Source organism: Salibacterium halotolerans (assembly GCF_900115625.1).
Taxonomy (GTDB): Bacteria; Bacillota; Bacilli; order Bacillales; family Marinococcaceae; genus Salibacterium; species Salibacterium halotolerans.
Genome location: NZ_FOXD01000017.1, coordinates 1 through 57,671, shown reverse-complemented (window position 1 = coordinate 57,671; position 57,671 = coordinate 1). Strand labels below are relative to the sequence as shown.

Below are 57,671 nucleotides of genomic sequence, written 5' to 3'. Positions count from 1 at the left end.
CATAAAAACCGGTCTCGCTGCGGAGCTTCCTAAAAATTGGCTTCGGCTTCTTCCTTTATTCATTTCGCCGTGGCTAAGATCCAAGCCGACCACTGGTCTCCTGACGCCGTCTGCGGATATGCCCGGATTCATCAGTTATTTGAAGGGGAGCGTGTCTCCACCAGGACGTTGTATAACTATATCGATCAAGGGCTGCTTCCCATCCAAAATATTGATCTTGCCCAGAAAGTGCGCCGCAAACCCAAAACCAAGAGGAACCGAACCAACAAAAGAGTGTATGGGACAAGCATCGAAGAACGCCCCGACCACGTGGGAAACCGCGAAACATTTGGGCACTGGGAAATCGATACGGTCCTGGGCCAACGCCGGAAAGGGGCTGCCCTCTTAACTCTGACCGAACGGCAGACACGCCGGGAACTTATCATGAAAATCGCGGCCAAAACAGCGGAAGCTGTGAATCAAGCTGTCCAGCGGCTCAAAACCAGATTTGATGATGCTTTTTCATCCATTTTTCAATCTATCACATCCGACAACGGTTCCGAATTCAGTGAGCTGACTGAGGCCGTTGACTGTGATCAGGTTAGCGTCTATTATACGCACCCCTATACCTCCAGCGAGAGAGGCACGAACGAACGCCATAACGGACTGATCCGACGGTTTATACCCAAAGGACAATCCATCGATGACCTGGACGATACCGTCATTGCCTATGTGGAGAATTGGTGCAACACCCTTCCCCGTAAAATACTGGGATACCAGTCTCCTAACGACCGATTCGAACAGGCGTTGGCATCCATTCTTTAATTACAAATAATGGAATTTATATGGCTGTTGCATTTATTGTTGCAATCTAAGCATTTATTTTGAACACTTTTTTCATCGAACAACGTTTCACGATATTCGATACGATGACTCCCACCATCCATGACGATAACACCCATATTTTTGACAACCTGCTCCCCATGCTTGCCCGGCAGCAGTGGGAGGAGCAGTGAAGGATGATTGGCCTTGTGACGACAGGGGTTTTGCCATATAATATTTAATAACTCATCATATACTGACAGCATCTATACAAAGATAGTGATTGTGTGTGATAACAAGAGGGAGCGTGACAGGATGCCCGTAGACATGAGAAAACCTCCAGTTGTGAGAGGAAAGGATGCCCGGAAATTCATAGAAAGAGTAAGGGAAAACAACAAAAAAATGCATCAGCGTCGACAAAAAAATAATGAGAACCGAGGCAGCTGTCATGACTCCTTCCACTTTTCCAACAGAGATCAACATTAGATGTCTCCCTTTCTATAAATGCTTCCGTCTGTTGGTTCGTCTTCACGAAAATTTCTCCTAAAGCATTCCGGTTTCCCGCCGATATAAGCTTTAGAACATTTTTTTATTAAGAAAATGGGGGAACGGCATCATGTCCTTTCAAAACGCACAGACGGCCTACCAACAGACGATGAAACAGGCGGAAGACTATAAAAAAACGACTGGGAAAGATACAAATAAGACGTTCACGCCGGGATCGGCGTCGTCCGGGGGCGCAGCGATCGGCAGTGTGAAACCGGGCGCGCAGCAGAAGCAGGCGGCCAATCCGTACCAGCAGAACGCGCTCGAAACCGCGTCGAGCGGCGATCTGACGCTGCTGTTGTACAATGGCTGCGTGAAATTTATCGATAAAGCGGATCAGGCGATGCAGGATAAGAACACCGAAGATAAAAATAATTTCATCAAACGGGCACAGGATATTATCCGCGAGCTGATGGTCACGCTGCGGACCGATTCGGAAGTCGGGCAGAATATGTACAGCCTCTATGATTTCATTCACCGCCGCCTGATTGACGCTAACGTCCAGAATGACCGTGACGTGCTGCAGGAAGCGCGGGATCTTGTCGTTGACTTCCGTGATACATGGAAAGAAGTCATTAAAAAAGACCGGCAGGAGCGCTTCGGCGGCGGAGGTCAGGCTTGATATGGCTGTCGTGAAAGAGCTGTATGACGTCACGAAAGCCCTGTACGATCATATGGCGGAACCGATGCCAAAACAAGTTGAAGAACGCGATACGTATGTGGAGAAACTGGAACAGTATCTGGCGCAGCGGGCGGAACTGCTGGAGAAGATGAGGGAACAGACGTCGTTTTCCGAGAAAGAACGGCAGCTCGGCGCGGAGATGTTCAAAATGAATGAAGAAATTCAGCGCTGGATGGAGGCGTCCCGCGGGGAACTGCGGCTTGGCATGCAGCAGTTGAACAAGAAAAAGCAGTCCAGCCGCCGTTATGAAAGGCCCTACACCGGAACGACGGTGGACGGCGTGTTTTTTGACAAGAAAAATTAGGAAAGGCAGCCGCGTTGGTGCGGCTGTTTTTTTATATTGCACTTGTGTTATTCTCACAACAAGAGAAGGGGTGATGACGCCTATGGCACTGGAACAGGCGGAACAAGAGTTTCTGAAGCAGTACCTTGGTTATCTGGAGACGGTGGAGGAAGGGGTGGCGTCGGTGGCGTATTTTTACCGGGAAGGGCTGGACGAAAACGGCGACCGGCTGCTCAGGCAGATGCTGGACGGCTTTTCGCCGCTCGCCGGTGGTAACGCAACGATGTCGCATCTGTTCGTGCACAAAGCGGACCGCAGCGGTGAAATGGATGCATTCCATCAAGCCCTCGAAAACGCCATGACTATCCCTGATATGGATTCTTCCAGATGGAAACTATCGGCGCTCACGACGAATTTTCTCCCGGGATTTCAGCGCTGGCGGTTGATTGTGGATCATTTTTATCGGAATCAATAGAGAAAAGCGGGGAATCGATTGATAAATTGGGAGAATTGATAGGGAAAAATAGAGAATCGATAAAGAAAACAGCGCCGAGTGCCTCGAATCGATAGAGAAATCATTGAATCAATCGATAAACCGGGAGAATGGATAGAAAAAAAACAGAGCGCTCCCATAAAAAAAGAAGCTGTCCCTTTAAAAGGACAGCTTCTTACCCGGAAGCGTCACCGGACGCGGGCTGTTCGTTCGTTTCTCCGTTTTCACCGCCGCTGTCAAGATAGTCGCTCAGGTCGAAGTCGAGCGTCGGCTCATCCGGGGATTCTGTTGTGTTATCGTCGTAAATCTGCTCCATCTCTATGCCGTCAATGGAGTCAAATTCCTCCATCTGATCAAACCCGGTAAATTCATCGAGCTCCATATCTTCGGCCTGGTTCAGAACGTCAGCCGGAATCTCGACGCGTTCTGTCTCGTTGAAATCAGAATAACGAGCGACGACAAGATGGTGCGAGGCATTCGCTTCGCCTTCCGTATTATTCATATTCATATCGAGGTTCATCTCTAGTTTTTTCGGGTAGAATGTTTCTTTGTCAATCTGCAGCTGGAATGTAAGGGACTGCAGCTCCGCCATGTACATCATGTCTTCAATGGAAGAAGAAAAGGCGGTATTGACCATGCCGATCATTTCAAGGGCGATTTCCTGGGTCTGGTCCTTACCGCCGCTGAATGTGAGCTGATAATGCCGGTTTCCTTCAATGATATGAATGTCGCTGCTGTAGGCTTCAATCATTTCAAGAATGCGGCCCGGGTTCTCATACGATTTGTCAAAAGACTTGAAGTCCTCGTTGAACTGTTCCGGAAACTGGACCCAGCGGCTTTCCGAGGAGTCATACATATAAAAGCCCCGGTCCGTAAAATAACGGTCCAGCTCCACAAAGCTGCTCTGTGTTTCCCCTGCGGCCGTCTGAATTTTTTCAATGCTGGATGATTCGTAATACCGCACCGGATCCAGATTCACGAGCGTGCTGGAGCGGTATCTGTTTTCCAGTTCCTGCTCTTCATCCAGCTCCAGATGCTGGTTCATGTTCGTTGAAATGGTGTAGCTGTCTATATTGTTCATTTTGTCAATGGATTGCTGCAGTACATCCCCTGCCGGCATGACTTTTTCAGGTTCCGGTGCTGGTTTTGTTTCATCGGAGTCATCCGGTTCTTCCTCAGGGGGGATGCCGCTGTCCCCGCTTTCATCGGTATCCGCTTCCGACATGCAGGATGCCAGAAGCAGGATGATAAGGAGACCATACATGCCTGCAAGGATTCGATGCATGATTTTTCCTCCTCCTGCGTAAGCCTGTCATTAAAATATATCATATCAAGGAGCGGTTGGATAGACTTTACAGCAGAAAAAAAGAGAGCCCGGGAAGAGAGAGGTCCAGGATTCTTATGTAGAAAAATTTGGGGGAAACCTGCATAGGAACGAGCGCACCCGGGTATGTAGTACGTATAGACATATGAAAAGGAGAGATTCTCATGGAGACGCGTCTTTTTATAAACGGCACTTGGAAAAAAGCGGCCAACGGAACATTTGCGGTGAAAAATCCAGCAAATAATGAAGAAATCGGTCAGGCCGCAGATGGCGGCGCCGATGAAACGAAAGAAGCCATCGAGGCAGCAGAAGCGGCTTTTCCTTCCTGGTCCCACCGCACGGCCGGCGACCGGGCATCATATTTAAAAGAAATACACCGCTTGATGATGGAAAAGCAGGATGAATTGGGAGAATTAATTACCCGGGAAATGGGAAAACCACTTCATGAGGCAAAAGGAGAGGTGGCCTATGCGGCTTCTTTTCTCGAATGGTTCGCCGAAGAAGGAAGACGGATCTACGGCGATACGATTCCGGCCGGTTCGCCGGACAAGCGGATGATGGTGCTGCACCAGCCGGTTGGTGTGACCGCGGCGATTACACCGTGGAATTTCCCGCAGGCAATGGTAACAAGAAAAGTAGCGCCGGCGCTTGCGGCAGGCTGCCCGGTCGTTCTGAAACCGGCGGAAGACACACCGCTTTCGGCGGTGCGGTTCGCTGAAATCTGCGAAGAAGCCGGACTGCCTGATGGTGTTTTCAACCTCATTACAGGAGAAGACGCCGCGGCCATCGGCGGAGAGCTGATGGGAAGCCAGGCGGTGCGGAAAATGACATTCACCGGATCCACCGGCGTCGGGCAGACATTGATGGAGCAGGGTGCTTCCGATATCAAGAAACTGTCGCTTGAACTCGGCGGACACGCTCCTGTTATCGTACTGGACGACGCGGACATGGAAAAAGCCGTGGACGGAACGGTGGCCTCGAAATTCCGGAACGCCGGACAGACATGCGTTTGCGGAAACCGTATCTATGTGGAAGAAGCCATTCACGACACGTTCGTTGACCGTCTCAAAGAAGAAGTCGAAAAACTCCAGGTCGGTGATGGTTTTGCCGAAGGTACGTCCGTTGGCCCGATGATCAACAAAGAAGGCTGGGACAAAGTCGACCGCCACGTGAAAGACGCACTCGATAAAGGAGCGGAACTTGTGACCGGCGGCAGAGGCTGGGAAGAAAACGGCGGCTGGTTCTATGAGCCGACCATCCTGAAAAATGTGACAAGCGACATGATTATTATGGAAGAAGAAACGTTCGGCCCTGTCGCTCCGATCCAGAAAGTATCAAGCGACGAGGAAGCCGTCCGCCATGCGAACAATTCACCTTTCGGGCTCGCCTCCTACTTTTTCACCGAAAGCATGAGCCGCGGCGTGAAAACAGCCGAAGGCCTTGAATTCGGCATCGTCGGATGGAACGATGGACGCCCATCCGCCGCCCAAGCCCCATTCGGCGGCTGGAAACAAAGCGGCATCGGACGCGAAGGCGGCCACGAAGGCATCAAACCATTCCTCGAAACAAAATATATCTCGATCGGTCTGTAAGAGTGAAGAACGAGGCTGGGACAAAAGAAAAATAGACGAAAGAGAACACGAATGGCTTGAGCCGTGCCCGCGGAAAGCGAAGTGTTTTGGCGCAGCGGTTTGTCTTAGGAGAAAAAATACCGAACGAATTGTTGATCGTTCGGTATTTTTTTATCTTATAAAGGTTTTGTTCCAGCCACTTATTTTTTATCTTTTAGGTGAGAAATTGTCAACAGCACGTATTGTAAAGATATTGTAAATAATTTTGACGAATTTTGAGTTTTAGAAAGGGATTATGAAGTGAATATAGAATTATAGAAGTAACGAAAGGAGGAGTTTACTTGATGAATTACAACATTCGAGGTGAAAACCTAGAGGTAACTCCGGCACTGAAGAGTTATGTGGAAAAGAAAGTAAGCAAACTGGATCGTTATTTTGATACAACGCCGGTAGCGGATGTCCACGTAAAGCTGCACGTGCACAACAGCAGCGGTAATAACATAGAGGTGACCATTCCGATGCCAAACCTGCTGCTGCGGGCCGAAGAGAGCCACAACGATATGTATGCGGCTATCGACCTCGTCGTGGAAAAACTGGAACGCCAAATCCGCAAGCATAAAACGAAAGTTAACCGAAAATTCCGTCAAAACGGCGGAGTAAAGCATATGTTTAAAGAAGAGGACATCGAAGCGCTCAATGAAGAGATCGCTAACGGAGGTCTTGACGGAGGGAACGGTCTCACCGAAGAAGAAGAGGAAGACGTGGATGACTACGAAATTGTCCGCACGAAACGGTTTAACCTGAAACCGATGGATACCGAAGAAGCTATTCTGCAGATGGACATGCTCGGTCACGGATTCTTTGTTTTTTCAAACTCGGTCAACGGCGACACCAACGTCGTCTACCGCCGCAAAGACGGACGCTACGGGCTGATTGAACCGGAATAAAAAAAGACAGGTAATAAACGCTCCCGATTATCTTAAACGATAGTCGGGAGTTTTTGGTATGCTGCCATCCGGCTGAAGGCAGTGGACACTAATCGTCTGAAAAAAAGGATTAGTATCCCCGGATCCGTGTTCCATGGACGCTAACGAAAGATAGCCGGCCGATAGTGGACATAGGCACTCGCCGGGAACCACTAATCGGCTGCGCCGGTGCTGTAGTGTCCACGGAACCACTCTCCGTGGACACTACCCCCATTTTCCGCCGGCATAGTGTCCATCCCCCCATTCACCTTTCCCAACCATACCAACCCGCCCCGCCCTGCACCGATTTTTCACCCGGGCGACATCTCCCCCACGTTGTAACGAGCAGAGGAAACTGATAAAATAACAATAACTGTGAAAAACGAAACCTGCGTCATACTTTATAGATTTCCTGACAAAAAGAGAGGACGATGATCGCGGCATGATCGGCTTATTAAAGAAAGTAATAGGCGATACAAACGAACGAAGTGTGAAAAAACTGGAGAAAACAGCGGAACAGATTGAACAGCAAGACGATGAGATGCAGAAGCTTTCGGATGAGGAACTGAGCGGAAAAACCGAAGTCTTCAAAGAACGCTACGAGAACGGAGAAACGCTCGAGGACCTGCTTCCGGAAGCGTACGCGGTAGTGAGGGAAGCAGCGTACCGGGTGCTTGGAATGAAACCGTTCCGCGTTCAGTTAATGGGCGGTATCGTTCTGCACCGGGGCGATATCTCGGAAATGAAGACCGGGGAAGGGAAAACCCTTGTCGCCACCATGCCTGTTTATTTGAATGCACTAACCGGCAAAGGCGTGCATGTCATCACGGTCAACGACTACCTCGCCGGGCGTGACAGTGAAGATATGGGTGAACTGTACCGCTTTCTCGGCATGACCGTCGGCCTCAACCAGAAAGGCATGTCCAAAGATGAAAAACGCGAAGCGTACGCGGCCGATATTACGTACGGAACGAACAATGAATTCGGTTTTGACTACCTTCGGGACAACATGGTGCTTTACAAAGAACGCATGGTGCAGCGTTCGCTTCATTTTGCCGTCGTCGACGAAGTGGATTCCATCCTGGTCGACGAAGCACGGACGCCGCTGATCATTTCCGGATCGGTGCAGCAGTCGACGCAGATGTATATGGCAGGAGACGCTTTTGTACGCCGCTTGAAACAGGAAGAAGACTACACGTTTGATGAGCAGACAAAGAACGTACAGCTGACCGAAGAAGGGGTCAATAAAGCGGAACAGGCTTTTGGTATCGACAACCTGTTTGACCAAAATCACGTCCAGCTTCTTCATCATATTAATCAGGCGCTGAAAGCCCACGTGACGATGAACCGGGATTCGGATTATGTGGTGGATGATGGACAGGTTGTCATCGTCGACCAGTTCACCGGACGTCTCATGAAAGGACGCCGCTACAGTGACGGTCTCCACCAGGCGATTGAAGCGAAAGAAGGACTTGAAGTTCAGAAAGAAAGCATGACGCTTGCGTCCATCACCTTCCAGAACTTTTTCCGGATGTACAACAAACTGGCCGGTATGACCGGGACAGCGAAGACCGAAGAAGAAGAATTCCGCAACATTTACGGCATGGGCGTAACTTCCATTCCGACCAATGAGCCAGTCATCCGGGATGATAAGCCGGATATGATTTACAAGACAAAAGAAGGAAAACACCGGGCGATCGCCGATACGGTGGAAGAACTTTATCAAAAAGGGCAGCCGGTTCTTGTCGGCACCGTCAGTGTGGAAATGTCCGAGCTGATTTCCCAGCTTCTCAAAAAACGGAAAGTGCCGCACAACGTTCTGAACGCCAAGCACCACGAAAATGAAGCGAAAATCATCGAAGACGCCGGCGAGCCCGGAACGGTGACGATTGCGACCAACATGGCCGGGCGCGGAACCGACATTAAACTCGGAAAAGGCGTCACCGATCTCGGCGGACTGTTTGTGATTGGGACAGAGCGTCACGAAAGCCGCCGGATCGATAATCAGCTCCGCGGACGTTCCGGTCGTCAGGGAGATCCGGGTGCGTCGCAGTTCTACCTTTCCATGGAAGATGACCTGATGCGCCGCTTTGGCACCGATAATATGCGCGGCATGATGGAAAAACTCGGCATGGAAGATGATCAGCCGATTGAAAGCAAGCTTGTCAGCCGTGCGGTGGAACAGGCGCAGAAACGGGTGGAAGGCCACAACTTTGACGCCCGGAAACAGATTCTCCAGTACGATGACGTCATGCGCGAGCAGCGTGATGTGATTTACGCGCAGCGGATGGAAGTGCTCGAATCCGAAAACCTGGAGGAGATCGTCAAACAGATGATCAAATCCGTCGTGGAACGCGCAGTCGGGCAGTATACACCGGAAGGCACCGTGCCGGAGGAATGGAACCTCGAAGGGCTCGTCAACTACTTGAAAGGAACAGTTCTCTGGGCGGACGACCTTGAGGTAAAAGATATCGATGGCATGGAGCCTGAAGAGATCAGCGAAATCGTTCTTGAAAAAGCCTATGACCATTACAGACAAAAACAGGAAGAACTGCCGGAAGAAACGATGCAGGAATTCGAACGGGTGGTGCTGCTCCGCGCTGTCGACCGTAAATGGATGAACCATATCGACCAGATGGACCAGCTCCGCGAAGGAATCCACCTGCGGGCTTACGGTCAGAACGATCCGCTTCGGGAGTATAAGTTTGAAGGCTTTAACATGTTTGAAGAAATGGTTGCATCCATCGAAGAAGAAGTGGCCATGTATATCGTGAAAGCGCAGGTCCGCAGCAACCTGGAGCGGGAAGAAGTCGCGGAAGGCAAAGCGGTTCATGGTGAGAACACCGAACGGGAGGAAAACAACAGCAAGCGCCGTCCGGTCCGCAAAACAGAAACGGTGGGACGCAACGAACCGTGTCCGTGCGGCAGCGGGAAGAAATACAAACACTGCCACGGCCGCGCAGAACAGGCGCAGTAATTTTTAGAACAGAGGTGACGCACGATGGATATGGCTGATATACAGCACGCATTGTCAAATATCCGCCAGCGTTTGGCGGACTTCAGGGGGTCTCTTTGACCTCGCTGAAAAAGAGGAACGTATAGCTGAACTCGAACAGAAAATGACCGAACCCGGTTTCTGGGACAAACCGGGTGAATCCAAGCAGGTCATTGATGAATCCAATACGCTGAAGAACACAGTGGAAGGGTACCGGGAACTCTCGGAAGCCTATGATGATCTCGTTCTCACGTATGACCTCGTGAAAGAAGAAGACGACGAAGATCTGAAAGAAGAGCTGGAAGAAGGCGTACAGACGCTGACGAAGAACGTAAATGACTTTGAACTGAACATGATGCTCAGTGAACCGTATGATAAAAACAACGCCATTCTCGAACTGCACCCCGGCGCGGGCGGAACCGAATCCCAGGACTGGGCCCAGATGCTGTTCCGCATGTATAAACGCTGGGCGGAAGGCAGAGGGTATACAGTGGATGTGCTGGATTACCTGGACGGGGACGAAGCCGGTTTGAAAAGTGCCGTCCTGCACATTAAAGGCCATAATGCCTACGGCTTTCTCAAAGCGGAAAAAGGAGTCCACCGGCTGGTCCGGATTTCACCCTTTGATTCTTCCGGCCGCCGCCACACGTCGTTTGCGTCTTGTGAAGTGATGCCGGAGATGGATGATAGCGTAGAAGTGGAAATCAACAATGAGGATCTGCGGATTGACACGTACCGCTCCAGCGGCGCAGGCGGACAGCACGTCAACACAACCGATTCGGCGGTTCGGATCACGCACCTTCCGACGAATATTATCGTGACATGCCAGAATGAGCGTTCGCAGCTGAAAAACAGGGAATCCGCCATGAAAATGCTACGCTCCAAGCTGTACCAGCGGGAACTGGAAGAGCAGCAGAAAGAAATGGACGAAATCCGCGGCGAACAGAAAGAAATCGGCTGGGGAAGCCAGATCCGTTCTTACGTGTTCCATCCGTACAATATGGTGAAAGATCACCGCACCAATAGAGAAATCGGCAACACGTCCGCCGTGATGGACGGGGACATTGATCCTTTCATTGATGATTATCTGCGGGCAAGCATGGATATATAAAAAAGCAGGGGTGCCTCTGTAGCGGGGCATCCCGGGTTTTTGTGAGCGGAAAGGGAAGGAAATGGGAATGATGAACTGGAGAAAACGACGGGAGCCGATGCCGCAAAAGCTCTGGATGGTGCTGCAGACGATTTATATTTTAGCCGGATCGACTATTCTGGCCCTGTCCTATAATCTTTTTCTGCTCCCGAACCGCATTGCCTCCGGCGGCCTCAGCGGTTTTGCCACCATCGTCTACGAGGTGTCCGGCATCGAACCGGCCGTGACGATGTGGGTGTTGAACATTCCGTTGTTCATAGCAGGCGTTCTGCTGCTTGGAGGGTGGACATACGGTGGAAAAACACTGGCCGGCACCTTGTTTCTGCCGCTTGTGATTTATGTAACGCGCCATCTGGATGCAGGTGTGGATGATCCGCTTCTGGCGGCGATATTCGGAGGCATCGGCGTGGGGGCGGGTCTTGGACTTGTGTTCCGGGCTGCGGCATCAACCGGCGGAACAGGATTGATGGCTCAAATCATACATAAGTTCAGCGGCGTATCGCTCGGAGCCTGCGTGTTTATTATGGATGGATTGATTGTTGTAATGTCGGCGTTTGTATTCAGCATCGAATACGCCCTGTATGCGCTGATTGCGCTGTTTGTGACCGGAAAAACGATTGATCTGGTGCAGACCGGCATCGGATACGCCAAAGTAGCCCTCATCATTACGCAGAAAGAAGAAGACGTCCGCAGCGTTATTTTGAACCGGGTCGACCGAGGGGTCACGTACCTGCCGGGGGAAGGCGGCTATACAAACGATGCCAGACCGGTCCTTCTCTGCGTCGTGAACCGTAACGAAGTATCCACACTCAAGCACTGGGTGCAGTCCGCGGATCGGGACGCGTTTGTCGTCGTAACAGATGCCGCCGAAGTGCTTGGGAAGGGTTTCAAAAATGAAAGTGCTGGGTATACTAACGGAACGTAATCTAATGATAAAATGAGATATTTGGGAGGTCATGAATAATGAAGAAGATGTTTATGACATTGGCAGCCTGTACCGTTTTCGCCCTCAGTGCCTGCGGTGGAGGAGGCGGCGAATCAGGAGACTCCGCCGACAACGGAAATACTGAAAATGCCGGAGGTTCTGTCGATGCGGAAGCAGCCCGCAGTGCCTACGATCAGAACTGTCTGCAGTGCCACGGCCAAAACTTGGAGGGCAAAAACGGACCAGCACTAGCGGGACGTGATTTATCGCAGGATCACGTACTTTCCATGATCCAAAATGGGGGCGCCGGCATGCCGGATGGTCTTGTGAGTGGAGAAAAAGCCGAAAACCTCGCCGCCTGGGTCGCGAATCAATAATGTAGATAGAGACAGGGACAAAATAATACCGAATCGCTGAGTATCCGAATGATGGGACGTATTGCTGCACGTGAGCATGCTGTTCCATTGTTCGGATTTTTTGTTTTTTCCGAGAGGGAGCAGCCGATTTGTTTGTTTTTCGTCCATTAGCAGGTCAGTATCTGAACATAGCGTCCGATAGAAGCTTCTATGAACCACTAGCTACTCCCCGCCGGCGTTTCAGTGTCTCTTAGGATCGTTCTACCGGACACTGCGCGTCCTATATTAGCAGCTAGCGTCCGGTAGCCTTCCTCTCCCAACTGAACATGTTGGATCCCGGGTGTAAAAGATAATCAGCTCTTCACATAAGACTTTTTCCTCATAAATAAACATGTTCGTTCCTCTATTACAATCATTTCATTTATCTATCCCCGTCATTTCAGCGTTATCCCTGGTAAGAAAAATCAAAAGCTGTTTCATTGAAATCAAAATGTAATACTTTTTTAGCATTTTTCAGCGTTTAAAGATGATATAATGTGAGGTGGAAAATGACAAAACGTACTGTCATTCAACATGATTTCCGGCATCGTCCGGGAACAATGTCTACATACGGCGGTTCTGCCGTGGCATTTGTCTCCTGGTAAGAAAGTGGACAACCATCAGGAAAAAAACAACTCAGAACATGTTTGCTTCAGGAAGTGATTGATTTGATAGAATTGAACAATGTGTCGAAAACGTATGCCAATGGCGTCAACGCACTGAACAACATCGATATCTTCATTGAAAAGGGAGAATTCGTATATGTTGTCGGACCGAGCGGCGCCGGAAAATCTTCTTTTATCAAAATGATATACCGGGAAGAAAGACCTACGGAAGGTTCCATCCAGATTCACGGGACAGATTTAATGACCCTCAAGGAAAAGCACGTTCCGTTTCTGCGGCGGAAAATTGGAGTCGTCTTTCAGGATTTCAAGCTTCTTCCGAAACTATCGGTCTTTGAAAATGTCGCGTTCGCGCTTGAAGTTATCGAAGAACCGAAGGATGTCATCCGCAGACGGGTCATGGAAGTGCTTGATATCGTCAAACTGAAAAACAAAGCCCGCTTTCTTCCGGACGAACTGTCGGGCGGCGAACAGCAGCGTGTTTCCATAGCAAGAGCAGTAGTCAACAACCCGCGGGTCGTTATTGCGGACGAGCCTACCGGAAACCTTGATCCGGACACGTCTTGGGAAATCATGGAGATTCTTGAAAACATCAATCGCAACGGCACTACCGTTCTTATGGCTACCCACAACCGCGAAATTGTAAACGCGATTAAGAAACGGGTGATTGCTATCGAAGGCGGAAGAGTAGTCCGCGATGAGCCGAAGGGGGACTACGGTTATGAAAGGTAGAACCCTCGCCCGCCACGGAAAAGAAGGCCTGAAGAATCTCGGGCGTAACAGCTGGATGAGCTTTGCCTCGATAAGCGCGGTAACGATTATGCTGTTCGTTGTGGGAGTATTTCTTCTTCTTATCGTAAATATGAACAGTTTTATTTCATCGGTGGAAGAAGATGTGGAAGTCCAGGTTTACATTGAACTTGGTACATCAGACCAGGAACAGGCTGAGCTCGAACAGCAGCTTAAGAACCTGGATCATGTAGAAAGTGTTACATATCTAAGTAAAGATGAGGGGCTGGACCGGTTGATTGACAGTCTCGGGCAGGATAGTGAAGCATTCGAATCACTCCGGGACGAAAACCCACTGAATGATGCGTTCATCGTCCAGGCTTCTGAACCCCAGCAGACCGAAGCAGTAGCAGAAGCCGCATCCGGTCTTTCCTACATTGATTCCATCGATTACGGGGAGCAGGTTGTGGAACAGCTGTTCAATGTGACCAAAATTCTCCGGATTATCGGCCTGGTACTTGTCGCAGGTTTGATGTTCACCGCGATGTTTTTGATATCCAACACGATTAAACTGACTATCGTCGCCAGACAGCAGGAAATTCAGATTATGAAACTTGTCGGCGCGACAAACAGTTTTATCCGCTGGCCCTTTTTCGTGGAAGGGCTGCTGCTTGGTGTTTTTGGCGCGGTCATTCCTATTGCAGCCATTACCGGGGGATACCACTACCTGTACACCAATTATGCGGACAAGCTGAGCATTGATTTTGCTGAGATACTTCCTGTATACCCGCTGACTCTGCAGATCTCCGCCGTTCTTATCGGAATCGGCGTTCTGGTAGGCATATGGGGAAGCATTACGTCGGTACGTAAATTTCTTAAAGTCTAGATAGATACAGCTGGAACGAGGTAGAGGAGGAACTGTTGGAATGAAAAAAGGACTGTTGAAGACGCTGGCAGCGGTGGTGACCGCTTCCGGCATCGCTTTGGCCGCTTCATCACCTGCAGCGGCGGCGGACGGAGAGGAACTCCGCACTAAAATTAATGAACTTCAGGAGAAACAGGAAAGTACCCAGGCTGATTCAGAAGAAACAAAAAAAGAAATCGAAGCTCTAAAAGAAGAGATACAGAATATCAGTGATGAAATCCGTAATCTGGATAAAAAAATAACAGAAACAAACGATAAAATCACAAAAAAAGAGGAAGAAATTAATCAGACGGAACAGCGTATCACAGAGTTGGAAAACCGGATTGATAAACTTCAGAAGCGGATTGAGGAACGGGACAAGCTGCTGAAAGAACGCGTCAATGCGATGTACAAAAACGGCGGCTCAGTCGATTATCTGGAAGTGCTGATGGGGGCCAAAAGCTTCGGTGACTTTCTGGACCGGGTTTCGGCGCTGAACAAGATTGCATCTCAGGATAAAGACATCCTGCAAGAACATATCAACGATCAGAACGAGCTTGAAGACGCGAAAAAAGAAGTGGAGAAGCAGCGCACCTCCCTTGAAGATTCGCTCGCGGAACTGGAAGATCTGAAAGCAGAACAGAAGAAGCGCCGTGATGAAAAGAGCAGCATACTCGGTGATCTGGAAAACCAGGAGCATTCCCTTCAGGAAACATTGATTTCACTGGAAGATGAAGAAAGTCTCCTCCAAAAGCAGGAAGAAGCCGCCAAACAGGAGCTGGAAAATCATAAAGAGCGTCAGGAAGCGGCTCGTCAGCAGTCCGGCGGCGGTGGAGCACAGGCGCTCGGTGAAGCGCCTTCCGACAGCGGCGGCACATTGATGCGTCCGGCGACCGGAACTTATACGTCCGAATTTGGACAGCGCTGGGGCCGCATGCATAACGGTATTGATATCGGAGGGGGAGGCCGTCCCAACGTTCCGATCGTTGCCGCAGCAGGTGGAACGGTTGTGAAAGCCGGATACATGAATGGATACGGAAACACCGTAATGATTTCCCATCAACTGAACGGTGAACAGATAACAACATTGTATGCCCATATGTCTTCTCTTAACGTGTCCAGCGGGCAGAGCGTATCCCGTGGCGAAAACATCGGTATGATGGGGAACACCGGAGCCTCTCAGGGAAAACATCTCCACTTTGAGGTTCATGAAGGACCATGGAACGGAGCCAAATCCAACGCGGTGAACCCAAGAAACTACCTGCCATAATAAAAGAGAGGGGTCGTCCTGCCGGCGGTCCCTCTTTTCTTTTTGACAGCAGCCCGTGCGGTATAAGAAAAAGGATAAACCGCCGCATTACGGAAAATATATTTTTGGAATACGGGAATTCATGCTAGAATGAAAGAGACGATAAAAACCTCTTTGGACCGGGATGATTTTAATGATGGAGCTGAGGTGTAAAAAATGAAATGGAAAGTGAAATTAGCTTCAGTGGTGACCGGTGCCGTACTTATTGCAGGAGCCGGCGGTGTGTATGCCGGCATCAATATAAACGAACAGACCGGCAATGAACCATCTGCCGTATCCGGCTCTTCCAGTCATGCTGAAAGCACAGAGCAGCAGTCCATGGAAGGAATGGAAAAAGTACAGCAGGTTTACCAGATGATACAGTCTGAATATGTAGAAGATGTCGATAAAGAAGCGCTTTGGGAAGGAGCGCTGAAAGGGATGGTCGATGAGCTGGATGACCCTCATTCCGCTTATATGGACCAGGAAACGGCTTCCCAGTTTAATCAGTCCCTTGAATCTTCGTTTGAGGGGATCGGAGCCGAAGTGAGCATGGTCGATAACACCCCGACCATCGTTTCACCGTTTGGAGGATCACCCGCCGAGGAAGCAGGACTGCAGCCGAACGACCAGATTCTCGAAGTGAACGGGGAAAGCACGGAAGGAAGCACCCTGAATGAAACTGTTCTGAAAATCCGCGGGGAAAAAGGGTCCACGGTTACACTGACTATTCAGCGCGAAGGGGCGTCTGAACCGTTTGAAGTAGATGTTACCCGTGATAAAATACCGGTCGAGACGGTCCATTCCGATGTCATCGAGCGCAACGGGCAGACGATAGGCCTGCTTGAACTTACCTCCTTTTCCGAAAATACGGCAGCGGAGTTCGAAAAACAGCTGAAGAGTTTGGAGGAGCAGGGAATCGATGGCCTGTTGATTGACGTGCGCGGCAACCCGGGAGGTTATCTGAAAAGTGTGCAGAACATTGGCGATCTTGTCATTCCGGGAGGAGAGCCGATTGTTCAGATTGAAGATCCTAACGGGAAGACGACACGGACTATTTCTTCGCTGGACGGGAAGAAAGATTATCCGATTGTCGGTTTGATTGACGAAGGCAGCGTCTCTGCTTCTGAAATTCTCGCCGCCGCACTGAAAGAAGCAGGCGGATACGATCTTGTCGGTCAGACGACGTATGGAAAAGGTACCGTGCAGCAGTCTCTGAAGCTTGGAGACGGAAGCCGACTGAAATTGTCGATGTTCAAATGGCTCACATCAGACGGCAACTGGATCAACGAAGAAGGTGTCAAACCTACGGTGAAGGTGAAACAGCCGCAATATTTCTACTCGGCGGCACTGTCTGTGGACAGTGAACTGACTCAGGAAACGAATGGAGAGCAGGTGAAAACCGCGCAGACGATGCTGAAAGCTCTTGGTTACAGCCCGGGCAGAACCGACGGATATTTTAATGAACAGACGTCGGAAGCTGTGAGCCGTTATCAGGAATCCGTAGAAGCGCTGCCGGTGACCGGTACGATTAATCAGGAAACCGCCGGCCGGCTGAATCAGGATTTAATGGAAAAGGTTCAGAGCCGGGAGAACGACAGGCAGTTGAATAAAGCCTTAGAGTTGATGAACGACAAACTGACGAACCAGTAATGGAAAGAAAAGGCCGGGTGCTGTCAGCCTGCAGGCACAGTGGTACCGGCCTCATCAATAAGCCGGCAGTTTTTATATAAAAAGAGTGTCTGCCTGAAGAAGGAGGAACCGGGAATGGATGATATCGGCTGGGAACTGTTGTATGGAATCGGGCGTTTTTTCGCTCATCCACTTACGTATCTGATTCCGGTTGTCATGTTCGTTCTTGGGTGGCGCAGAGCGGTACGGGAACGGCGCGATTTTCACACCCGTGTATTTCGAACGATATTTGACGTTACCGCGCCCCTGCTCCCGGGGCTGGCTGCAGGTCTTGCCGGATCAGCGGCAGCTGTACTCCTGGGTGTTACGGTTCCGTTTTCCTTTCTCCTGCTTCTTTCTCTTTTAACAGGTCTGATTCTGCTGATCGGAAGAGTGAAGTGGCTGTCCCCGGCATTCACGGTCAGTACGGCGGTGCTGCTGGCACTGATTCTGCCGCTGTGGGAAACGGGAAACACGCGCGTGGATTCGTGGCTGCAGGCACTGTCATCATCCAATTACCAGGCCGTGCTCATCTGGCTCGCTGTTCTGATTATTCTGGAGAGTGTGCTCGTTTTCCGGAGCGCCCGGTTTTTCACCTCACCCATGACGGTGAAAAGCAGCCGCGGCAAATGGATCGGCGCACACCGGATGCGGCGGATATGGCTGCTTCCTTCGGTCTTTTTTGTCCCGGGGGGTATGATTGATGCCGTTTCCTGGTGGCCGCTCGTTCCGATGGGAGAGGGAGGGCTGGCGCTCTTTATCTTTCCTCTTGCGGTTGGAGGGGATTACACGATTTATCACACGCTCCCGAGACCCGCTCTGCAGCAGATGGGACGCCGTCTTTTTCTCCTTGGGCTGGCTGCCGGAGCAGGTGCGGCCCTATCCTTTTATTATCCGCAGGCCGTATGGTACACCGCGGCAGCCGTCTTCGTACTCCGCGCTGTTCTTCAGGTGTGGCGGCGCATCGAAGACCGCGGGAGGACTCCGTTTTTCCAGCCTGGTTCCCGCGGAGTGAAAATTCTCGGCGTTCTTCCGGAGTCGCCGGCAGCAAAAATGGGCATGACGGCAGGGGAAATCATATGGAAAGTGAATCACATTCCGGTTCATTCCAAAAAAGAATTTTACTATGCTCTTCAGAAAAATTCCGCCCACTGCCGGTTGGAAGTGATGGATACAAACGGGGAACGCCGCCACGTCCAGTCCGCCTTGTATGATAACGAGCATCATGAAATCGGAGTACTGGCGGTAAAAGAAAACGACGATATGCCGGCGTCCGGTATACAGGGCTGACACTGGAAACATAGTTTAAAAGACGGAGTTTGGGGAATGGAGCCTACTCCGTCTTTTCTTATGGGATGCTTTGTCCCTGCAGGCTGCGACCCGTGGAAGCGCGGATGGCTGGGCTGATATTGTCCTCCACTTGACGGATAAATGGTTGTATTCGACGGATAAACGGGTACGTTCGACGGATAACGCGCCCTCCCCGCTTGAAAATGACGACACAGGACCGGAAATTGGAATGTTCTGCGTCGACAGGAACCCACCCCACTGACTTTCTGCACCGGCAGCGCCGGTTCTGCTGCTCAACAATAAATCCTATATTTTATCTAAATAAAAACGAACATATATTCGAACAAACCGTTTAATTTGATGGAAGATGTGGTATAATGTATAAGCGGTTATAGATAAGCAGCAATAAACTTGAGTGTATAAAATGGGGGATAATACCATGAATGAAACATTCGAACTCGCTTCCGGCTATGACCCCCAGGGCGACCAGCCGGAAGCGATAGAAGCTTTAACAAAGGGCATCGAAGAGGGCAGGAGACATCAGACGCTGCTTGGTGCCACCGGTACCGGAAAGACATTCACGGTATCCAATGTTATTCAGAACGTGAATAAACCCACCCTCGTGATGGCTCATAATAAAACACTGGCAGGCCAGCTGTATAATGAATTTAAAGAGATGTTCCCGGGTAATGCTGTCGAATATTTTGTCAGCTATTACGACTACTATCAGCCGGAAGCCTATGTTCCTTCCACTGATATGTTTATAGAAAAAGATGCCAGCATCAATGACGAAATAGATAAACTCCGGCACTCTGCCACGAGCGCGCTTTTTGAACGCAATGACGTGATTATCGTGGCAAGTGTTTCCTGTATTTACGGTCTTGGTTCGCCGGAGGAATACCGGGAACTTGTTGTTTCCCTTCGTAAAGACATGGAAAAGGAGCGCAATGCTCTGATGCGGGATCTGGTTGATATCCAGTATGAACGCAACGATGTGAATTTTGTACGCGGAACCTTCCGGGTGCGCGGTGACGTCGTGGAGATTTTTCCCGCATCCCGCGATGAACACTGTATCCGTGTTGAATTTTTCGGTGACGAAATCGACCGGATTACCGAAGTTGATGCGCTGACAGGGGAAGTGCTCGGAGAACGCCAGCACGCCGCTATTTTCCCGGCTTCCCACTTCGTAACCCGTGAAGAGAAGATGAAACGCGCTATCGAAAATATCGAGAAAGAGCTGGAGGAACAGCTGCAGGCATTCCGGGACAACGGCAGGGAACTTGAGGCCCAGCGGCTGGAACAGCGCACAAAATACGATCTTGAAATGATGCGGGAAATGGGTTTCTGCTCAGGCATCGAAAACTATTCCCGCCATTTGACGTTCCGAAGCGCCGGCGAATCCCCCTATACGTTAATGGACTTTTTCCCGGAGGATTTCCTGCTTATCGTTGATGAGTCGCACGTGACGCTTCCGCAGGTGAATGGCATGTACAAAGGAGACCGGGCCCGTAAGCAGGTACTTGTAGACCATGGATTCCGGCTGCCGTCCGCTATGGACAACCGTCCGCTCCAGTTTGAGGAGTTTGAAACCCGGATGCAGCAGGCGGTCTATGTGTCGGCGACCCCGGGACCGTATGAGCTGGAGCATTCACCGGGAGTGGTGGAACAGATTATCCGGCCGACCGGTCTGCTCGATCCAACGATAGAGATCAAGCCGATTGAAGGTCAGATTGACGACTTGATCGAACAGATTCATGAGCGCCGCGAACGAAAGGAAAGAGTGCTGGTCACCACACTCACGAAAAAGATGGCGGAAGACTTGACCTCTTATCTTAAAGAAGTCGGCATCAAGGTAAAATACCTGCATTCCGAAGTAAAGACGTTGGAGCGCATTGATGTCGTGCGGCAGCTGCGGCTCGGTGAATTTGATGTGCTGGTCGGTATTAACCTTCTCCGGGAAGGTCTTGACATACCGGAAGTGTCCCTCGTTGCCATTCTGGACGCCGACAAGGAAGGATTTCTGCGTGCCGAGCGGTCCCTCATTCAGACGATGGGGCGTGCCGCCAGGAATGCGAACGGGCATGTTGTTATGTACGCGGATAAGATAACCCGTTCGATGAATACGGCAATGGAGGAGACAAACCGCCGCCGCGCGATTCAGAAAGAGTTTAATGACACACATGATATTACGCCGACGACCATCCAGAAAGAAATTCCGGAATTGATCCAGGCTACGATTTCTTCCGAGGAAACGAATGACTTTGACAAACCGGCGCTCGACAAGATGAGCAAAAAAGAACGGCAGAAAGTTATTGATCAGATGGAAGAAGAAATGAAAACGGCCGCCAAAGACCTTCAGTTTGAACGGGCGGCGGAACTTCGCGACATGCTACTTGAATTAAAAGCGGAAGGATGACGTACAATGCCGGTAGAAAATCTACAGATTAAAGGAGCACGGTCCCATAACCTGAAAGACATTGATGTGACGATTCCCCGCGGCAATCTCGTTGTACTGACAGGACTGTCAGGCTCGGGGAAATCCTCTCTTGCGTTTGATACGATTTACGCGGAAGGCCAGCGCCGATACGTAGAGTCTCTGTCTGCCTACGCCCGGCAGTTTCTCGGCCAGATGGAAAAGCCGGATGTGGATTCTATTGAAGGTCTCTCTCCGGCGATCTCGATCGACCAGAAAACGACGAGCCGCAACCCGCGTTCGACGGTCGGAACCGTCACCGAAATTTATGACTACCTGCGTCTGCTGTTTGCCAGAGTGGGACGCCCGGTCTGCCCGCATCACGGCGTCGAAATCTCCTCCCAGACGGTGCAGCAGATGGTGGACCGCATGATGGAACATTCGGAGCGTACAAAGATGCAGATTCTCGCCCCGGTCGTTTCCGGCCGCAAAGGCGAGCACGTTAAACTTCTCGAAGACCTGAAGCAGAAAGGTTTCGTCCGTGTGCGCGTAGACGGGGAAATGCGTGAAGTCAGTGAAGAAATCAACCTCGAAAAGAACAAAAACCATGACATTGAAGTCGTTGTAGACCGGATTGTCATAAAAGAAGGAATCGAAACACGGCTGTCCGATTCGCTCGAAACCGCTCTTGAGTTAAGCGGCGGCAAAGTAATGGCGGATGTGATTGACGGCGGGGAACTGCACTTTAATCAGCATCATGCCTGCCCCCACTGCGGATTTACGATTGGGGAACTGGAACCCCGCCTGTTCTCCTTTAACAGCCCGTTTGGAGCATGCCCGACGTGTGATGGCATCGGCAGCCGGCTGGAAGTGGATAAAGAACTCGTTATTCCCGACTGGGACCGCACGTTGAATGATCATGCTATTGCGGCGTGGGAGCCAACGAGCTCCAATTACTATCCGCAGCTGCTGGCGTCCGCCTGCCGTCATTTCGATATTGATATGGATGTGCCGGTGAGAGATCTTCCAAAAGAAAAACGTAATATTCTGCTGCATGGCAGCAATAAAGAACGCATGGTGTTCCGTTACGAAAACGACCGAGGCGGCATCACGGAACGAAATATTTACTTTGAGGGTGTTTTGAACAATATTTCACGCCGCTATTATGGGACAGCTTCGGATTTCATCCGGGATCAGATGGAGCAGTACATGGCCCGGACGGACTGCCCGACATGTCATGGGCACCGTCTCCGGGAAGAAAGCCTGGCTGTCAAAATTGCCGGTCGGCATATCGGAGAAGTAACAGACCTTTCGATTAAAGATGCGAAACAGTTTTATGAACAGCTCGAGCTGTCGGAGAAAGAGTTGACGATTGCCCGTCTTATCCTCCGCGAAATAGAGGATCGTCTCGGTTTTCTGATTAATGTGGGTATCGATTACCTGACATTGAGCCGCTCAGCCGGAACGTTATCAGGCGGGGAAGCGCAGCGAATCCGTCTGGCTACTCAGATCGGCTCGTCCCTGATGGGTGTGCTTTACATTCTGGACGAACCTTCCATCGGACTGCACCAGCGGGATAACAACCGTCTGATTCAGACGCTGGAACGGATGAGGGATCTTGGCAATACACTGATTGTCGTGGAACATGATGAAGATACGATGCTCGCGGCCGACCATCTTGTGGATATCGGCCCGGGAGCGGGCGTCCACGGAGGTTATATTGTGTCCGAAGGACCGCCGGAAAAAGTGAAAGAGGATGAAGGTTCGCTAACCGGACAGTATCTTTCCGGGAAAAAATTCATCCCACTTCCTACCGCGCGCCGTAAATCGGATAAACGGCAGGTGAAAATCAAGGGCGCCAAAGAAAACAACCTTCAAAACGTGAACGCCTCGATTCCGCTCGGTCTTCTAACCGCCGTGACAGGAGTCTCCGGATCCGGAAAAAGTACGCTCATTAATGATATACTTTATAAAACCCTGTCCCAGAAACTCCACCGCGGTAAAGAAAAACCCGGCGCGCATAAAAAAGTGGAAGGCATTGAACAGCTGGAAAAAGTGGTGGACATCAATCAGGCACCGATCGGCCGGACGCCGCGTTCCAACCCGGCCACCTACACCGGTATGTTTGACGATATCCGGGATGTGTTCGCGATGACCAGTGAAGCAAAAACCCGTGGATACAAAAAGGGAAGGTTCAGTTTTAACGTGAAAGGCGGCCGCTGCGAAGCATGCAAGGGAGACGGTATCATCAAGATTGAGATGCACTTTCTGCCGGATGTTTACGTCACGTGCGAAGAATGCGGAGGCACGCGGTACAACCGTGATACACTCGACATACGCTACAAGGGTAAAAATATCGCCGATGTTCTGGATATGACGGTGGAAGAAGCTCTCGGCTTTTTTGAAAATATCCCGAAAATCCAGCGTAAAATCCAGACGTTGTACGATGTGGGGCTTGGATATATTAAACTCGGCCAGCAGGCGACAACCCTGTCCGGCGGCGAAGCGCAGCGGGTGAAACTGGCGAGTCAGCTGCAGCGCCGCTCCACCGGCAAGTCTCTCTATATCCTCGATGAACCGACGACAGGACTTCACGTTGATGATATTGATCGTCTGATGAACGTCCTTCAGCGTCTGGTTGATAACGGAGATACTGTTATTATCATTGAGCATAACCTTGATGTGATTAAAACCGTAGACCACATTATCGATCTCGGTCCGGAAGGAGGAGACGGCGGCGGCCGTATAATTGCGACAGGTACACCGGAACAGGTCGGTGAAGACACCGGCTCTTATACCGGTTATTATCTCAAGCCGATCCTCGAGCGGGAAAACCGCCGTATGGCCGAGCGTATGGCGGCAGCCGAGCAGATCGCCGAACCGTCTTCGACCTGAGAAAACTCATGAAAGCCGCCCCGGCGGATTCTACCCGAAAAATTGAAACGGAGCCGGGACCGTCTGCGTAAAAAGAAATAAGACAGTCTGAATGGTTGCACAGGACCCTTAAATTACTTAAAAAGGAAGGGATCAATCATGGAGGAAGAACGCAAGCTGATCTTAAAAATGGTGGAAGACGGAAAAATCTCACCTGAAGATGGATCCAAACTTCTGAAGGCCGTGAACGACGGTGACGGGGAAAAGCAGACGGAGGAAAGCAATCAATCGGTTTCCGGACCGGATACAGGCGCATCCCGGAAAGAAGAAGAGAAAACAGGGCCTTCCACGGAAACCAGTCTGCCGACCCGCGTCAGCGGCCGTCAGGAAAGCCGCTCGGACTGGAATACAGATCGGGAACAGGAAAAGCAGGAAGACCACCGCTCAGGTGCAGCAACCGGTTTCTACGATTTTATCGACAGTGCTGTACGAAAAATTAAAGAACTGGATCTGGACTTTAATTTCGGTCCTTATCAGGAAGTCCATCATATTTTCCAGCATAAAAATATAGAGCAGCCGTCTCTTGATATTTCCCTGGAAAATGGATCGCTCGAGTGGAGGCCCTGGGATGAGGCGGATGTGAAGCTGGAATGTGACGTGAAAGTATATAAGAGCCGGACCCAGGAAGAGGCACGGCAGGAATTTCTGAAAGAAACGGTGTTTGAAGTGGACGACACACACCTGCGTTTCTACACGAGAACGAAAACGATGAAAGTGGATGCGGTGCTGTACGTGCCGCGCCGGACGTATGAAAGCCTGAACCTGTATACGTTTAACGGGCACTTGAGAGGGAAAGAAGTAAAAGTGAACAGTTTGTCTGCCAAAGCCGTGAACGGCAGTCTTACAATCGAGCAGCCGGACACGATGAAGTGTCACCTGGAAACGGTGAACGGCCCGGTAAAAGTGACCGGAGGCCGTATAGACGTCGGGGACGTGAAAACCATGAACGGTACCATTGAACTGAACGCAGACATCCGGGATCTGGAAGCGGAATCGGTTAACGGCACTATTGATGCGTTAATGAGAGTCAGCCAGGATGCGAGGGCCGCGCTTTCTGCCACAACCGGGAGTATTTTTGTAACAGTTCCTCCGGAAATAAGGACAGAAGGGCACCTCCGCACCAATGTGGGCAATTACAATTATTCATTAAGGGACATGGACATTCATGAGGAGAAGAAGGATTTCATTCAGAAATCACTGCGCTTTACTTCCAACACGGAAGCGTCCCCGCGTCTCCGTTTGAATGCACAGACAAAGACCGGTTCTATTTCTGTGAAACCGGAAGACAGTTGAGGAGGCAGATAGGATGAAAAAGTTAGTCCGCAGCCGATCAAACCGAAAACTGGCGGGTGTATGCGGCGGCATTGCCGATTATTTCGGTGTGGACCCAATGCTCATCCGCATCATCACCGTTGTTCTGTTTTTTGTCACATGGTTGTTCCCTATTCCGATTGCTTACCTGGTGCTCACCTTTATTCTGCCGAATGAGGGAGACACCGCAGAATAATGGGATGTCTCGTTCCGTTTCTCGTTAACATGGTGACCCTCATGGTGGTGGCCGGCTTCTTTCCGGGTTTTGAGCTGGACGGTCTCGGCGCGGCATTTACCGCCGCGCTGCTGCTCTCCATCATTAATATGCTCATCCGGCCGCTGCTTGTTATCCTGACACTGCCTATTACGGTCGTAACTCTCGGTTTTTTCGTTTTTATCATCAATGCGGCGCTGCTCATGCTGACGTCTGAATTGATGGGTGATTTATTCTCGATTTCAAGCTTCGGCATGGCGCTGCTTGCCGCAGTGCTGATTGCCCTGTTGAACGTGCTTATCAACAATTTTATTGTGGAACCGCTGCGCAGCGACCGGTCTTAAGCGGTGAGCCCCGCGATACCTGGAAAAAAAGAGCGTTTTCGATTATCTTGCGTGATAGTCGGAAACGCTCTTTTTCATCCGGCAGTCTGTCTCCACCCATTACCATGCCCAAAGGAGGAACCAGTGCCCGTGAAACACCATAAAGCGGACACTACGGCGCTGAAACGGGAGGATAGTGGTTCCTTAAGAAAGCCGAGGAACCACTAATCGTCCGCGCCGGAGTCGCAGTGTTTCTTGATATACTTTCCGAGGACACTACATACATTATTCGACCATGTAGTGTCCACTTCCTATCCTACCTTTCACCCCGCCTCCATCCCGCCAACCCGCCACAACCATCCCCTGCCTGCCACATCCTCTTTCTCAAACCTTGATTTCCAATAGACGGTGAAAACGTGCTACAATAAGAAAAGCATAAGCAGAAAAATTCTGATGATTCCAACCGGAGCAGCACTCTCCGGAAAGGAACAAGGTAGAGGGGTATGTATGCCGAAAGTAAGCGCCAATGATTTAGTCAAACAATTCAATATGGAGGTGCTCGCCGGGAACGACGGGGTATACCGCGCTATTACAACGAGTGACATTTCGCGGCCCGGAATCGAAATGGCCGGGTTTTTCACGTATTATCCCGCCAAACGGCTGCAGCTCCTTGGACGGACGGAGCTGTCTTTTTTTCAGCAGCTGAGTGAGGAAGAGAAAAAAGAACGGATGACGAACCTTTGTACATATGACACACCGGGGATTATTATTTCGCGGGGTCTGATTGCTCCGCCGGAACTGCTGGACAGCGCAGAAAATATGGGCGTTCCGGTGATGCGCTCCGATGTTACGACGACGCGTCTGAGCAGTCAGCTTACCAACTTTCTCGAAGCACGGCTGGCCAAATCGACGGCTGTCCATGGAGTGCTCGTGGATATTTACGGCATTGGTGTGCTGTTAACGGGAGCGAGCGGCGTCGGTAAAAGTGAAACCGCCCTGGATTTGGTGCGCCGCGGCCACCGTCTTGTTGCCGATGATTCGGTTGAGATTTTCCAGCAGCACGGAGATACGCTCGTCGGAAGTGCGCCGGAATTGATACGGCACCTGCTTGAAATACGGGGTCTGGGTATTATTGATGTGATGACCTTGTTTGGAGCGGGAGCGGTACGTCCGTTTAAGCGTATCGGACTGACGATCCACCTGGAACTCTGGGATGAAAACAAAGCGTACGACCGTCTCGGCCTGGAAGAAGCGACGCTTCCGATCATTGACACAGAAATACCGAAGTATACGATTCCTGTCCGCCCCGGACGTAACCTTGCTGTTATCGTCGAAGTGGCGGCGATGAATTTCCGTCTGAAGCGGATGGGCATTAACACGGCAAAGCAGTTTTCCGACCGTTTAACCGATGTTATTGAAGAGGGGAACCGGGAGGATTTTTAAGGATAGGAGAGAAGACAGATGATATATACAGCACTACCTATTGATCGTGTCGCGTTTCAAATCGGGTCCTGGCCGGTTTACTGGTACGGTATTCTAATCGGACTGGGCGCCCTTCTCGGATTTTTACTTGCAAACCGGGAATCCAAAAAACGCGGCCTGCCTAAAGATATTTTTGCGGATCTTCTTATTTTTGCTATACCGATTTCGATTTTGTGCGCCAGGCTTTATTATGTGATTTTCCGCTGGGGATATTATGCGGACAATCCAGGCGAAATACTGGCGGTGTGGGAAGGCGGCCTTGCCATTCACGGCGGGCTGATCGGCGCTGTCCTTACCGCTGTTGTATTTACAAGAATGCGGGGCGTATCGTTCTGGAAAATGGCAGACATTGCCGCGCCGAGTATTATTCTCGGACAGGCTGTCGGCCGCTGGGGAAACTTCGTGAACCAGGAAGCGCATGGCGGCCCGGTTTCACGTGCTTTTCTTGAAAACCTGCAGCTCCCCAATTTTATCATCGAGCAGATGTTCATAGACGGCACGTATTATCACCCGACCTTTCTGTATGAATCCGTCTGGAACGTGCTCGGGCTCATTCTTCTGCTCCTGCTCCGCCGCGTCAACCTGAAACGGGGCGAACTGTTCCTGAGTTACGTGATCTGGTATTCCGCCGGCCGTTTCTTTATCGAAGCGATGAGGACAGACAGCTTGATGATCGGCGATAACCTCATGGCCGCCCAGGTCATTTCGGTGGTACTGATTATCGGTTCGGCTCTGCTGTGGGCGTACCGTAGAAAGACCGGTCTTGCCTCCGCCCGTTATCTGGATGAAGATGGAAGCGGAGTGCCCAAACAAAAAACCAAATCTTCATCCAAAAAGAAAAAATAAAGACGGACCGCAAGGAGGCAGCTTATGACGATAAATACCATTTTGTTTGATTTTGATGGTACGCTTGTGAACACCAACCCACTCATTATCGCTTCGTTTGAACATGTGCTGGAGTCTTATTATCCCGGCCGGTATTCGCGGGAGGATATTATCGGGTTTATCGGGACGCCTCTTCCCGATAATTTCCGCTCGATTGATCCCGATCAGGCGGATGGGATGATCCGGATGTATCAGCAATTCACACTCGATCACCACGATGAGCTGCTGGAAGAGTACGAAGGAGTCACCGAAACGATACAGACGCTGCATGAGCAGGGGTTCCATCTCGCTGTGGTGACGACCAAGCGCAGGGAAACCGCCCTGCTTGGGCTGGAAACATCGGGTCTCGCTCCTTACTTCCCAACCGTTATTACGCTGGCCGATGTAAAACGGGCAAAGCCTGATCCGGAGCCGCTGCAGCGGGCGATGGAGCCTTTCGGATCCGGACCGGATGAAACGATGATGGTGGGGGACAGCCAGTATGACATCCTCGCCGGAAAAAACGCAGGGGTGACGACGGCTGGTGTCGCCTGGACGATTAAAGGGGAAGCGCACCTGCAGTCTTTCGAACCGGACATTATGCTGCAGACGATGCCCGGCATCCTTGGGTATGTGGGAGTGAAAGAGACATGAGGCGCACGGAGCGGTACCCGGTGGAATCCTCCAACTCCCTCTGGCAGATGTACAAAACGGTATCGTTCTGGAAGGTCGTCAAAAATTTCATCGTCATTCAGACTGCCCGCCTGACCCCTTTTCTGCCGCTGAAAAACTGGATGTACCGAACCTTTCTGCGCATGCAGGTTGGAGAAAAAACGGCATTTGCCTTAATGATGATGCCGGATGTCATGTATCCAGAAAAAATATCCATAGGAAAAAACAGCGTGATAGGATACAATACAACGATTCTCGCTCATGAATACCTGATCACCGAATACCGGCTCGGTGCTGTGGAAATCGGTGATCACGTCATGATAGGAGCCAATTCCACCATTCTGCCGGGAGTGCGGATTGGTGACGAGGCGGTGGTAGCGGCGGGCTCAGTCGTCCATAAAGACGTGGAAGCCGGGAGCGTCGTCGGCGGAAACCCGCTTCAGATCCTTCACACGTCCAGATAGCCCTTTTACCGGCGCACCCGACTGCGCCGGAAAAGGGCTTTTTTAATAGCATATTTTCCGGATTGACGGCGCTTCGGCATGGGTGTAAACTACATGATATACACTTTATCTCTCTATTACATTAGCAGACTAAAGTAAAAATTTTTTCTATTCCTGCAAGATACAGAGGGTCTTTCCCGTCCTTTTGCATACATATAACGAACCAATTCCCCCGACTCGAAAGGAGTGTCTGTTTTGACGCAGCCATTTATGTTTGAAAAACCACTGGGCATGCGGGACACACTGCCGGCTTATTACCAGACAAAACGCAGTGTTGCGGACCGCCTGGAATCTGAAATTGGAAGCTGGGGATATCTCCCTATCGAAACACCTGCTCTGGAGTATTACGATACGGTAGGCCGCGCATCGGCCATTTTGGATCAGCAGCTGTTCAAACTGCTGGATCAGCAGGGGCATACCCTTGTACTGCGCCCTGATATGACCGCGCCTATCGCAAGAGTGGCGGCATCGAGCCTGAAAGAGCAGTCTTTTCCTATCCGTCTGTCGTACCATACCAATGTTTTTCGCGCGCAGCAGCGCGAGGGCGGCCGGCCTGCGGAATTTGAGCAGATGGGTGTGGAGCTTGTTGGCGACAGCACGGCGAGTGCTGACGGCGAAGTCATCGCGTTAATGGCGGCCGCCCTGAAAGAAGCAGGACTTGAAGACTTCCAGGTGGCGGTCGGCCATATCGGCTATGTCAACGCGCTGCTGTTTGATGTGCTCGGAGACGAAGAACCGGTGGACAACCTGCGTCGCTTTTTATATGAAAAGAATCACGTTGGATTTGGACAGCACGTAAAATCGCTCGGCCTTCCAAAAGAAGAGGAAAACCGTCTGCTCGGACTGCTTCAGCTGCGGGGCGGCGCAGAGAAGCTCGATGAAGCGGACGCGCTCGTCCACAACGGGGAAGCCGGCAGGGCGCTTGAGAACCTCCGGCAGATCCGCGAAGTGCTGGAGTGCTACGGCGTAGAGCAGCACGTTACTTTTGATTTCAACCTGGTGCTCCACATGAGTTATTACACCGGTGTCGTTTTTGAAGGATATGGAAGCCGGCTCGGTTTTCCGCTTGCGGGAGGCGGCCGGTACGATGAGCTGCTGGGTAAGTTTGAACGCCCGGGACGCGCCACCGGATTCGGTATCCGCCTCGACCTTCTCGTCGAAGCGCTCGGTCTTACCGGCGAAAAACCCGCTCAGACCTGCATTTTATTCAGTCGTGAACAGAGAAGCGAAGCGGTGGAAGAAGCACGGCGGCAGCGCGGACTCGGAAAACGGGTCGTTCTCCAGGATAAAGCCGGCGTGGAGAACGTGGAGCAGCTGCAGAGCAGTTTCAGCGAATGGATTGATCTGAACAAAGCGGCGAAGGAGGACGAAGGCAGATGACAGAACCTTTGAAAATAGCGATGCCTAAGGGCCGGATCTTTGAAGAAGCGGTTGAACTTCTCCGCCGGGCCGGTTTTTCCCTGCCTCCGGAATTTGATGATTCGAGAAAATTGATTGTGGATGCTCCGGAAGCGGATATGCGTTTTATCCTGGCTAAACCGATGGACGTGCCGACCTACGTTGAACACGGGGTGGCCGATATCGGAGTAGCCGGGAAGGATACGATGCTCGAAGAAGAACGGGACGTGCATGAAGTGCTTGATCTTGGCATCAGCCCCTGCTACATGGCGGTGGCGGGGCTTCCCGGGTTTGAGAAAACAGATGTCAATCCGAAAGTAGCGTCCAAGTACCCGAATCTTGCTGCCCGTTATTTCAAGGAACAGGGGGAACAGGTGGAGATTATTAAGTTGAACGGATCAATTGAACTTGCGCCGCTTGTCGGTCTCGCCGACCGGATTGTTGATATTGTCTCAAGCGGCAGGACGCTGAAGGAAAACGGCCTGGTGGAGCTCGAGACGATTGTATCCATCACGTCGCGGCTGATTGTGAATCCCGTCAGCTACCGCCTGAAAGACAGCCGAATTGATGAGATAGCGGCGCGGCTTGCGGAAGTGATAGAGGAGGACGTGCGATGAACATCGTGGAACTCGGCCCTGAGGTAAGTCTGGAACGAAATCTGGAACAAAGCACGGAAAAGGAAAGAGAAACCGTTGGAGCGATTGTGGCAAAAATCCGGGAAAAAGGGGACGACGGCCTTCGTGAATTGACGGAATTATACGACGGAGCCCGGCTGGATTCTTTTTTTGTCACGCCGCAGGAAATGGAAGAGGCGTACCGGGATTTTTCCGACAAGTCTCTTAAGGCCCTGCGCCGGGCGATGGCCAACATTCGTTCTTTTCATGAAAAACAGATCAGACAGTCCTGGATAACAACCCAGGAAGATGGAACGATGCTCGGTCAGAAAATCACACCGCTCGACCGGGCGGGGGTGTATGTCCCCGGAGGCAAGGCTGCCTATCCATCAACGATTATGATGAATGTTATCCCGGCCCAGACCGCCGGCGTGGAAGACATTGTAATGACGTCGCCGCCGGATGCAGACGGAAAACTGACTCCCGGAGTGCTTGTGACAGCCGCGGAACTCGGTGTCAGCCGGATCTTGAAAGCAGGCGGCGCCCAGGCGGTGGCGGCTCTTGCCTACGGAACCGAAACCGTTCCACGCGTGGATAAAATCACCGGTCCCGGCAACATTTTTGTGGCCCTCGCAAAACGCGAGGTATTCGGGCAGGTGGACATTGATATGATCGCCGGCCCCAGTGAAATTGTCGTGCTGGCTGATGAAACAACGTCCCCGGATCTGGCAGCAGCGGACCTGATTTCCCAGGCCGAGCACGATGAAATGTCGTCGGCCGTGCTCGTTACGACGTCCCGCTATGTCGCGGAGCAGACAAAAGCTGAAGTCGATAAACAGCTGGAAACCCTTCCGAAAAAGGACATCGCCGCTGCATCGCTCTGTCATCACGGAGCTATTTACCTTGCCGATTCCATGACACAGGCGGTGGAGGCGGTGAATCAGCTTGCCGGAGAGCATCTCGAACTGCTCGTGGAAGATCCGCATGCCCTTCTCGGCCGTATCCGGCACGCGGGAGCTATTTTTCTCGGCCCGTACAGCTCGGAACCTGTCGGTGATTACATGGCGGGCCCCAACCATGTTCTCCCGACAAACGGCACCGCCCGCTTTTCGAGTCCGCTCAGCGTGGATGATTTCACGAAAAAATCGAGTATTATTTCCTACAGCCGCACCGCTCTTGAAGATCATGCCGGTGATATTGCACAAATTGCCCGTCTGGAAGGGCTGGAAGGTCATGCGCGCGCCGTGGAGCGCCGCGGGAAAGGAGAGAACGGATGACATCACGCAGCAGTTCCATCGAAAGAAAAACGAAGGAAACAGATATCCGCCTGAACATGGACCTGGATGGCGAAGGAAATGGTTCCATCTCGACCGGTGTTCCATTTTTGACTCATATGCTTGATCTATTCACGAAACACGGCCACTTCGATGTGACGATTGACGCAAACGGCGACACAGACGTTGATGATCATCACACGACCGAGGATATCGGCATCTGTCTCGGGCATGTTTTTCAGGAAGCGCTGGGGGACAAAAAAGGAATCCGGCGCTACGGGCAGGCACTGGTGCCGATGGATGACGCGCTCGCCCAGGTGGTCGTCGATCTAAGCAACCGCCCGCACCTGGAGTACCGTGCGCATCTCCCGGCTGCCTCGATTGGTACATTTGACACGGAGCTCGTGCATGAATTTCTTTGGAAATTTGCGGTGGAAGCAAGAATTAATCTGCATGTCATCGTCCATTACGGCCACAACACCCACCATATTGTCGAAGCCGTGTTCAAGGCGCTTGGACGTGCGCTTGATGAAGCGGTGCAGATGGATGACCGGGTAAAAGGAGTTCCCTCGACAAAAGGAATGTTGTAAGGAAGGAAGTGGGAAGGACATGATCGGAGTTATTGATTACGGGATGGGAAACCTCCACAGTGTCAGCAAAGCACTGGAACGGCTGAACGTTCCGTACTTTCTGTCGGAAGATCCGGATCGTCTGGCAGAAGCGGACGGACTGATCCTGCCGGGTGTCGGATCGTTTCACGATGCGATGAACCTGCTGCAAGAAAAAGGCCAGGAAGATTTCATCAAAAAATGGGCCGCCGACGGCAGACCACTGCTTGGCATATGCCTTGGCATGCAGCTTCTGTTCGACGGCAGTGAAGAAAACAAACATACCGAAGGACTTGGTTTTCTTCCCGGTTATGCGAAGCATTTTCCCGGTGTCACCGAAGACGGCACAGCGTACAAAGTGCCGCATATGGGCTGGAACAAGCTCTCATTCAAACAACCGCAGCATGATCTGTTGAAGGGTGTAGTAGAAGGCCACGTCTACTTTGTCCATTCTTACGTGATTCAAACCGAAGACGAAGACGTACTGATCGCGGACAGCGATTATTATGAAACGGTTCCGGCGGTTGTGGGCCGCGGGCGTGTCCTCGGCACCCAATTCCACCCGGAAAAAAGCAGCACTATCGGCATGAAGATTCTTGAAAACTTCGGCACGATTGTCGCGGAAGGGAGAAATACCTATGAGTAAGTTCGATCTCTATCCGGCCATTGATATACGCGGCGGCAGATGCGTACGCCTGCTTCAGGGAGATTACGAGAAAGAAACGGTATACGGAGATTCTCCCTCAGCGATGGCGGAACATTTCCAGGAGGCTGGCGCTTCCTGGATTCATATGGTCGACCTGGACGGCGCCAGAGACAAACAGCGTGTGAATCACGAACATATTGTGGAAGCCGCCCGGACGCTTGATGTCAACATACAGGCAGGCGGCGGGATTCGGACCGAAAACGATGTATCCTATTACCTGAATCACGGTGTGGACCGCGTCATTCTCGGAAGTGTGGCTCTTCAGAATCCCGATTTTGCCAAAGAGATGCTGGCGCGCTACGGCAGCCGGATTGCGATCGGTCTGGATGCACGGGACGGCCGCATCGCGGTCAACGGCTGGCTCGAAACCTCCGATGTGACAACGGCGGCCCTTGGCAGAAAAATGGTAGAATACGGCGCAGAGACGTTTATTTTCACCGATATCTCCAAAGACGGTATGATGGAAGGACCGAACGTCGAGGCCACCGCGGAACTGGCCCGGGAGACGGGAGCAGAAGTCATTGCTTCCGGCGGGGTGAGCCGGCTCGAAGATGTGAAAGAACTGGCCGCACGCCGAGGCGACGGCATTGCCGGCGCAATTACCGGAAAAGCCGTATACACCGGTAGGCTGAACCTGGAAGAAGCACTGCAGGAGGTGAACTGGTCGTGATTACAAAACGAATTATCCCGTGTCTGGATGTGAAAGAAGGACGTGTCGTGAAAGGGGTGCAGTTTGTCGGTCTCCGCGACGCCGGCGATCCGGTGGAACTATCTTCCTTTTATGATGAGCAGGGAGCGGATGAACTTGTATTTCTCGATATCTCCGCGTCCCATGAAGGCCGCAAAACAATGGTGGATGTGGTCCGGGAAACCGCTGGTACGCTCGCTATACCTTTTACGGTCGGAGGCGGCATTAACACGCTTGATGACATGCGCACGATTCTGCGGGCCGGCGCCGATAAAGTATCGCTCAACACCGCAGCGGTAAAACGTCCGGAACTGATCAGTGAAGGGGCGGACTATTTTGGGTCTCAGTGCATAGTGACAGCCATTGATGCCAAATTCGATGAAGAGCTTGATTCCTGGCGGATCTATACCCACGGCGGACGTACCCCGACGGAGTGGGAGGTGACGGAATGGGCCCGCGAAGTTGTCAGGCGTGGATCCGGAGAAATTCTGCTTACGAGCATGGATCAGGACGGGGCCAAAGATGGATTTGACCTGTCCCTCACCGAAACTGTCAACAACGCTGTATCCGTCCCGGTTATTGCCTCCGGCGGCGCCGGCGTGAAAGAACACTTCAGCCGGGTATTTTCTGAAACCAATGCCGACGCAGCTTTGGCGGCTTCCATTTTTCATTACAAAGAAACGTCCGTCGAAGAAGTGAAAAAGCATTTACGCGAGGAAGGAGTGCGGGTGCGATGAACATAGACGAACTTCAATTTGATGATAACGGTCTGATTCCCGCTGTCGTCCAGGATGCGGTCAGCCGCGAAGTACTGACCCTTGCCTACATGAATAAAGAATCGCTGCAAACGACTATCGAGACAAAAGAAACATGGTTTTACAGCCGCTCCAAAGACCGGCTTTGGCACAAAGGAGAGAGTTCCGGGCATACCCAGCAGGTCACCGATATCCGGTACGATTGCGATCAGGATGCTCTCGTTATCGAAGTCATTCCGAACGGACCGGCCTGTCATACCGGCTCCTACAGCTGTTTTACAGACTCCCTTCTGAAGGATACAGCCGCTCCGGCGGACGGAAACCGGTTTGAGATTTTGAATACACTGGAGCAGACGATCGCCAAACGCTCGGCCGAAATGCCGGAAGGTGCCTATACGACGTACCTGTTCACCGAAGGCGTGGACAAAATCCTGAAAAAAGTCGGCGAAGAATCAAGCGAAGTGCTGATCGCCGCCAAAAACCGGGATCCCGAAGAGCTCAGCATGGAAAGCGCCGATCTTTTGTATCACCTGTTTGTCCTGCTCCGCGAACAGCGTCTTCCATTTAACGACGTACTGCGCGTACTGAACGAACGCCATGGGAAATAATACACAGAAAAAGACGGGTTGCGGGATCATTCCCTGCGTTCCGTCTTTTTTTTGCTGTATGTGGGGCATGCAAGCCAGGGTGCGCCGGCGTGTAATTATGCCTGTTTGGCTGGTACGCGCTCTTCTCCTAACCTCTTTCCCGTGCTTTTCTTACGTTTTTGTTGATGATATACTGAACCTAATGCGTATGGTTTTTTCCCGATGGAGGGGATATAGGTGAAAACACAACAATCTCAGGGACAGGTTATCCCATTTATTCATCATAGTGATTACTTTTTCAAGCGGGGCGTTCATGCTTATCAGAAACAAGAGCTGAAACGCGCCGTTAAATATGTTCGGCGTGCTGTGGAGCTGAATCCCGAACAAGGCGTTTTTCAGTGCCAGCTGGCAGCCATTTATTCCGATATGGGCGAATATACCGCCTCAAATGAGCTATTGTCGCATGTACTCGAACATGTCGATGAAACATTGTATGAATGCTACTTTTTTTTGGCGAATAATTACGCCTATCAGGGCTTGTTCGATAAAGCCGGCGAGACAGCGGCCCAGTATCTTGTGCTGGCGCCGGAGGGGGATTTTGCCGAAGACACCAAGTATCTTCTGGAAATGCTGGAAATGGACAGTGAAGAGGAAGGTGCCCGGTCTGAAGACCCCGAAGCCGATGATGAACTGATTATAACGTATGAACGGGCGCTTCGTATGATAGAAGAGAACCGCCTGTTTGAAGCCGAGAACACACTGGAAGATCTTATTGCGGCCTATCCGTATTATCCGGCCGCCCAGAGCCGGCTTGTCCGTGTTCTTTACCTGAAAGGACATGTGGAGGAAGCGCTGGTCTATGCCAAAGAAGTGTGGCACGAGCATTATTATGTTCCGGCAGGATGTCAGCTTGCCCTCCTTTATAAAGAAGCGGGAAGGGATCAGGAATCTTTTGAAACAGCTGGGATGCTGAAACAGGTTCTTCCGCTGGACCGTGATCATTTGTACCGGACGGCCGCAACCCTTACCCTGCTTGAAGAAGGGGAGGCTGCCTTTCTCTTTTTCCGGAAATACAGGCAGCGGTCTGCTCCGGAACAAGCGGAATTTTTCTTTTACTGCGGAGCCGCCGCTTATCAGGCCGGTCACCTGCAGGAAGCACAAAAACGATGGAGTACCGCCCGTGCCAAAGGGCATACAGGAGCAGATGTTCTTCTGGATAAGATGGAGCATCATCTGTTATTCTCCAGTGATGTGATGCGTGAATTATGGTCTGCCCCGCTGCTTTAAATCTTCAGGCACATTTCTGGACGTAAGCGGGGGAATTGCTTAAGATAGCCGTAAAGCACAGCCAACTGTATGGGTATGAATGCTTAAGGAGATATTATGGAGGAGGAAGAGGAGTGATTCATCATGACAGATGAAAAAATTTATGATGTGATTATCGCCGGCGCCGGTCCGGCTGGTATGACGGCAGCTGTTTACACATCCAGAGCGGAAATGTCGACATTGATGCTCGAACGGGGGATCCCGGGAGGACAGATGGCCAATACCGAAGATGTGGAGAACTTCCCTGGTTTTGAACACATTCTTGGACCGGACCTTTCCAATAAAATGTTCAGCCACGCCAAAAAATTCGGAGCCGAGTATGCCTACGGCGACGTCAAAGAAATTGAAGATCACAAAGACTATAAAATTGTCCGGGCCGGCAAGAAAGAATACAAAGCACGTTCCGTTATTGTGGCCACCGGTGCTGTCTACAAACAGCTCGGCGTAGATGGTGAAAACGAACTCGGCGGCCGCGGTGTGTCCTACTGTGCGGTATGCGATGGTGCTTTCTTCCGTGACAAAGAAATTGTTGTCGTCGGAGGCGGTGACTCCGCTGTAGAGGAAGCGGTATACCTGACCCGTTTTGCTTCCAAAGTGACGGTGATCCACCGCCGGGATGAGCTGAGAGCACAGAAGATTCTGCAGCAGCGCGCGTTTGTGAACGACAAAATTGACTTTAAATGGAGCCACGTCGTCAAAGAAATCAATAATAAAGACGGCAAGGTCGGAAGTGTGACACTCACGGACCTGAACAGCGGCGAAGATTATGATTTCGAAACGAGCGGCGCCTTCATCTATATCGGCATGATTCCGTTGAATGATGCTGTCAACGGGCTTGGTATCACAAACGAAGAAGGCTATATTGAAACGAATGAAGAAATGGAAACAAAAATTCCGGGAGTCTACGCAGTCGGAGATCTCCGCGAAAAATCGCTGCGCCAGATTGTCACAGCTACCGGCGACGGCTCCATCGCAGCCCAGACGGCGCAGGAATATGTAGAAGAACTGAAAAGCACGGTCAATGCCTGATACTTTTCTTTACAAAAATTAAACAGATATTAATCGATCTGTAACCAGTATGAAACAGGAAACATGATAAGATAAGTACAGTAATTGACCCCCTTAAAATATTATTTGGAGCAGCACAGGTCCCGGCCTGTGCTCTTTTTTTGGTTCCGTCATACGGGATACACCTGCTGAAAAATTGAGCAGACCCCCTCCTGCATAGTATACTGAATAGAGATAGAGCGGAGGGAGAGCCATGCAGCGGGTAACAAACTGTTTTCTTCATGATACAAAAGACGTCCTCTTACTGCAGAAACCAAGCCGGAACTGGTGGGTGCCGCCCGGTGGAAAAATGGAAAGCGGGGAGTCCGTACGGGATGCTGTTGTACGCGAATACCGGGAAGAAACCGGGTTATCCCTGCTTCATCCAGCACTCCGCGGCATTTTCACCTTTTTAGTGATGGACGAAAGGCATCTGCTGTCGGAGTGGATGATGTTCAGTTTTGAAGCGCGGTCCAGCCGCGGCAGGGTGCTCGATCAGTCGCCGGAAGGAAAGCTGGAGCTGGTACCGGTGGAACGGACGGCCGGTCTGCCGATGGCCGAAGGTGACCGGGCGATTTTCCGCCACGTTCTGGAGGATACCGGAATTCTGTACGGAACGTTTCACTACGACCGGGATTTTCATCTTCTGCATTCGCGTTTTGATAAGGAGGAGCTGTAATTGGCAGAAAACCAGACGAAATATGTACAAAAGGAACAGCCGCAGGAGGATATTCATGTCGTCATTATCACCGGCATGTCTGGAGCGGGAAAAACCGTTGCCGTCCAGAGTTTTGAAGACATGGGCTACTACTGTGTGGATAATCTGCCGCCTGCGCTGATACCGACGTTTGTGGAACTGATTGAAAATTCAGGCGGACAGATGAATAAAGTGGCACTGGTTATTGATCTCAGAGGGAGGGAATTTTTTGACCACCTGTTTGAGGCGGTCGACAACCTGCGCCTGAAAACTCATTTAAGCACCCACATTCTGTTTCTGGACGCCAAAGATGATGTACTCGTGCAGCGCTATAAAGAAACGCGGCGTTCTCATCCGCTTGCGGCCGCAGAAACTCCGCTTGAGGGCATCCATCAGGAACGTGATATCCTGGAAGACCTGAAAGGACGGGCACGCCAGATTATCGACACGAGCGGACTGAATCCAAAGCAGCTGCGGGAGAGGATTATACAGTCCTTTTCGGCGCCTGAAAAAGATGGCTTTTCGGTCAACATTCTGTCATTTGGATACAAATACGGGCTGCCAATTGATGCGGATCTCGTGTTTGATGTGCGTTTTCTTCCCAATCCCCATTATATTGACCATCTCAAGCCCAAAACCGGATTGGAAGAAGAAGTCTCATCCTATGTGTTAAAATGGACGGAAACGAAGGAATTCACCGAAAAACTGCTTGATATATTAAGTTACATGCTTCCACAATATAAACGGGAAGGAAAGAGCCAGCTGATTATTGCCATCGGCTGTACCGGAGGCAAACACCGCTCGGTTACACTGGCTGAATATGTAGCTGATTATTTTGCCGGGGGATATGCCGTGCATAAAACCCACCGTGATATAGAGAAAGGGAAGGAATAATCATCGTGGAAAAACCAAATATTGTTGTCATCGGCGGGGGAACCGGACTATCCGTGCTGTTAAGAGGACTGAAGACATTTCCTGTTAATATTTCCGCTATTGTTACGGTAGCTGATGACGGCGGCAGCTCAGGAAGACTCCGTAAAGAACTTGATATTCCGCCGCCCGGGGATGTACGGAATGTACTGGTGGCGCTGGCAGAAGTGGAGCCGATGATTGAACAGATGTTTCAGCACCGGTTTGAAAACGGCAACGGACTGACTGGTCATTCGCTCGGCAATCTTCTTCTCGCCGGTATGACATCCATTACGGGTGATTTTGCAAAAGGAATCAGTGAATTAAGTACGGTGTTAAATGTAAAGGGAAATGTATTCCCGGCATCCAATCAAAGCATTGAACTGCATGCGGAAATGACAGATGGCACGATTATATCCGGGGAATCCAATATTCCGAATTCAGGTAAACGGATACGGCGGGTATACCTCTCGCCGGAAACCGTCCAGCCTCTGCCGGAGAGTCTTGACGCGATCCGGGAGGCGGATGTCATTGTATTCGGCCCTGGAAGTTTGTATACGAGCGTTATTCCAAATTTGCTTGTACCCGGCATTGCCGAAGCGGTGGAAGAAGCCGGAGCACGGAAGGTATATATCTGCAACGGAATGACCCAGGCCGGGGAAACCGATTATTTTACCGTCGCCGACCACATTGAGGCGATTCAGGAACATACCGGCCGAAGCCTGATAGAAACGGTACTCGTCAGTAATACCGAAATACCTCCTGATATACTTGCCAATTACAAGGAAGAATCGGCGTACCCGGTCACCTTTGATGAAGCCCGGGTAAAGCAGCTCGGCTGCCGCGTTGTGCAGGATGCTTTCATGCATTACCGGGACCATTTGTTCCGTCATGATGCGGTGAAAGTGTCCCAGTCGCTGCTTGCCCAGATGTGAATGCTGGATAGACAGGTGGAACGTGAAAGGCGGTGAAGATGGTACATGTCATCTTTTGCAGCTATGACAAAAAAAGAACTGACCCGGTTTGAAGAAGAGGACTACTGCGCTAAAGCGGAACTCGCAGCACTTGCGCGCATGAACGGTTCCATCTCGTTCAGCGAAGGTGAACTGATCCTTGATGTATCAACGGAAAACGCGGCTATTGCCCGCCGCATTTACCAGCTTATTAAAAGAATATATCCGGAGACGGTCATCGAATTAATGGTACGCAAAAAAATGCGGCTGAAAAAAAACAATGTCTATCTCGTCCGAGTTGTCGAGGAAGCCAGACACATGCTCCGTGATTTAAGTATTATGGAGGATGGATACCGTTTTATCCGTACGATATCCCGCGATATACTGAAAGATACCAAATGCAAACGCGCGTACCTGAGAGGCGCGTTTCTCGCAGGAGGTTCGGTTAATCATCCGGAAACATCGTCGTATCATCTTGAAATTTTTTCACTGTATGAAGAACATAACCGGTCCCTGCAGGAACTGCTTCAGGAATTTGATCTTTCGTCAAAAAGTCTGGAACGAAAAAAAGGATTTATCCTCTACATTAAAGAAAGTGAAAGAATAACAGAATTTCTCAATGTAATCGGAGCCCACCAGGCGCTTCTTTATTTTGAGGATGTCAGAATCATGAAAGACATGCGTAATTCTGTGAACCGCCTGGTGAACTGTGAAACCGCCAACCTGAACAAGACGGTGGGAGCGGCGCTGCGGCAGGTGGAAAACATTCAGCTTGTGGAAGGGCGCGTCGGTCTTGAAAATCTTCCTGAAAAAGTTAGGGAGATGGCGGAGATGCGGGTGAAGTATCAGGATGTAACCTTGAAAGAATTGGGAGAGATGGTGCCGAGCGGTCCTGTCGGCAAATCCGGAGTCAACCACAGGCTCCGCAAAATCGACCAGCTTGCTGAGAAAATCCGCAACGGCGAAGAGATTGTGCTGCCGGAAAACGGGGTACATGCCGAGTAAACAAGGAAAGGGAGGAAAACCGGTTGATTGAAAAAAAAGCAGAAGTGAAGTTAAAGACGGGCTTGCAGGCCAGGCCCGCCGCTTTATTTGTCCAGGAAGCAAACCGCTTTCAATCCAATGTGTTTATTGAAAAAGAAGATAAAAAAGTGAACGCGAAAAGCATTATGGGCATCATGAGCCTGGCCGCAAGAACCGGGGAAACGATCAAACTTTCCGTGGATGGAGAAGATGAACAGGAAGCGGTCGAAGAGCTTACCCGCTTCGTGGAAAAAGAAGAATAAAAAAACCGGCATCCTTTTACAAGGTGCCGGTTTTTTAAGCTTATTAGAAGCTTCAGCGGGTTCTTATTTGTAAAGAACATCGTCGACGAGACCGTAGTTTTTCGCTTCATCGGCTGTCATGAAGTTGTCTCGGTCGGTGTCGCGCTCGATAATCTCTTTCGGCTGGCCGGTGCGCTCGGACAGGATACTGTTCAATTTCTCGCGGATTTCAAGGATCCGGCGGGCGTGAATGTCAATATCGGTTGCCTGTCCCTGGGTACCGCCGAGCGGCTGGTGGATCATGACTTCACTGTTCGGCAGCGCATAACGCTTGCCTTCCTGTCCTGAAGCAAGCAGGAAGGATCCCATGGAAGCGGCCATTCCGACGCAGATCGTGGAAACTTCCGGTTTGATGTGCTGCATGGTGTCGTAAATAGCCATGCCTGCTGTAATGGAACCGCCCGGACTGTTAATGTAAAGGGAAATATCTTTATCCGGATCATCGGCAGCCAAAAACAGAAGCTGCGCTACGACTGAGTTGGCAATGTTATCGTCAATGCCGGAACCCAGCATGATAATGCGGTCTTTTAACAGCCTTGAATAAATGTCGTACGCGCGTTCTCCGCGGTTCGTCTGTTCAATAACTGTAGGGATCAAATTCATGTATTACATCCTCCTTTGTTAAGTGCGTGCAGCCCTTGCTCAGCTGATGTTTCCATCATACCCTAATGGTCAATAATGGTCAAACAATAAGGGCCGCACGTTTATTTATGTTTCGTCCTTCATTGTACATGATGAAAACCGAAACCTCGAACGATTTACCGGCAGGGATTTTTCTGTTTTCTTATTCGATATTAAGGAACGACAATCCTTCCGTATACTATCCGTTTTTTAAAAGATTCAAACGTCTGATAAACACCGCAGGAATCTGTAACGGCTTTTGTGCCTGTAAAGCCGGATCATCGATAAATCAGCATAAGCCACAAAAACGTAAACTTTTATTGCCTGTCAGCTTATATCTTGATATGATAAAAGAGTGAGAAGGAACTTTCTTTTTTTTACTCTGAAGCGGGACTTAAAATGTCACGCCGGGACAAATTATGTCCCGAAAGTAGATCTGGTGATGAGTACATATGCGACAATTCATTGAACTACAAAAAAAACTCCAGCCGGATGTGCTTGAGGTGATGGAAAAAAGATTCCGGATCCTTCAGTATCTGCGTCTGATGCAGCCGGTCGGCAGACGGACGCTGGCAGGGAGCCTTGAAATCTCGGAACGCATTCTCCGGAGTGAAGTGCTGTTCTTAAAAGAACAGAGCCTGATTCATATCGGATCGGGAGGCATGGTGCTGACCGAGGACGGAGAAGCGCTGCTCGAGGGCCTCGAAGAGACGATGAAATCCGTCACAGGCCTTGCGGATCTTGAGAAACAGGTGGCTGACAGGCTTCAGGTGGAGCAGGTCATTATCGTACCCGGGAATAGTGACCGTTATTCGTGGGTAAAAAAAGAGTTGGGAAGAGCCTGTATCCAGCAGATGAAACACATGCTGCATTCTGAAGATATTGTAGCTGTGGCAGGCGGCACCACCCTCGCTGATGTGGCGGAGATGATGACACCGGATGAAAAATTCAACGCTGTTACATTCGTCCCGGCCCGCGGAGGACTCGGTGAAAAAGTGGAAATCCAGGCCAATACCATCAGTTCCACGATGGCGGTGAAAGCAGAAGGAAATTACCGCCTGCTTCATGTTCCCGATCAGCTGAGCCGCGAAGCAAGAGAGTCTCTCGTTCTCGAACCGGGTATTAAAGAACTTCTGCGCCTGATCCGGCGCGCAGGTATGGTCGTTCACGGAGTCGGGGCGGCTTCCACGATGGCCCGGCGCCGCGGAGCGGAAGATGAAATTTTTGGCATCTTGGAAGAAAAAGAAGCGGTAGCCGAAGCATTCGGGTATTATTTTGACCGGCACGGACAGATTGTTCACAAGGAAAAAACCATCGGCCTTCAGCTTGATGAACTGCAGGAAAATCAGAAAGTAATTACGGTGGCAGGAGGCGCTTCCAAGGCCGAGGCAATCAGCGCCTACATGAATTACAGACCGAGTGATGTACTGATCACAGATGAAGGGGCCGCTCAGGCGGTGCTCGGGGAGTAACCCGTCCCGGATGTTGGTCATGTTCACTTTCTGCCGGCGCGTTCAAGCAAGGACGCCGGCGGAATGTAAATATAGGTATTACTATTAAAGGGAGGATTTTATTTATGGCAACAAAAATTGGTATTAACGGTTTTGGACGAATCGGACGCGTTGTATTCCGCGCCGCCCTTAAGCACGATGATGTAGAAGTTGTAGCAATCAACGACCTGACAGATGCGGACATGCTGGCACACCTTCTCCGCCATGACTCCGTACACGGCGGCCTCGAAGAAGAAGTGAAAGTAAACGGCGAAAACCTCGTTGTCGGCGGAAAAGAAATCCGCGTCACTTCCGAGAAAAATCCGGCAGAGATCAACTGGAGCGGTGCCGGAGCGGAACTGGTTGTTGAATCAACCGGTCTGTTTGTAAAACGCGACGATGCTGCCAAACACCTTGAAGCAGGTGCCAAGAAAGTCATCATCTCCGCGCCTGGTAAAGAAACAGACGCTACCTTTGTGATGGGCGTGAACGAGAATACGTACGATCCGGCTGCCCACGACGTTGTATCCAATGCGTCCTGCACGACCAACTGTCTCGCACCGGTAGCCAAAGTGCTGCATGACAAGTTCGGTGTGAAGCGCGGTCTCATGAATACCGTTCACTCCTACACAAACGACCAGCAGATTCTCGACCTGCCGCATAAAGACTACCGTCGTGCGCGCGCAGCAGCAGAAAACATCATCCCGACGTCCACCGGCGCTGCCAAAGCAGTTGCTCTCGTACTTCCTGAACTTGAAGGCAAACTCAACGGTGCGGCGATGCGTGTACCGACACCAAACGTATCCCTCGTCGACTTCGTTGCAGAGCTTGAACAGGACGTAACAGCAGAAGACGTCAACAATGCACTGAAAGAAGCATCCGAAGGAGAGCTGAAAGGTGTACTCGGCTACAGTGAAGAACCGCTCGTATCCGGCGACTACAACAGCACACCAACATCCTCCACGGTAGATGCTCTTTCCACCATGATCATGGAAGACAATATGGTCAAAGTCATTTCCTGGTATGACAATGAGTTTGGTTATTCCAGCCGTCTTGTAGACCTTGTTGCTTACATGGCTAAACAACAGTAAATACCCCGGTAATCATTGGAAAGGGAGTGGAAAGTCAATTTCCCCGCTCCCTTTCTTTTCCATGTCAAAACCCTTTTCTAAGGGGGAAGTGGAGACTTCCGGTTTTCCCCTTCCCGTTTTTTGGGAACATGGATAAAAAGTACTGAACTAAAGGAGGCTCTTTCATGAACAAGAAGTCGATCAGAGATATCGATTTAAAAGGAAAAACGGTTTTCTGCCGTGTGGATTTTAATGTGCCGATGGAACAGGCAGAAGTAACGGATGATACGCGGATCCGTGCGGCACTTCCGACCATTCAGCTAATGATGGAAAAGGGAGCGAAAATCATTCTGGCGAGCCATCTCGGGCGTCCGAAAGGCGAAGCACACGATGAACTGCGTCTCGGCCCGGTAGCTGTCCGTCTCGGCAGTCTACTTCAGAAAGATGTAAAGAAAGTCGATGAAGTATATGGCACCGAAGCGGAAAAAGCAGCATCGGAATTAGCGGAAGGTGAAGTGCTTCTGCTTGAAAACCTCCGCTTTGAAGCCGGGGAAGAAGAGAACGATGAGACGCTTTCCAAAAACCTGGCATCCCTCGCTGACGTTTACGTCAACGATGCATTCGGCGCAGCGCACCGGGCGCACGCTTCCACAGAAGGCATCGCCCGTCACCTGCCATCGGTTTCGGGTCTTTTGATGGAAAAAGAACTCGACGTGCTCGGTCAGGCGCTTGAAGACCCGGACCGTCCGTTCACAGCCATTATCGGCGGCGCGAAAGTGAAAGACAAAATCGGGGTCATCGATTACATGCTCGATAAGGTCGACAATCTGATTATCGGAGGCGGACTTGCCTACACTTTCGTGAAAGCCAAAGGCTATGAAATCGGCAAATCGCTGCTGGATGAAGACAAGCTGGAGCTTGCTAAGGAGTATATGCAGAAGGCCGAAGACAAGGGTGTCAACTTTTACATGCCACTTGATGTAACGATCGCAGACGATTTAAGCAATGAAGCCAATACGAAAATCGTCAACATCGACAACATCCCATCCGACTGGGAAGCGCTCGATATCGGACCGAAGACTATCGAAGCATACACGGATGTTATTCAGACATCGAAACTGGTATTATGGAATGGACCGATGGGTGTTTTTGAATTTGACCTGTTCTCCAAAGGAACAAGAGGCATTGGCGAAGCACTTGCGCAAGCTGAAAACACGTATTCTGTCATCGGCGGCGGCGATTCAGCAGCAGCGGTTGAAAAATTCGGTCTTGCCGATCAGATGAGCCATATTTCCACAGGCGGCGGCGCATCGCTTGAATTCATGGAAGGAAAAGTACTGCCGGGTGTCGCAGCACTGGATGACAGATAACACAAAGCGATAACAGAGAGGAGTTTTACGTGTGAGAAAGCCGATTATTGCGGGAAACTGGAAAATGAACAAAACGCATGAAGAAGCTGTGTCGTTTATCGAAGAAATCAAGGGGAATGTCCCGTCAAGCAGTGAAGTGGAAACGGTAGTATGTGCACCGGCCCTGTTTTTAAAGGAAATGAACGATAAAGCAGAAGGCTCGGATGTTCATGTCGGCGCGCAGACGATGCACTTTGAGGAAAGCGGTGCGTTCACCGGCGAAATCAGTCCGGCTGCACTGAAAGATCTCGGCATCACGTATTCCATCATCGGTCACTCCGAACGCCGTGAGATGTTCAACGAAACCGACAAAAGCGTTAATCAAAAAGTTCATGCTGCGTTTGAATACGGCATCACGCCTATTATGTGCTGCGGTGAGTCGCTGGAGCAGCGTGAAAACAATGAAACCGAACAGGTTGTACGGGAACAGGTGACTAAAGGCTTTGAAGGCATCAGTGCGGAAAAAGCGTCTGACGTTGTCGTTGCCTATGAACCAATCTGGGCTATCGGTACCGGGAAATCATCCAGCGCGGAGGATGCGGATGAAACGTGCGGCACAGTACGCAAGGTGCTGGCGGAACTGTATGACCAGGACACGGCCGAAAAGGTGCGTATCCAGTACGGCGGCAGTGTAAAGCCTGAAAACATTGACGGATACATGGCGAAAGAACATATTGACGGCGCGCTTGTTGGAGGAGCCAGCCTGAAGCCCGATGCATTTTTGAAACTTGTGGAGGCGGGAAGAAATGAGTAAGGCACCGGTTGCACTCATTATTCTGGACGGTTACGCCATGCGCGCGGAAACAAAAGGAAATGCTGTCACCCAGGCGGAGACGCCGAATTTCGACCGGTACTGGAACCAATATCCCCACACCCGCCTGGAAGCCTGCGGAACCGCTGTAGGCCTTCCGGAAGGACAGATGGGTAACTCAGAAGTCGGTCACATGAACATAGGTGCCGGCAGAGTCGTGTACCAAAGCCTGACCCGCATCAACAAAGCCATTGAAGAAAAGACGTTTCATCAGAATGAAGCGCTGAGCGGAGCGGTGGAGCATGCCAAAGAACATAACAGCAGTCTTCACCTGTACGGCCTGCTCTCCGACGGCGGTGTGCACAGCCACATCGACCACCTTTTTGCCCTGCTTGATACAGCGAAACAAAAAGGACTGGAAAACGTCTATGTGCATGCCTTTCTGGATGGCCGTGATGTCGGTCCGACGACGGCAAAGACGTATGTGGAACAGCTCCAGCAGAAAATGAAGGACATTGGTGTCGGGCGTCTGGCAAGTCTGCACGGCCGCTACTATTCGATGGACCGGGACCAGCGCTGGGAACGTCTGGAGAAGTCGTACCGGGCACTCGTGTACGGAGACGCACCTGCCTTCAACAGCCCGGAAGAAGCGATTGAAACGTCCTACAATAATGAAATCCGGGATGAATTTGTAGAGCCGTGTGTCATGAAAAATGAGGAAGGGGAACCGACGGCGCTCGTCGAAGATAACGACGCGGTCATCTTTTTCAACTTCCGTCCCGACCGTGCAATCCAGCTGTCCGAAGTGTTTACCAATGAAGACTTCGACGGATTCGACACCGGGGACAAAGCACCGCAGAATCTGCACTTTGTCACGATGACAAACTACAGTGAATCTGTACAGGCCGATGTCGCCTATCCTCCGCAGAACCTGAAGAACACGATGGGGGAAACGGCAGCTAAAGCCGGAAAAAGCCAGCTGCGGATCGCGGAGACGGAAAAGTACCCTCATGTTACGTTCTTCTTTAACGGAGGCCGACAGGAAGAATTTGAAGGAGAGAACCGTATTCTCATCGATTCGCCGAAAGTCGCCACGTATGACCTGCAGCCGGAGATGAGTGCCTATCAGGTGACGGATGCTCTTCTTAACGAAATCAACGCCGACCGCCATGACTTTATCGTCCTGAACTTTGCCAATCCGGATATGGTCGGACATTCCGGTAAACTTGACGCCACCATTCAGGCCGTGGAAGCGGTGGATGAGTGCCTAGGCAGAGTCGTGGACCTGATTACAGAAAAAGGCGGACAGGCGATCATCACCGCCGATCACGGCAATGCCGATGAAGTGGTGACACTTGACGATGAGCCGATGACATCCCACACAACGAACCAGGTGCCTGTGATTGTAACGAAACAGGGGCTGACGCTCCGGGAAGAAGGTATTCTTGCCGATCTATGCCCGACAGCGGTGGATCTTCTTCAGATCGAAAAACCCGAAGAAATGACAGGACAATCTTTAATACAATCGTAAAGGAGTAGTGCACAAAATGAGTATGATTACAGACGTTTACGCACGCGAAGTGCTGGACTCCCGCGGGAATCCTACCGTGGAAGTGGAAGTCTACACAGAAACAGGAGCCTTCGGACGCTCTCTCGTCCCAAGCGGTGCCTCGACCGGGGAACACGAAGCCGTGGAACTGCGTGACGGCGGCGACCGTTATATGGGTAAAGGTGTTCTTGCCGCAGTGGACCACGTCAATGAAGATATCGCGCCGGAAGTGATCGGCATGGAAGTAACCGATCAAACCGGTATTGATGACCTGCTGCTGGAACTTGATGGTACAGAGAATAAAGAGAACTTCGGAGCCAACGCGATTCTCGGCGTATCTTCCGCATCGGCACATGCTGCAGCGGATGACCTTGGTATTCCACTCTATGAATACCTCGGCGGGTTTAACGCCAAGACACTTCCGGTACCGATGATGAATATCTTAAACGGCGGCGAGCATGCCGACAATAACGTTGATATTCAGGAATTCATGATCATGCCGGTCGGTGCAGAGAACTTTCCGCAGGCGCTTCGTATGGGTGCGGAAATTTTCCATAACTTGAAAAAAGTACTGAAAGACAAAGGATACAACACCGGTGTGGGCGACGAAGGCGGATTCGCTCCGGACCTTGGTTCCAATGAAGAAGCGCTGCAGACCATTGTGACCGCCATTGAAAAGGCAGGATACAAGCCTGGAGAAGAAGTGCAGCTCGCCATGGATGCTGCTTCATCGGAAATATACGAAAACGGCAGCTATAACCTGAAAGGCGAAGGCGTCGTGAAATCGGCGGATGAGATGATTTCTTTCTACAAGGAGCTCATTGAGAAATATCCAATTGTTTCGATTGAGGACGGCCTGGACGAAAACGACTGGGAAGGCTGGAAGAAGCTTACCGACGCGATCGGGGACAAAGTCCAGCTTGTCGGTGATGACCTCTTTGTTACAAACACCAACAAGCTTTCCCGTGGTATTGAAGAAGGCGTCGGCAACTCCATTCTCGTTAAAGTGAATCAGATCGGTACGCTCACCGAAACCTTTGACGCGATGGAAATGGCGAAACGCGCCGGCTACACAGCCGTTGTATCGCACCGCTCGGGTGAAACAGAAGATGCGACCATTGCTGATATCGCCGTGGCGGTCAATGCCGGACAGATTAAAACCGGCGCGCCGTCCCGTACCGACCGCGTAGCAAAATACAACCAGCTGATCCGGATTGAAGACGAGCTTGGCAACACGTCCATCTATCCAGGAAAAAATGCGTTCTATAACCTGAACAAATAAGCACCCTGTCACCAGCCGCAGCATTCTCTATTGCTGCGGCTTCTGCTTTTCTTTTTAGATTAAAATGCTGAAATTCAGGCATTTCTGGATCCAGTTCCAGCGCCCAGCCGCCCGGGGTTTCTTCCCGTGCGACTTCGGGCAGCAGGCTGCCCTTCGCGCCCGGTCCAGAACCTGTCGCGACTTCCAGGGCGCTTGCACTTTTCTTAAGATCATTTGCCATTGGGACAGGGTTGTGTTACATTGGCAATAGTGTGAAATGGACGTGGAGGTGTAAGGTTTGGAAACGTTGCTTTACGTACTGCTGATTATTGTATCGCTTTCGCTGATTGCCGTTGTACTGTTGCAGTCCGGTCGGAGCGCAGGATTGTCCGGAGCTATATCCGGCGGAGCGGAACAAATGGTTGGAAAACAGAAAGCACGCGGGGTGGAGGCCTTTTTAAGCCGCGCCACCGTTGTACTGGCTGTACTGTTTTTTGTGCTGACTCTGTTACTCGGTTACTTTCTGTAAACAGAAAATATCGTATGCCGATAAACGAAAGCAGCGGGATCCACATGTTCCTGCTGTTTTTTTATGCTGTGAGAACGGATAAAATCCAGAAAACAAATAGGCTTTTTCTTTGAAAGAAACGGCTTGAATCATGCAAAACAGGGTATATTGATACCTGGGAGTAAGGAATCATAGAGAGAGAAAGGGGAACCAACGATGAAAATAGTACCACCAAAACCGTTCACTTTTGAGGGAGGAAACCGTGCTGTACTTCTGCTTCACGCCTTTACCGGCAATTCCGCGGATGTCCGGATGCTCGGCAGATATCTGCAGAAACGGGGATATACCTGCCACGCCCCGATTTTAACCGGGCATGGAACGTCTCCGGAAGAAATCATGCACGCGAATGCAGACATCTGGTGGTATGATGTGGAAAAAGCGGTCGAATACCTGCACAACGAAGGATATGACGAGATTGCCGTGGCCGGTCTTTCTCTGGGCGGCCTGATGACGTTGAAGGCGGGATACATGTTCGATTTGAAGGGTATCATACCAATGTGCGCTCCCGCCATTACAACGGACAACAAAGAACGCCTGTACCAGGGAGTGCTCCAGTATGCTCGTGACTACAAAAAAATGGAGGACAAGGACGACGAACAGGTGGAACAGGAAATGGAGTCGTTTGAAGAACTGCCGGTAGATACGCTTTATTCGATTAATGAAGCCATTGACGAAGTGAAAGATTCTCTCGACATGATTTACACGCCGGCCTTCATCGTGCAGGCGGTGCAGGACACGATGGTCCATCCGGAGAGCGCCAATGTCATTCATGACAATATAGCATCCGATGACAAAACACTGAAGTGGTACGAAGATTCGTCCCACGTTATCACCCATGGCCCGGAAAAAGATCAGCTGCATGAAGACATTTATCAGTTTCTGGAGCGTCTGGACTGGGAATCAGACAAATAGAACAATAACTATGCTTATCGAATCATACAAACATCGAAAGGAAAGGAGATGAACCAGATGGATGAGCAAAAGAAGCAGCAATTACTGCAATATATGAAAGAAGAAGCCGCAAAACCAATGGCGGTGGAAGAAATACAGCATGCCTTTGAAATGACAGACGGCGAAGAAACAAAACAGTTGATGAAAGCACTGAATGAAATGGAAGAAAACGGCGACATCGTCCGCACCCGCAGCAACCGTTACGGCATTCCCGAGAAAATGAATCTCATGAAAGGGGAAGTGCAGAGCCATCAGCGCGGCTTTGCTTTTATTCTGCCGGAAAACAAGGAAGAAGCGGATGTTTTCGTACCGGCGCATGAATTGAACGGCGCCATGAATAAAGATACCGTGCTCGTACGCGTGCAGCAGAAATCGTCCGGTTCCAAACCAGAAGGTACGATCGTCCGCATTCTTGAGCGCGGCGTCAGCCGGGTAGTCGGGACGTATATCGATAACCGGTCGTTCGGTTTTGTGGAAGTGGATGATAAACATATCAATAACGATATTTTCATTCCACAGGAAGCGGAAAACGGTGCGGTAGACGGCCATAAAGTGGTTGTCGAAATCATGAAATATCCGGAAGGACGATTTAGCGCGGAAGGAAAAGTCGTAAATATCATCGGGCATAAAAACGATCCCGGCGTCGATATTCTGACGATTATCCATAAACACGGCCTGCCCGGCGATTTCCCGCAGGAAGCGCTGGACCACGCCAATAACACCCCTGATGAAATCAAACAGGAGGAAATCGCCCAGCGCCGGGATCTGCGTGACGAAACGATTGTCACGATTGACGGCGCCGACGCGAAAGACCTCGACGATGCGGTACAGGTGAAGAAACTTGATAACGGAAACTACAAGCTCGGCGTACATATTGCCGATGTCAGCTATTACGTAGAGCAGGGTTCTCCGATTGATACCGAAGCTTACGAGCGCGCGACGAGCGTGTATCTCGTCGACCGCGTCATCCCGATGATACCGCACCGGCTCTCAAACGGCATCTGCAGTTTGAACCCGAAGGTGGATCGTCTTACCCTGTCCTGTGAAATGGAAATCAACGAGAAGGGCGAGGTCGTGGATCACGACATTTTTGAAAGTGTTATCCGTACCAATGAACGCATGACGTACAGCGACGTGCGCCTGATTCTGGAACAGCAGGACGAAGAAACGAGAGAAAAATACAGCAGCCTCGTGCCGCTTTTTGAAGACATGGAAGAACTCGCGGCTGTACTGCGGGAAAAACGGTTCGCGCGCGGAGCGATTGATTTTGATTTCAAAGAAGCGGAAGTGAAAGTCGACGAAGACGGTACACCGCAGGACGTGGAACTGATCGACCGCTCTGTGGCAGAACGGTTGATTGAAGAGTTCATGCTGGCGGCAAACGAAACGGTGGCGGAACATTTCCACTGGATGAATGTGCCGTTTATCTACCGCGTTCACGAAGATCCGGACCCGGAGAAACTCGAGAGGTTCCTCGAATTTGTGACCAACTTCGGCTACGTCGTGAAAGGCACCGCCAACACGATTCACCCAAGTGCTATGCAGAAAGTGCTTGATGAAGTGAAAGGTGAACCGGAAGAAGCGGTAATCAACACCGTCCTGCTTCGTTCCATGCAGCAGGCAAGGTACGATGCGGATAATCTCGGCCACTTCGGGCTCGCTTCGGACTTCTATACGCACTTCACGTCCCCGATACGCCGTTATCCGGACTTAATTGTCCACCGTCTGATCCGGGAATACCTCGTGAAGAAAAACCTCGACGGAAAGACGAAAGAAGCCTGGAGGGAAAAACTTCCCGATATCGCCAAGCACTCCTCGGACATGGAACGCCGCGCGGTGGACGCCGAACGGGAAGTAGACGATGTGAAGAAAGCGCAGTATATGAAAGACAAAGTGGGCGAAGAATTCACCGGCTTTATCAGCGGGGCTGCCAACTTCGGTTTGTTCGTCGAACTCGAAAACACCATCGAGGGTATGGTGCACATCAGCTACCTGACCGATGACTACTATCATTACGATGAAAAACAGTATGCGCTCATCGGCGAACGGACCGCCAATGTCTTCCGCATCGGCGACCAGGTGGATGTCCGGGTACTGCAGGTGAACCTGGATGAAGCCGATATCGATTTTGAAATCGTCGGCATGAAGCCGCCGAAAAAACGGAAGAAAAAAGACAGCCCGACTGTGATTGAAGGCGGCGACCGCTCCAAAAAAGACAACCCGAAAGCAAAAAAAGGGCGGCAGAAGGGAAAAAATAACGGTGGTGACAATAAAGCCTTTTACCAGAATGCCCCGAAAAACAAAGAGAAGAAAAAGAAAAAATAGCCGCTCTCCGCGTGGAGTCATACCCCGCGCTGTGTTGACGGTTTTCAGCCTGTTTTGCTACGATATAGAAATGACGAAGTAAAGTAGGTGAACGGGAGATGGCGGCAAAAACGGAAGGAAGAGTACTCGCGCAGAACCGCAAAGCGCGTCATGACTTTTTTATAGAAGAAACGTTTGAAGCCGGGATGGCGCTGAAAGGCACAGAGATTAAAGCAATCCGCGCCGGACGGGTCAATATTAAGGACAGCTTCGCAAAAGTGGATAACGGTGAAATGTTTCTCCATAACGCGCATATCAGTCCGTATGAACAAGGCAACCAGTTCAACCACGATCCGCTCCGGACGCGGAAGCTGCTGCTGCACCGCCGCGAAATCAACAAGCTGATCGGCAAAAGCCAGGAACCCGGTTACTCGGTCATACCGCTGAAAGTGTACATTAAGCGCGGTGTAGCTAAAGTATTAATTGGTGTTGCCAGAGGGAAGAAGAAATATGACAAACGCCAGGCCCTGAAAGAAAAAGACGCCAAACGCGAAATGGACCGGGCGGTACGGCGCCAGATGAAAGGGGAATAACCCCTTGCATCTGCGCGTGTATGTGTTATAATGAATTGTCCAAAGGAGATTTCAAGTATATCTCCTTTCTTAACAAATGGGGACGACACGGCTTCGACAGAGATAGGTCGAGGCTGAGTTGCGAGCCGAGCTGGGCAGGCCTCGAAAAAGGCCCACGCCAATAATAACTGGCAAACAAGAAGAAAACCTCGCAGTAGCTGCATAAGCAGTTTTCTGCGGATCCCGCTCTCCATCGCCCATGTGGAGTGATACGGGGTCTCACTAATAGTGGGCTACGCTGTCCAGCCACCGTCTGAGGCTGGCAGAAGAGACCAATCAGACTAGCCATGCGGCGGCTTGTCACTAAGCCAAAGCAGCGGCGAATCATAATATAGTGACTACGCTCGTAGAAGCTCAGTCAGCGATATCTCTGGACGTGGGTTCGATTAGTAATTAGTCGCCTTATGTGGCAACACATAAGTGAATAATCCGGCTTAATCGGTGAAACCTGATACTGCAGACACTGCAGGATGGCAACATCGAGCGGTGTGAGGAGCAATCCTTCAGCCGTGTATCGACTTATAGGCCGCCCACCGGGTGGTACTAGGATACGGAATACTGCATGACGCAAATTTACATTCCGTATAATACGCCGGGGAACCTGAACTTTTCAGGTTCAAGATATAGTCAGTGCCATAGCGAAAGCATGGAATTACACGTCCCACCGTCTCCACCATACATAAGAATGAACTGAATTAAAGCATAAGTGTCCCTTTTGGGATGCTTATGTTTTTTTGGTTTAGGTCAAACGGAACGTTCCCAGGAGCAACCTGGATTGCGGACGGTGCTGCATTTGTGGTGTTCATTCGCTGCAGGGATGTACCGGCAGTCAGTGGGTGCGCAAGCTTACGGAACTTGAAACGTAAAGTTTGGCGGAATATTCCACTTGCTACTAAAGAAGCACCTTTATTAGAACCAACACCATTTGGCTTGGTTGAAGGTGTATTTTCCTGCACCTTTAAAAAAGACCTATGACTTTTAGAACAATAAACAAAACGGAGAAAGAGCAGGGCAGGCCGCGCCCTGCTCTTTTTTTGCAAATCAATGAGTGTCGGATATTGTAATAGAAGTAACGAAAAAAGGTAAAAAGTATTAAATGTAAAAAGAGACAATGGTCGTGTTCCCGGTTTCACATTAGTGTTATATCGTATCCATTATTTTTACATCAAATTACAGTAACAGCCCGGTTCATGAAGGAAATGTAAGATCAAAGATTCCTGTAATTAAAATAGTTATAAAATTAAGATTATTTTAATGAAAATAAATTACTGACAGTCTTTTATTTTTATTATTTCGTAAGATGTATGTCCAATGTCTTATTTTTATCACCATGAAACATCGCTTAAAGAAAAATGAATTGAAGGAAAACCTTTCCTGTGATAAAAATATTTAATAGAAAGAATCAATTCATGACTGCTTTTTTAAGGTGACTATTTTTCGATACATATACATAAATGTGGAGATAACTTTAATGCGCTCACCGCCGGTGCATTGTATTGGGAACCGTGTTCATTCCACTAGCAGGCAAGATGGCCGGAGCACTGCTCAGCACACGGGCAGCGTTTATGTTAGGAACAAGATCCCACCTTGCGCTCAATAGGTTTGCCGGCTGGGCGATGACAAAATTATCAGCAGGCTGGTCCAAACTTTCCGGAGTTTTTGGTCTCATGAAAATGGGGCTTCTCATTGGGGGGAGGCATTCCCTCTGTTCAACACTTTGCCATTTTATTAGAAGATCCTTCAGCCTTTGACATGAAAAAAGCGGTGGTAGATATCACAGCAGGTGCTATAACTGGCGGGTCTCTGGCTGTACTGGGTAGCGGATTTATGGCTCTTGGTTTCGCGAACAAATTGAAGAGGGTATTCGCAGCTTCCGGGATAGGAGGAAGTACTACTGCACTTGGTGACTGGGCACTTGGAAATGGGTTGACCCTTTCATCATTTCTCACGGGTGCGTTAATTACAGCTATCTTCTTCCCATGGGGAGCTAATTCGACGACCATGGCCAATCAAACGATTGGAAAAACGATGACCTCAACACAAAAGAAAAAGATGAATATTGCTGTTGATGTTATGAATGGTTTCAAACAGACCGCATTTACCAACACTTTCAAAAAACCAATAATGAACGGGTTTCATAAACTGGGGGATATGTTCTCTAATGGCTGGAACCGTTTGATGGATGGGAACGTAAACAATGTAGACCACGCCGATACGGAACAGCTGCAGCATAACATCGATGAACAAACAAACAGTCGTTCACGAGGATAGGAGAGTACGTATGTTACTGAAAGTATTAAATGTATGTGTTGTTTTGTTTATTACTATGATAGTTAGTGCCTTTTCTATAGCTGGTTTCACGCCAGAGGTTGCAGAAACCCTATTTACCATTTCATGGTTGAGTGTATCCATGAGAATTTTGATATTTATAGTATGGATTGGTGCAGTGACGAATTTCATTCGCATGCATTACAAAGAAAAACAAGTTAGATTTGATCACTTTCGGATTGGCCTATTGATAACGATAGTCGGTCTTTTGTTCTTTGAATGGAAAAACGGGTGGCCGGTTATCAGTTCATTTTTCTAGTTTGTTCGTCTGTCGTGATTACTGTAAATAAGCAGAAGTAAAGCGGCAGTCTCTCCCTTTCTCCCCCTTGAAGATGTGGCCTGTGTCGATACGGAACAACTTAAGCATAACATCGATGAAAGCAAATAGCCGTTTATGAGGATAGGGAGCATTCCTGTTAGGGGAAAATGTGAGTTTTGAACAAAAAAGAGCCCCCTTGGTATAGTACGGAGTGTCCGATGAAAAATCATCGACCTCGAA

At 50.5% G+C, this 57,671-nt stretch carries 55 protein-coding genes, 1 other RNA gene and 1 pseudogene (1 of these 57 running past the window's edge); 53 read left to right on the top strand and 4 right to left on the bottom strand.

What is annotated here, in order from left to right:
- The 5 genes and pseudogenes from BM124_RS13775 to BM124_RS13755 form a co-directional block, all read left to right on the top strand.
- A pseudogene (locus BM124_RS13775) lies at nucleotides 1-804 on the top strand (IS30 family transposase) (it extends 237 nt beyond the left edge of the window).
- A gap of 59 nt (nucleotides 805-863) precedes the next feature.
- Nucleotides 864-995 (top strand): hypothetical protein, encoded by a 132-nt coding sequence (locus tag BM124_RS19535; RefSeq protein WP_280139744.1) that lies wholly within the window; start codon nucleotides 864-866, stop codon nucleotides 993-995.
- 422 nt (nucleotides 996-1,417) lie between these two features.
- Complete coding sequence (gene fliS / locus BM124_RS13765; protein WP_342028639.1) at nucleotides 1,418-1,969, top strand: flagellar export chaperone FliS; 552 nt, start codon at nucleotides 1,418-1,420, stop codon at nucleotides 1,967-1,969.
- Nucleotide 1,970: 1 nt separating this feature from the next.
- Nucleotides 1,971-2,333, top strand: coding sequence for a flagellar protein FliT (gene fliT / locus BM124_RS13760; RefSeq protein WP_093338364.1), 363 nt, complete (start codon nucleotides 1,971-1,973; stop codon nucleotides 2,331-2,333).
- Nucleotides 2,334-2,406: 73 nt separating this feature from the next.
- On the top strand, nucleotides 2,407-2,787 hold the full coding sequence (locus BM124_RS13755) for a DUF8042 domain-containing protein (RefSeq protein ID WP_139217134.1): 381 nt from the start codon (nucleotides 2,407-2,409) through the stop codon (nucleotides 2,785-2,787).
- A 193-nt stretch (nucleotides 2,788-2,980) separates the two neighbouring features.
- Here the strand turns inward: BM124_RS13755 and BM124_RS13750 are convergent, their stop codons facing one another.
- Nucleotides 2,981-4,090 carry a DUF6612 family protein gene (locus BM124_RS13750; protein WP_093338361.1) on the bottom strand — a complete coding sequence of 370 codons (1,110 nt, stop codon included), beginning with the start codon at nucleotides 4,088-4,090 and terminating at the stop codon, nucleotides 2,981-2,983.
- Nucleotides 4,091-4,293: 203 nt separating this feature from the next.
- Here BM124_RS13750 and BM124_RS13745 point away from each other — a divergent pair, with 203 nt between their 5' ends.
- The 35 genes from BM124_RS13745 to BM124_RS13575 all read left to right on the top strand — a co-directional run bounded on the left by BM124_RS13745 (nucleotide 4,294) and on the right by BM124_RS13575 (nucleotide 42,199).
- On the top strand, nucleotides 4,294-5,721 hold the full coding sequence (locus BM124_RS13745) for an NAD-dependent succinate-semialdehyde dehydrogenase (RefSeq protein ID WP_093338360.1): 1,428 nt from the start codon (nucleotides 4,294-4,296) through the stop codon (nucleotides 5,719-5,721).
- 323 nt (nucleotides 5,722-6,044) lie between these two features.
- On the top strand, nucleotides 6,045-6,647 hold the full coding sequence (hpf, locus tag BM124_RS13740) for a ribosome hibernation-promoting factor, HPF/YfiA family (protein ID WP_093338358.1): 603 nt from the start codon (nucleotides 6,045-6,047) through the stop codon (nucleotides 6,645-6,647).
- Nucleotides 6,648-7,107: 460 nt separating this feature from the next.
- Nucleotides 7,108-9,642 (top strand): preprotein translocase subunit SecA, encoded by a 2,535-nt coding sequence (gene secA / locus BM124_RS13735; RefSeq protein WP_093338356.1) that lies wholly within the window; start codon nucleotides 7,108-7,110, stop codon nucleotides 9,640-9,642.
- 24 nt (nucleotides 9,643-9,666) lie between these two features.
- Nucleotides 9,667-10,771, top strand: a protein-coding gene (gene prfB / locus BM124_RS13730) for a peptide chain release factor 2 (RefSeq protein WP_139217133.1) whose coding sequence is annotated in 2 segments (ribosomal slippage) — nucleotides 9,667-9,738 and nucleotides 9,740-10,771 — 1,104 coding nt in all. Because the reading frame shifts where the segments join, the coding sequence is not laid out codon by codon here.
- A 67-nt stretch (nucleotides 10,772-10,838) separates the two neighbouring features.
- Nucleotides 10,839-11,735 (top strand): YitT family protein, encoded by an 897-nt coding sequence (locus BM124_RS13725; protein WP_093338353.1) that lies wholly within the window; start codon nucleotides 10,839-10,841, stop codon nucleotides 11,733-11,735.
- 38 nt (nucleotides 11,736-11,773) lie between these two features.
- Nucleotides 11,774-12,112 carry a c-type cytochrome gene (locus BM124_RS13720; RefSeq protein ID WP_093338351.1) on the top strand — a complete coding sequence of 113 codons (339 nt, stop codon included), beginning with the start codon at nucleotides 11,774-11,776 and terminating at the stop codon, nucleotides 12,110-12,112.
- A gap of 686 nt (nucleotides 12,113-12,798) precedes the next feature.
- Nucleotides 12,799-13,485 carry a cell division ATP-binding protein FtsE gene (gene ftsE, locus BM124_RS13715; protein WP_093338350.1) on the top strand — a complete coding sequence of 229 codons (687 nt, stop codon included), beginning with the start codon at nucleotides 12,799-12,801 and terminating at the stop codon, nucleotides 13,483-13,485.
- Complete coding sequence (ftsX, locus tag BM124_RS13710) at nucleotides 13,475-14,368, top strand: permease-like cell division protein FtsX (RefSeq protein ID WP_093338348.1); 894 nt, start codon at nucleotides 13,475-13,477, stop codon at nucleotides 14,366-14,368. Before ftsE ends, ftsX begins: the two co-directional genes overlap by 11 nt.
- A 40-nt stretch (nucleotides 14,369-14,408) precedes the next feature.
- Nucleotides 14,409-15,656, top strand: a complete 1,248-nt coding sequence (locus BM124_RS13705) for a murein hydrolase activator EnvC family protein (RefSeq protein ID WP_093338346.1) — start codon at nucleotides 14,409-14,411, stop codon at nucleotides 15,654-15,656.
- A gap of 195 nt (nucleotides 15,657-15,851) precedes the next feature.
- Nucleotides 15,852-17,327: a S41 family peptidase gene (locus BM124_RS13700; RefSeq protein ID WP_093338345.1), complete on the top strand. Its 1,476-nt coding sequence runs from the start codon at nucleotides 15,852-15,854 to the stop codon at nucleotides 17,325-17,327.
- Between the two features lie 114 nt (nucleotides 17,328-17,441).
- On the top strand, nucleotides 17,442-18,635 hold the full coding sequence (locus BM124_RS13695) for a PDZ domain-containing protein (protein ID WP_093338343.1): 1,194 nt from the start codon (nucleotides 17,442-17,444) through the stop codon (nucleotides 18,633-18,635).
- Nucleotides 18,636-19,074: 439 nt separating this feature from the next.
- Nucleotides 19,075-21,051, top strand: a complete 1,977-nt coding sequence (gene uvrB / locus BM124_RS13690; RefSeq protein WP_093338341.1) for an excinuclease ABC subunit UvrB — start codon at nucleotides 19,075-19,077, stop codon at nucleotides 21,049-21,051.
- 6 nt (nucleotides 21,052-21,057) lie between these two features.
- Nucleotides 21,058-23,943: an excinuclease ABC subunit UvrA gene (gene uvrA, locus BM124_RS13685; RefSeq protein ID WP_093338340.1), complete on the top strand. Its 2,886-nt coding sequence runs from the start codon at nucleotides 21,058-21,060 to the stop codon at nucleotides 23,941-23,943.
- Nucleotides 23,944-24,081: 138 nt separating this feature from the next.
- Nucleotides 24,082-25,275: a DUF4097 family beta strand repeat-containing protein gene (locus tag BM124_RS13680; RefSeq protein ID WP_093338338.1), complete on the top strand. Its 1,194-nt coding sequence runs from the start codon at nucleotides 24,082-24,084 to the stop codon at nucleotides 25,273-25,275.
- Between the two features lie 13 nt (nucleotides 25,276-25,288).
- A complete protein-coding gene (locus tag BM124_RS13675; protein WP_093338337.1) occupies nucleotides 25,289-25,489 on the top strand; it encodes a PspC domain-containing protein in 201 nt (66 codons plus the stop codon).
- Nucleotides 25,489-25,851: a phage holin family protein gene (locus BM124_RS13670; protein WP_093338335.1), complete on the top strand. Its 363-nt coding sequence runs from the start codon at nucleotides 25,489-25,491 to the stop codon at nucleotides 25,849-25,851. The genes BM124_RS13675 and BM124_RS13670 overlap by 1 nt, the downstream gene beginning before the upstream one ends.
- A gap of 486 nt (nucleotides 25,852-26,337) precedes the next feature.
- On the top strand, nucleotides 26,338-27,273 hold the full coding sequence (gene hprK / locus BM124_RS13665; protein ID WP_093338333.1) for an HPr(Ser) kinase/phosphatase: 936 nt from the start codon (nucleotides 26,338-26,340) through the stop codon (nucleotides 27,271-27,273).
- Nucleotides 27,274-27,291: 18 nt separating this feature from the next.
- Nucleotides 27,292-28,158, top strand: a complete 867-nt coding sequence (gene lgt, locus BM124_RS13660) for a prolipoprotein diacylglyceryl transferase (RefSeq protein ID WP_093338332.1) — start codon at nucleotides 27,292-27,294, stop codon at nucleotides 28,156-28,158.
- Between the two features lie 24 nt (nucleotides 28,159-28,182).
- Nucleotides 28,183-28,830 carry a pyrophosphatase PpaX gene (ppaX, locus tag BM124_RS13655; RefSeq protein ID WP_093338330.1) on the top strand — a complete coding sequence of 216 codons (648 nt, stop codon included), beginning with the start codon at nucleotides 28,183-28,185 and terminating at the stop codon, nucleotides 28,828-28,830.
- A complete protein-coding gene (locus BM124_RS13650) occupies nucleotides 28,827-29,312 on the top strand; it encodes an acyltransferase (RefSeq protein WP_093338329.1) in 486 nt (161 codons plus the stop codon). Before ppaX ends, BM124_RS13650 begins: the two co-directional genes overlap by 4 nt.
- Before the next feature lie 234 nt (nucleotides 29,313-29,546).
- Nucleotides 29,547-30,731 carry an ATP phosphoribosyltransferase regulatory subunit gene (locus BM124_RS13645; protein WP_093338327.1) on the top strand — a complete coding sequence of 395 codons (1,185 nt, stop codon included), beginning with the start codon at nucleotides 29,547-29,549 and terminating at the stop codon, nucleotides 30,729-30,731.
- Nucleotides 30,728-31,366 (top strand): ATP phosphoribosyltransferase, encoded by a 639-nt coding sequence (gene hisG / locus BM124_RS13640; RefSeq protein ID WP_093338326.1) that lies wholly within the window; start codon nucleotides 30,728-30,730, stop codon nucleotides 31,364-31,366. The genes BM124_RS13645 and hisG overlap by 4 nt, the downstream gene beginning before the upstream one ends.
- Complete coding sequence (hisD, locus tag BM124_RS13635; RefSeq protein ID WP_093338324.1) at nucleotides 31,363-32,640, top strand: histidinol dehydrogenase; 1,278 nt, start codon at nucleotides 31,363-31,365, stop codon at nucleotides 32,638-32,640. The genes hisG and hisD overlap by 4 nt, the downstream gene beginning before the upstream one ends.
- Nucleotides 32,637-33,227 (top strand): imidazoleglycerol-phosphate dehydratase HisB, encoded by a 591-nt coding sequence (gene hisB / locus BM124_RS13630; RefSeq protein ID WP_093338323.1) that lies wholly within the window; start codon nucleotides 32,637-32,639, stop codon nucleotides 33,225-33,227. The genes hisD and hisB overlap by 4 nt, the downstream gene beginning before the upstream one ends.
- Before the next feature lie 19 nt (nucleotides 33,228-33,246).
- Nucleotides 33,247-33,891, top strand: a complete 645-nt coding sequence (gene hisH / locus BM124_RS13625; protein WP_093338321.1) for an imidazole glycerol phosphate synthase subunit HisH — start codon at nucleotides 33,247-33,249, stop codon at nucleotides 33,889-33,891.
- Nucleotides 33,884-34,621, top strand: a complete 738-nt coding sequence (gene hisA, locus BM124_RS13620) for a 1-(5-phosphoribosyl)-5-[(5-phosphoribosylamino)methylideneamino]imidazole-4-carboxamide isomerase (protein ID WP_093338320.1) — start codon at nucleotides 33,884-33,886, stop codon at nucleotides 34,619-34,621. Before hisH ends, hisA begins: the two co-directional genes overlap by 8 nt.
- A complete protein-coding gene (gene hisF / locus BM124_RS13615) occupies nucleotides 34,618-35,376 on the top strand; it encodes an imidazole glycerol phosphate synthase subunit HisF (RefSeq protein WP_093338318.1) in 759 nt (252 codons plus the stop codon). Before hisA ends, hisF begins: the two co-directional genes overlap by 4 nt.
- Entirely contained in the window at nucleotides 35,373-36,002 is a 630-nt protein-coding gene (gene hisIE / locus BM124_RS13610) for a bifunctional phosphoribosyl-AMP cyclohydrolase/phosphoribosyl-ATP diphosphatase HisIE (RefSeq protein WP_093338317.1), read from the top strand. Before hisF ends, hisIE begins: the two co-directional genes overlap by 4 nt.
- A gap of 216 nt (nucleotides 36,003-36,218) precedes the next feature.
- The gene (locus BM124_RS13605; RefSeq protein WP_093338315.1) at nucleotides 36,219-37,268 is read left to right on the top strand and encodes a tetratricopeptide repeat protein; all 1,050 of its coding nucleotides are present in this window, start codon (nucleotides 36,219-36,221) and stop codon (nucleotides 37,266-37,268) included.
- 123 nt (nucleotides 37,269-37,391) lie between these two features.
- Nucleotides 37,392-38,336 (top strand): thioredoxin-disulfide reductase, encoded by a 945-nt coding sequence (gene trxB / locus BM124_RS13600; protein ID WP_093338314.1) that lies wholly within the window; start codon nucleotides 37,392-37,394, stop codon nucleotides 38,334-38,336.
- A 232-nt stretch (nucleotides 38,337-38,568) separates the two neighbouring features.
- Complete coding sequence (locus BM124_RS13595; protein WP_093338313.1) at nucleotides 38,569-39,033, top strand: NUDIX hydrolase; 465 nt, start codon at nucleotides 38,569-38,571, stop codon at nucleotides 39,031-39,033.
- A gap of 75 nt (nucleotides 39,034-39,108) precedes the next feature.
- The gene (gene rapZ, locus BM124_RS13590; protein ID WP_093338381.1) at nucleotides 39,109-39,945 is read left to right on the top strand and encodes an RNase adapter RapZ; all 837 of its coding nucleotides are present in this window, start codon (nucleotides 39,109-39,111) and stop codon (nucleotides 39,943-39,945) included.
- A 5-nt stretch (nucleotides 39,946-39,950) separates the two neighbouring features.
- A complete protein-coding gene (locus BM124_RS13585) occupies nucleotides 39,951-40,895 on the top strand; it encodes a gluconeogenesis factor YvcK family protein (protein ID WP_093338311.1) in 945 nt (314 codons plus the stop codon).
- A gap of 63 nt (nucleotides 40,896-40,958) precedes the next feature.
- Complete coding sequence (gene whiA / locus BM124_RS13580; RefSeq protein WP_244504342.1) at nucleotides 40,959-41,918, top strand: DNA-binding protein WhiA; 960 nt, start codon at nucleotides 40,959-40,961, stop codon at nucleotides 41,916-41,918.
- A gap of 23 nt (nucleotides 41,919-41,941) precedes the next feature.
- Nucleotides 41,942-42,199 carry an HPr family phosphocarrier protein gene (locus BM124_RS13575; protein ID WP_093338309.1) on the top strand — a complete coding sequence of 86 codons (258 nt, stop codon included), beginning with the start codon at nucleotides 41,942-41,944 and terminating at the stop codon, nucleotides 42,197-42,199.
- 63 nt (nucleotides 42,200-42,262) lie between these two features.
- On the opposite strand, the gene clpP is transcribed toward BM124_RS13575, so the two are convergent.
- Nucleotides 42,263-42,841, bottom strand: coding sequence for an ATP-dependent Clp endopeptidase proteolytic subunit ClpP (gene clpP / locus BM124_RS13570; protein WP_093338307.1), 579 nt, complete (start codon nucleotides 42,839-42,841; stop codon nucleotides 42,263-42,265).
- Between the two features lie 470 nt (nucleotides 42,842-43,311).
- On the opposite strand from clpP, the gene BM124_RS13560 reads away from it, so the two are divergent.
- From BM124_RS13560 to ssrA, 11 genes are all read left to right on the top strand, one after another.
- The gene (locus tag BM124_RS13560; protein WP_093338304.1) at nucleotides 43,312-44,331 is read left to right on the top strand and encodes a sugar-binding transcriptional regulator; all 1,020 of its coding nucleotides are present in this window, start codon (nucleotides 43,312-43,314) and stop codon (nucleotides 44,329-44,331) included.
- Nucleotides 44,332-44,435: 104 nt separating this feature from the next.
- On the top strand, nucleotides 44,436-45,440 hold the full coding sequence (gap, locus tag BM124_RS13555) for a type I glyceraldehyde-3-phosphate dehydrogenase (RefSeq protein WP_093338303.1): 1,005 nt from the start codon (nucleotides 44,436-44,438) through the stop codon (nucleotides 45,438-45,440).
- Nucleotides 45,441-45,604: 164 nt separating this feature from the next.
- The gene (locus BM124_RS13550; protein WP_093338302.1) at nucleotides 45,605-46,789 is read left to right on the top strand and encodes a phosphoglycerate kinase; all 1,185 of its coding nucleotides are present in this window, start codon (nucleotides 45,605-45,607) and stop codon (nucleotides 46,787-46,789) included.
- Nucleotides 46,790-46,820: 31 nt separating this feature from the next.
- The gene (tpiA, locus tag BM124_RS13545) at nucleotides 46,821-47,582 is read left to right on the top strand and encodes a triose-phosphate isomerase (RefSeq protein ID WP_093338300.1); all 762 of its coding nucleotides are present in this window, start codon (nucleotides 46,821-46,823) and stop codon (nucleotides 47,580-47,582) included.
- On the top strand, nucleotides 47,575-49,110 hold the full coding sequence (gpmI, locus tag BM124_RS13540; RefSeq protein WP_093338299.1) for a 2,3-bisphosphoglycerate-independent phosphoglycerate mutase: 1,536 nt from the start codon (nucleotides 47,575-47,577) through the stop codon (nucleotides 49,108-49,110). Before tpiA ends, gpmI begins: the two co-directional genes overlap by 8 nt.
- A gap of 16 nt (nucleotides 49,111-49,126) precedes the next feature.
- Nucleotides 49,127-50,410, top strand: a complete 1,284-nt coding sequence (gene eno, locus BM124_RS13535) for a phosphopyruvate hydratase (RefSeq protein ID WP_093338297.1) — start codon at nucleotides 49,127-49,129, stop codon at nucleotides 50,408-50,410.
- Nucleotides 50,411-50,687: 277 nt separating this feature from the next.
- Complete coding sequence (gene secG, locus BM124_RS13530; protein ID WP_090926279.1) at nucleotides 50,688-50,918, top strand: preprotein translocase subunit SecG; 231 nt, start codon at nucleotides 50,688-50,690, stop codon at nucleotides 50,916-50,918.
- A gap of 195 nt (nucleotides 50,919-51,113) precedes the next feature.
- Nucleotides 51,114-51,869, top strand: a complete 756-nt coding sequence (locus tag BM124_RS13525) for an alpha/beta hydrolase (protein WP_093338296.1) — start codon at nucleotides 51,114-51,116, stop codon at nucleotides 51,867-51,869.
- A 57-nt stretch (nucleotides 51,870-51,926) separates the two neighbouring features.
- Nucleotides 51,927-54,233, top strand: a complete 2,307-nt coding sequence (gene rnr, locus BM124_RS13520) for a ribonuclease R (RefSeq protein ID WP_093338294.1) — start codon at nucleotides 51,927-51,929, stop codon at nucleotides 54,231-54,233.
- Between the two features lie 98 nt (nucleotides 54,234-54,331).
- Nucleotides 54,332-54,805: an SsrA-binding protein SmpB gene (gene smpB, locus BM124_RS13515; RefSeq protein ID WP_093338292.1), complete on the top strand. Its 474-nt coding sequence runs from the start codon at nucleotides 54,332-54,334 to the stop codon at nucleotides 54,803-54,805.
- Nucleotides 54,806-54,891: 86 nt separating this feature from the next.
- Nucleotides 54,892-55,233, top strand: a transfer-messenger RNA (tmRNA) gene (gene ssrA, locus BM124_RS13510).
- 306 nt (nucleotides 55,234-55,539) lie between these two features.
- On the opposite strand, the gene BM124_RS19185 is transcribed toward ssrA, so the two are convergent.
- On the bottom strand, nucleotides 55,540-55,977 hold the full coding sequence (locus BM124_RS19185) for a hypothetical protein (RefSeq protein ID WP_212634964.1): 438 nt from the start codon (nucleotides 55,975-55,977) through the stop codon (nucleotides 55,540-55,542).
- Nucleotides 55,978-56,596: 619 nt separating this feature from the next.
- Between BM124_RS19185 and BM124_RS13505 the strand changes: the two genes are divergently transcribed.
- Nucleotides 56,597-57,115 (top strand): hypothetical protein, encoded by a 519-nt coding sequence (locus tag BM124_RS13505; RefSeq protein WP_170841145.1) that lies wholly within the window; start codon nucleotides 56,597-56,599, stop codon nucleotides 57,113-57,115.
- Between the two features lie 10 nt (nucleotides 57,116-57,125).
- The gene (locus BM124_RS13500; protein WP_093338290.1) at nucleotides 57,126-57,431 is read left to right on the top strand and encodes a hypothetical protein; all 306 of its coding nucleotides are present in this window, start codon (nucleotides 57,126-57,128) and stop codon (nucleotides 57,429-57,431) included.
- Between the two features lie 18 nt (nucleotides 57,432-57,449).
- On the opposite strand, the gene BM124_RS19180 is transcribed toward BM124_RS13500, so the two are convergent.
- A partial coding sequence (locus BM124_RS19180) for a hypothetical protein (protein ID WP_212634963.1) occupies nucleotides 57,450-57,671 on the bottom strand: 222 nt, incomplete at its 5' end.

Bases quoted from the DNA above. Each gene is read 5' to 3' on its own strand.
- eno (WP_093338297.1), top strand. From the start codon at position 49,127: ATGAGTATGATTACAGACGTTTACGCACGCGAAGTGCTGGACTCCCGC.
- BM124_RS13750 (WP_093338361.1), bottom strand. From the start codon at position 4,090: ATGCATCGAATCCTTGCAGGCATGTATGGTCTCCTTATCATCCTGCTT.
- BM124_RS13745 (WP_093338360.1), top strand. From the start codon at position 4,294: ATGGAGACGCGTCTTTTTATAAACGGCACTTGGAAAAAAGCGGCCAAC.
- BM124_RS13505 (WP_170841145.1), top strand. From the start codon at position 56,597: ATGAAAAAAGCGGTGGTAGATATCACAGCAGGTGCTATAACTGGCGGG.
- hisB (WP_093338323.1), top strand. From the start codon at position 32,637: ATGACATCACGCAGCAGTTCCATCGAAAGAAAAACGAAGGAAACAGAT.
- trxB (WP_093338314.1), top strand. From the start codon at position 37,392: ATGACAGATGAAAAAATTTATGATGTGATTATCGCCGGCGCCGGTCCG.
- BM124_RS13500 (WP_093338290.1), top strand. From the start codon at position 57,126: ATGTTACTGAAAGTATTAAATGTATGTGTTGTTTTGTTTATTACTATG.
- ftsX (WP_093338348.1), top strand. From the start codon at position 13,475: ATGAAAGGTAGAACCCTCGCCCGCCACGGAAAAGAAGGCCTGAAGAAT.
- uvrA (WP_093338340.1), top strand. From the start codon at position 21,058: ATGCCGGTAGAAAATCTACAGATTAAAGGAGCACGGTCCCATAACCTG.
- secA (WP_093338356.1), top strand. From the start codon at position 7,108: ATGATCGGCTTATTAAAGAAAGTAATAGGCGATACAAACGAACGAAGT.
- clpP (WP_093338307.1), bottom strand. From the start codon at position 42,841: ATGAATTTGATCCCTACAGTTATTGAACAGACGAACCGCGGAGAACGC.
- hisH (WP_093338321.1), top strand. From the start codon at position 33,247: ATGATCGGAGTTATTGATTACGGGATGGGAAACCTCCACAGTGTCAGC.
- rnr (WP_093338294.1), top strand. From the start codon at position 51,927: ATGGATGAGCAAAAGAAGCAGCAATTACTGCAATATATGAAAGAAGAA.
- BM124_RS13725 (WP_093338353.1), top strand. From the start codon at position 10,839: ATGATGAACTGGAGAAAACGACGGGAGCCGATGCCGCAAAAGCTCTGG.
- BM124_RS13525 (WP_093338296.1), top strand. From the start codon at position 51,114: ATGAAAATAGTACCACCAAAACCGTTCACTTTTGAGGGAGGAAACCGT.
- whiA (WP_244504342.1), top strand. From the start codon at position 40,959: ATGACAAAAAAAGAACTGACCCGGTTTGAAGAAGAGGACTACTGCGCT.
- hisA (WP_093338320.1), top strand. From the start codon at position 33,884: ATGAGTAAGTTCGATCTCTATCCGGCCATTGATATACGCGGCGGCAGA.
- BM124_RS13700 (WP_093338345.1), top strand. From the start codon at position 15,852: ATGAAATGGAAAGTGAAATTAGCTTCAGTGGTGACCGGTGCCGTACTT.
- hprK (WP_093338333.1), top strand. From the start codon at position 26,338: ATGCCGAAAGTAAGCGCCAATGATTTAGTCAAACAATTCAATATGGAG.
- lgt (WP_093338332.1), top strand. From the start codon at position 27,292: ATGATATATACAGCACTACCTATTGATCGTGTCGCGTTTCAAATCGGG.
- BM124_RS13695 (WP_093338343.1), top strand. From the start codon at position 17,442: ATGGATGATATCGGCTGGGAACTGTTGTATGGAATCGGGCGTTTTTTC.
- BM124_RS13595 (WP_093338313.1), top strand. From the start codon at position 38,569: ATGCAGCGGGTAACAAACTGTTTTCTTCATGATACAAAAGACGTCCTC.
- BM124_RS13675 (WP_093338337.1), top strand. From the start codon at position 25,289: ATGAAAAAGTTAGTCCGCAGCCGATCAAACCGAAAACTGGCGGGTGTA.
- smpB (WP_093338292.1), top strand. From the start codon at position 54,332: ATGGCGGCAAAAACGGAAGGAAGAGTACTCGCGCAGAACCGCAAAGCG.
- BM124_RS13650 (WP_093338329.1), top strand. From the start codon at position 28,827: ATGAGGCGCACGGAGCGGTACCCGGTGGAATCCTCCAACTCCCTCTGG.
- hisG (WP_093338326.1), top strand. From the start codon at position 30,728: ATGACAGAACCTTTGAAAATAGCGATGCCTAAGGGCCGGATCTTTGAA.
- hpf (WP_093338358.1), top strand. From the start codon at position 6,045: ATGAATTACAACATTCGAGGTGAAAACCTAGAGGTAACTCCGGCACTG.
- gap (WP_093338303.1), top strand. From the start codon at position 44,436: ATGGCAACAAAAATTGGTATTAACGGTTTTGGACGAATCGGACGCGTT.
- fliS (WP_342028639.1), top strand. From the start codon at position 1,418: ATGTCCTTTCAAAACGCACAGACGGCCTACCAACAGACGATGAAACAG.
- rapZ (WP_093338381.1), top strand. From the start codon at position 39,109: ATGTCTGGAGCGGGAAAAACCGTTGCCGTCCAGAGTTTTGAAGACATG.
- BM124_RS13560 (WP_093338304.1), top strand. From the start codon at position 43,312: ATGCGACAATTCATTGAACTACAAAAAAAACTCCAGCCGGATGTGCTT.
- BM124_RS13670 (WP_093338335.1), top strand. From the start codon at position 25,489: ATGGGATGTCTCGTTCCGTTTCTCGTTAACATGGTGACCCTCATGGTG.
- hisIE (WP_093338317.1), top strand. From the start codon at position 35,373: ATGAACATAGACGAACTTCAATTTGATGATAACGGTCTGATTCCCGCT.
- ppaX (WP_093338330.1), top strand. From the start codon at position 28,183: ATGACGATAAATACCATTTTGTTTGATTTTGATGGTACGCTTGTGAAC.
- fliT (WP_093338364.1), top strand. From the start codon at position 1,971: ATGGCTGTCGTGAAAGAGCTGTATGACGTCACGAAAGCCCTGTACGAT.
- gpmI (WP_093338299.1), top strand. From the start codon at position 47,575: ATGAGTAAGGCACCGGTTGCACTCATTATTCTGGACGGTTACGCCATG.
- BM124_RS13705 (WP_093338346.1), top strand. From the start codon at position 14,409: ATGAAAAAAGGACTGTTGAAGACGCTGGCAGCGGTGGTGACCGCTTCC.
- BM124_RS13680 (WP_093338338.1), top strand. From the start codon at position 24,082: ATGGAGGAAGAACGCAAGCTGATCTTAAAAATGGTGGAAGACGGAAAA.
- hisD (WP_093338324.1), top strand. From the start codon at position 31,363: ATGAACATCGTGGAACTCGGCCCTGAGGTAAGTCTGGAACGAAATCTG.
- BM124_RS13720 (WP_093338351.1), top strand. From the start codon at position 11,774: ATGAAGAAGATGTTTATGACATTGGCAGCCTGTACCGTTTTCGCCCTC.
- BM124_RS13755 (WP_139217134.1), top strand. From the start codon at position 2,407: ATGACGCCTATGGCACTGGAACAGGCGGAACAAGAGTTTCTGAAGCAG.
- uvrB (WP_093338341.1), top strand. From the start codon at position 19,075: ATGAATGAAACATTCGAACTCGCTTCCGGCTATGACCCCCAGGGCGAC.
- BM124_RS13550 (WP_093338302.1), top strand. From the start codon at position 45,605: ATGAACAAGAAGTCGATCAGAGATATCGATTTAAAAGGAAAAACGGTT.